Here is a 57,671-nt window from a genome sequence, read left to right on the forward strand (position 1 = left end):
AGAGAAAATGCCGGCTGAGCCTGTAGTTTTGAAGCTGTTGATTCGGCCGCAGATCCATTTTTTTCTGTGGCAACAGTTGTTTCAGCACTTGAGAATTCAGTAAGCCATGAAACTAATCCGCTTAATGTTTTTATACCTGCCAGCTGCTCCATAACGGTGTCTTCGCTGGTGTTTCCGTTGCCCAGAGTTCCCAGTTCGTTACGAAGTGTTCCGATGATTTCAACTCTTTTAATAGAATCTATACTTAAATCCGCTTCCAGATCCATTTCCATACCCAGCATTTCCTGAGGATATCCTGTTTTGTCACTTACCACCTGCAGTAATAAGGATTTGATATCTTTTGAAGGTGCTTGTTTCACGGCTGTAACGGCTACTGGTCTTTCCTGCTGAACAGGCTGAACCGGAATAGCAGAAACTGGCTGTTGAGCCGGAGCCTGCACCGGTGAATGATATACAGGAGCAGGAAACGCCTGAGGATTCTGTCCTATAAAGGAAAGCATCACATCGCGTTGTGCCTGTATCATTAATTTCATACTGTTTAAATATTCCTGCAGCATACGTTCAGCGGTAGATTGCGCTTCAGCTGCCGGTGCCTGATGATTCGTAATAAAATTGTTCATGGGAATAGGGTTTATGAGTGGTAATGCACCATTAGATGGCAGATTACCATGAGTTGGATGGGCAGTCTGCCCGTTAACACGCCAGATGGCTGGACTTTTCTTATAAAGCTCAGGTTGGTTTAGATCAATAACCTTCACGTTTCGGCCATCAAAAAGTTTTTCAATATTAAAGCTTCGGCCGGTTCCTAAATATTGTGCCAGCATACAAAGAAGGTGACTGAATTTATTGTGGCTGTTGTCTTCAACATATAAGGTCAGCTGATCTTTTTCCAGACAGGATTTGGTTAATCCGGTAAGAACTTTTCCCGGTCCTACTTCAATGAAGATTCTTGCTCCGTCATTGTACATGGCCTGCAGCTGTTCTACAAATCTCACAGGCTGTACCAGGTGGTCAGTAAGTCTTTCTTTTATTTCTGCCGGATCTGCCGGATATACTTCTGCCGTGGTATTGGACCATACCGGAATCTGCATTTCCCCGAAAGGAATATCTTTCAATACCTCAGCATATAATTCCTTGGATTTTGCTAACAACGGACTGTGGAAGGCACAGGCAACTTCCAGTTTTTTAGCAGAAATCCCTTCCTGTTTAAGCGTCTCAAGCAGTTTATTGATCGCATCCGTACTTCCGGCGATCACACATTGTGTTGGCGCATTGAAATTGACAGGATAGCATCCTTCTATTTTCGCAATAATCGGTTGCAAACGTTGCGCTGTAGCGCTTGCTGCCAGCATTGAACCCGGATCTCCTCCTTCCACAGAATTTAAAATAGACTGAGCTCTCTGAACACTTAAGTCAACCAGTTTATTTTCATCAAATACTCCTGCAAAGCATAAAGCCGGAATTTCACCGTAGCTGTGGCCTGCCAGCATATCTGGAATAATACCCAATGATTCTAAGAATCGAGCCAATGCAAGGTCTACAATTCCTAAAAGTGGTTGTGCTAAACGGGTATCTTTAATGGTTTCTTTCTGTTGTTTTACATCAGCCTCATTAAAAGTTTTAGATGGGAAAACCACTTTTTCAAGCTCAGGATAATTATCAATAATCTTACGCATGGCCGGGAAAACGACAAATAAGTCACGGGCCATATTGATTCTCTGGCTGCCTTGTCCGGGGAATGTGAACGCTACTTTACCTTCTTTTTTATTCACGGTAAATGTATCTTTAGTCTCAATTCCTAACAATACCAGCTCAACCTTCATCATCAGATCTTCAACCGTATCAGCCACAATGCTGAACTGGATAGGCTTTTCTGAACTGATGCTTAAGCTGTATGCAATATCCTGTAACGGAATACCATCATTAATTTCTAATAAAGTTTTAATCTGACCGGACTGTTCTTTCGCTTCTTCATATGTATCTCCACGGAAAACAAACAGTTCTGAAGGCCATGACTGCATGGCAATTGAATCATCCTGCTTAGGATGGTTCGCAATAACGGTATGGAAGTTTGTTCCTCCAAATCCGAAAGCACTGATCCCTGCATAACGGTTTTTCTCTGCCCATAATCCACTTTCTGCATGGAATGCAAACGGACTGGTTTCTGCATTGTAATACGCGTTAGGCTGCTGAAGGTGAAGGGTAGGTGGCTTTACACCGTGATATACTGCAAGAGAAGCTTTGATTAATCCTGCTAATCCTGCTGCACATTTTGTATGACCAATCTGTGTTTTTACAGATCCTAAATGAGTCTGCCCGGGTAATGCCCCTGAACGGCTGAATAAATTAGTCAGTGCACTTAATTCGGTTTTATCACCTACCACCGTTCCTGTACCGTGAGCTTCCACTAATCCAACAGATGCAGGGCTTATACCTGCCTGGGTGTAAGCACGTTCTAATGCTCTTACCTGACCTATCTGTCTTGGAGCAGTCAAGCCCAATGCTTTTCCGTCACTGGATCCTCCAACGCCCTTAATCACTGAATAAATACGGTCTCCATCACGTACGGCATCCTCATATCTTTTTAAAACAAGGATGGCAATACCTTCTCCAAGAGCAATACCGTCTGCATCGCTGTCAAATGTAGCACATCTTCCTTTTCTGGATAGAGCATGCGTGCTGGAGAACATCAGATAATCGTTAATTCCATTGTGTAAGTCTGCACCTCCGGCAAGAACCATATCAGATTTTCCTAATACAAGTTCCTGACATGCCAGATCAATGGCAGCCAAAGAAGAAGCACATGCTGCATCTACCGTAAAGTTTCTGCCGCCAAGGTCTAATCTGTTCGTAATCCTACCTGCGATTACATTTGCCAGAATACCCGGGAAAGAATCTTCAGTCGTATGTGGGAAGGCTTCTTTTACTTCTTCATGAAGTTCTCCGAAAACCTGCTTATAATATCCTCTGAAACTATAGCTGTTGGCAAGATCATTTCCTCCTTCAGCCCCTATGATGACAGAAATGTTTTCTCTGTTGATGTGTTTTTCTCCATATCCTGCATCTTCCATGGCACGCTTGGCAACCAATAAAGTTAACAGTTGAGTAGGTTCAATAGCGGCAAGAGATTGTGGTGGAATACCGAATGCCAATGGATCGAAATCGATTTTAGGAATAAATCCTCCCCATTTGGAGTGGGATACATCCGGTCCGTCAGAATCCGGATGGTAGTATAATTCCTTATTCCATCTTTCGTCGGGTACTTCAGTGACACTGTCTTTTCCTAAAATGATGTTTCTCCAGTATTCATCAAGGTTTTTAGCTCCCGGGAAAATACATTCCATTCCTACGATGGCGATGTCCAGCGGTTTTTCCGTAGAAACGGGTTCTTCCGGTAATGCCGCCTCCTGAATATGTTCGTAATTGTCTACAACACTTTGATGAAGTGCTGCCAGTGAGATCACACGATTCTGCATGGTGGCTACCTGTCCGATCATATACATTCCTAAGTCCAGCTGATCCTCTTTAGGAATATTGACAAGCTTATCGCCCTGTCGTTCTATGCCTTTCGCAGCAATACGTAAACGGCCTACATTTAATTTTTCAAGCTGTTCCCAGACTTGTTTTTTATCCATTCCGGCAGCAAGAAGTTTTGCTTTTTCTGTATTGAAATGGTGGGTAAAAGCTGTATTTAAACAACGGGTTTCGTGTCCTGGAGCTGTTTCCAGCAAGACCGTATCTTTTGCCTGCATAGCCTGGGACTGAAATTCTTCCTGAATGGCTCCTGTCTGTACAGCTTCATGAGTATACAGATAGGCTGTACCCATCAATACCCCGATTTTTACTCCTCTTGCAGCCAACGGAGCTGTCATGATGGAAACAAATGCCGTTGAAAAGGCGTTATGAATTCCCCCTGCAAAAAATACACTGATGTTTTCAGGATGCTCTTCTTTTAAAATACGTTCAATTTGTTTTTCCCAAAGAACTGTGCTGGACAGAGGTCCTACGTGGCCTCCGCATTCACGTCCTTCAAAAATAAAGTTTTTAGCTCCTTCTTTCAGGAAAATATCCAGAAGAGCGGGGGAAGGAACGTGTAAGAATGATTTTATTCCGGCTTTTTCAAATACTTTAGCCTGTGCGGGTCTTCCTCCTGCAATTAAAACTACCGGAGGTTTTGCTTCCAATATATAAGAGGTTTGCTCATCTCTTAATTCCTGAGGGGCAAATCCTAAAATTCCTACTCCCCATGTTTTTTCTCCGGCCAGCTTTTTGGTGTCCATTACCAGAGACTTTGCAGATTCTCCTTTCAATAAGGATAAAGCAACAAAAGGTAAAGCTCCGGCATCTGCTACCGCGTTGGCAAATGAAGGAACGTCACTCACACGGGTCATCGGGCCCTGAGCAATAGGATATTGCAGTCCCAGTTCCTGAGCTAAAGAGTTTCCTTTATCAATTACTTTGAGTGCTTTTGCCTGCTTCAGATGTCCGTACATGGCTTCTTTGAAACCGAAAATAAGTTTTTTCAGTGTTTTGAAGTCTTCATACAGATCTGTGGCCAGCGAAATGTCCTGTCCCATTGGAATGTAACAAGTGCTGAGATCCAGGCCTGTAAAATATTGTTTCAGATCTCCGGCAGTTGTATTCTCGGGTAAGGAAGGTGAGTTGGGTCTCACCAATACACGATGGTTGGCAATCACCTTAGTTTCTGTACCATTCAGTTTTGAGCATACTTCTTTGAGGTCCTGAGGAACTGAACTTTCGGGGAACAACGCTAGCTGGCTGTCCAGTACAATTCCTGTTGCTCCCAAAGCTTTTGTTGCCGCTGCGGTATGGAGACCTATTCCTCCCTGTACCCACACCGGAATGCTCTGGATTTCTTTGATCACACGCTGGAATAATACAAACGTGGATTCATAGCCTACCCATCCGCCTGCTTCATTTCCTTTGATAATGATTCCTTCTGCTCCCGCCTGTTCAGCCTGTCTTGCTTCTTCCAGACTGGTTACCTGATAAACTGCAGGCAGCGCAGAGGGCTTAGACATTCCGAATGGAAGGATCGCAAATCTTACCTTTTCAGGAATTTGAAGAGAGACGAAGTTGTCTGCAGAAAAATAAATACCATAAGATGGTACGTCTATCTGATCAAGTTGATGTAACGCTTCCTGTGCAGCCGTTATCTCATTTCCTAAACTTAAAACGGGGAATGCACCCGCCTGGTGTAATCTGGATATAAGAGTAACGTCCGGCTTTTCAAAAGGCGTCAGTCCAATAATGGTTAAGTTTTTCATGGCGTGATAATTATTGAATGATAGCAGAGATTCATAACAACATGCTTTGCCTTTCGGTAATAAGGCAATTGCTTATCATTATGATATAATAAAATTGGTTTTTGTTAGATCGTTAACGAATTGAATCTTTTTTTGGCAATTATTCAATGATCTATTGGTCTGGAATAGATTGCATAATATAAGGTTAGTGTCCGGTTGTTCAAAGGGCATCAGCCTGATTTTGGTCAAGTTTTTCATAGCATTTACGGTATTGGGATAGTTAATGTTGTTTCATAACAAAACATCAATATCACTGGGATATACAATGATATTTTGTTACGATGAAATAAAAATAATAAAATTGTATTATATATTTAATCATAAATGCAATTTGATAACTATTTTTTAATATAAAAAGTATAATTATTCAAATGCTATTAAAGTATATTTATTGTTTTATTATTCTTAGAAACGTGACGATACAATCTTAGTAATTTTAACTATAACTATTTATAGTTAAAAAAATGTTAAGCAAATATAGGAATAAAAAATAAAATATTTCAAAAACAAGAGATTTGTTTTGAGTAATATTACAAAAAGATAATATACAGTGATAAGAGTCCGAAAGTGTAAGAATCTCCTTTGTCAATCTGATAAATGGACAGTGCAAATTTATATAAAATTAATCAATATATTGTGATTTAATTTAAATTATTTATGAATTTTTCCTATCCTTTTGATAAAGAAATAGATAGGATATTTTAAGAATAATTAATATATGTTTCCGAAATTCATAAAAAAAACAGTAAGTGTTTGATATGCTTACTGTTTCTTATGTGTCGATTGTTGTTGTTTTTGTTAATAAGCCATTGGCATGCTTTGTGGGATCATTGAAGTAAAATTCCTTTCAGTGAGCAGGATTGCAGGTGAGTTGTTGTTGGTTTAAAAAACTAAAAGATACTTAATCCATACTGTTTGGCCAGATCTAAAATCATATGATAGCCGGCCAGAGAATTTCCATGCTGGTCTAAAGCAGGACTGAATACTCCGATTCCCATTTTTCCCGGAACACTTACGGTAATTCCGCCTCCTACACCGGATTTGCTTGGCAGTCCTACCATTCTGGAATATTCACCGCTGAACTCATACATTCCGGCAGTCAGCATTTGTGATTCTATCAGTTTGGCCATATCGGCATTTTTAAAAGTGGTATCTCCGTCGAATCTTACGCACTGGTTGGCAAAGAAATAACCTATTTTAGCAAGATCCTCAGCGGTAAGTTCAATGGAACACTGCTTGAAATAGTTGTCCAGCTGGTCTTCATTTCCCGAAATCAGTCCGCTGTTTTTCATAATATAAAACATTCCACGGTTGCGGTGTCCTGTTGATTTTTCAGATTCGTAAACTGATTTGTTGTAATCTATGGATGGATTTTTAGTAATATATCTTACCATATCCAGTATTTTCAGGAATGGTTTTTCTCCGTCACCGGAAATTAATGAAGTAGTAAGAATTGCCCCTGCATTCATCATAGGATTAAGCGGTTTTCCTGTAGTTTCAAGGTTGGAAAAATGGTTGAAAGGTTTATCGGAACCGAAATATCCCATTTTTTCAAAGATATTGGTTTCTCCTTTTTCATTGACAACCACCATTAACGATATGATTTTGGAAATGCTCTGCATGGTGAATTTTTTATTGATATCTCCGGCATTGAATACTTTCCCATTTTTGTCTACCACTGAAAAGGCTATTGCTTTAGCGTCCATTTTTCCCAGTTCAGGAATATAATCAGCTACTTTTCCCTGGCTGTAATAAGCTCTGTTCTTCTCCAGGATGCTGTTTAGTGTTTTGTCCGAAATGGTTGAGATATCTGCGGTTTTCTGAGCATAAACAATTGTGTTTAAGGAAATAAAAGCTGCTGTACAGATTCCTTTAGCAGAGAATAAAAAGCTGTTGTTTTTCATAGGGAAGGTATATTCAAATATAATGTTGATGATAAGCCTTGAAAAACAAAGATAAAGTATTTTAATCTTGCCAGCAATTCTCATTATCGTAGTTACGAATATCGATGCAGGTGGGCATAGGTGATGCTTATAGAAGAAGAATAAATTGCCGGATTACATGAGAAATTTTTTAAGAAAAGAAATGGATAAAATTTTGTTGTTTTACCTGTTTTGTATATGTGATTAATTTTAATTTAAATTATTATTTTGAAGTAAAAAATTAATTTTATTTACTTTTTTGTTGTTTGTTTTGGGTTTTAATACGCTAAAATAAATGATTTTATTCTGTTAAAATGGGGTTGGAGCGCTTAAATAGGCCGGAGCACAGGGATTTTTTTACATAACTAATGTGTTGGTGAAATAGTATATAATCACGAATTTGTTTATATTGTTGAAATTCAGTTGTGAAATAATGTTATTTTTTCACGATTAAATGATTTTTGTATTATTATTTTTATTAATTTGACAAAAAATTAATAACACTTTTTTAATAACTATGAAAAACAACACCTACTTTGGCAGGCAGCACGTCTTCAGATGGCTCCTGCTATGTTGGCTTCTGGTACCGTGGGTACTGCAAGCACAAGCTCAAATTACATGGACCGAAGAGGTCGGATGCCAGGAATTCCGCGGCGAAAAAGAAGGTCAGATCCCTGACAACGGTATCGCCAGTTCCTACATCAATTCTTCGCAGTGCCTCCGCGTCTGCGAGAAGTCAATAGACCCTGTCAAATATCTGGTTCAGGGATCCAACGTTTCTAATGTACAATGGTCAGTTTCGGGAGGAACTGCCACAATTTCCGGAACCGGAAATACCTTGGCGTATGTTACGTGGGGTGCCGCCGGTAATGGATCTTTACAGGCTGTTATCACATACAACGACGGAACTGTGGAAACACAGACCATCTGTATTGAAAAAATCAACAGACCTATTGCTAAGTTTGAATTGCTTAATCTGGATTACACGGTATGTAATAATACAACGGTGTATTTTGATAACCTTTCCGAACAAAACGGAGGGTCAGATATTGTCAATTATTTCTGGCAGTTCGGAGATGGAACTACTTCCACTTCCACAGCTTTTGAACCGTCTCATGTCTACACTAATCCCGGTAATTATACCATTCAGCTTACCGTAACCAATAAGTGCGGATGCCAGAGCAAGTACAGAAAGGAAATCAAGGTAGTAAAATCTTATCCTGTACAGATCAATTGTGCTTCTGTAGTATGTGAAGGAAGTACTGAGAAATACAATGCTCAGGATGGGTGTAACAAAGGACAATGGAAAGTTATTGGTGGAAACATTATAAACAATAACGGTAACGAAATTGAAGTAGTTTGGGATCAGGTGGATCCTCTGGACGGTTTCGGGTATGTCATGTATATGTCTGAATGTGCCTGCCCTGAATGGACTACAGTTAAAATCCCAGTGATTTTAAAGAATGCAAAAGTTAAAGGACAGGATAAAGTATGCGCCGGAAAGCAATATACCTATTCTATTCCTCAATGGCCTACGACAAAAGTTAACTGGAATGTATCCGGGCCTGGAACAGGGCTGCTGGTTAATACCCAGCAGAGAAATGAAATTGTTTTCTCGGCTACTCAGCCCGGAACATATCACCTTGAGGCCACCTACTACAATACTTTATTAGCTTGTGAAGGAAATGCCTCAATTGATATCACTGTTGAACAGCCTGTAACGATAAGCGGCGGTACGGATGAGATCTGTGCGGGAACAAGCCAGACATTTACAGCTACCCCTAATGTACCTGTTATCTGGAAAGTAACTACCGGAGGCTCTACTGTGACTTCGGGAGTAGTATCCGGGCCATTCAGCTATACTTTTAACACCGCGGGAACCTATACTATCGTTGCTGTGAAGCAAGGAGGAGATTGTGAAAGTAACCCAAGAATTATTAAGGTATTACCAATTCCGCAGCCCCCTACAGGAACTATTTCAGGTGAGACAAAAGTATGTCCTGGAAAACCTTATGTGTATACCATCAGTTCAGTGGATCCGGGAATGGTTCCGGTTTGGAGTGTTACTAACGGAACAATCCAGGGTAGTAATGCAGGATCTTCTGTAACGGTTATCTTTAATACGGGTGCTTCATCCTATTCAGTATCTGCACAGAATAAATCGATGAGTAATGCAGGATGTCTTTCTGCTCCGATTTCGTTCAGTGTAGCGCCGTTAGACCTTAATACCATTACGGTTAATCCTAATCCGGGCGGACCTTTCTGTCCGAGCAGCACACAGACATTTACTGCAAATCTGAACGGTATTGTTCCTGATTTTATGGAATGGACATTCGGAAGTCCTAACTTCGGAAGTGTTGTAGGGGGACAGGGTACCAGTAACATTACTGTCAACTTCAACGAAATCTCTACAACAAGCAGCACTATGCTGAACCTGAGAGTTGTAAAATGTGGAGTTACAAAAATCATCAGTGTTCCGGTATCTTTATTACCGCTTCCTGTGGTAAGCTTCACAAATGTTGGAGGAATCTGTTTAGGTTCCAACCTTACATTCTCTGTTAATCAGGGATCAATCACTTCAGCAACGGGTGTAACTTTCACTTTTGCAAACGGAAATACCTATAATACCACTTATAATCCATCAGGAAATTACAGCTTCCCTAATAACGGATATATTCAAAACGGATCAGGAAGTAACGTTTCTCAAACGGTTACAGTAACTTATACAGGAACTAACGGATGTAACTATAAGCCTACTGCAAGCGCAAACTTTACAATCTATCCTGAAACTATTATTACAGTTTCTCCGGTATATAATATCCTGGTATGTGATCCTACAACAATGACACCGTATACGCTTACGGCAAATAGTTCTACAGGACTTACCAATATTACTTCCTGGCAGTGGTTCCAAAACAATTCACCTATATCAGGTGCTACAACCAACTCATACACCATAGGCGGTGCAGGTGCTTTTGGAACTTATAGAGTACAGGCTGTAGATATTAATGGTTGTGTGGTTTCTTCACAGAATATTAATGTGAGCCAGCTTTGCCCAAGCAGCGGAACTTGTAATACAGATCCTCAGATCAACTTTACAGCTACTTGGTCAGGTTGTAATACAATTTCAACATCAGGGTTAACGTATAACGGAACTCCTGATCAGATAGAATGGTCATCAGACAACGTACTTACTTTAACTTCTCCTCAGGGACAGCCTACAGCAACGTATCAGACTACACTTGCAGGAGCACATATTGTTTTTGTACGTTTAAGATATGGTTCATGCTGGTACAGCAAAGCAGTAGAAGTAAGAAAGAACTATGAACCTAAATTCAGTGTAAGCACGGTATGCAGCGGAGGCGGATATAACGTGACTCTGTTTAACAGTTCTACTATATTTGAGATTAACCAGTCATCTATTACGTATACTTTCACCAGCCCGGGTCAGCCAACTCAAACAGGACAGACGGCTACTTATAACAACCTTGCGCCAGGTACTTATACCTTCACCATGACAATGTCTGCGCCAGGGAAACCAGCGTGTACCACTACACAGACGATCACATTAGCTCCGGTTCCTAGTACCAGCTTCCTGGTTCCGGCATGGCTATGTGTACGTGAACCTATTACATTCACTGCACCGGGATACAACTCGGCTAATACCTACACATGGCTTTTTGATGGTACAGCGTATGTAGCTTCGGGAGCAACTGCTACGGTTACCTATAATACAAGTGGTGCCAAGACAATACAGCTAAAAGTAACTACTCCTAACGGATGTGTATATATTTCACCAATTGCAAACATTAGCGTGAATGAAGCTTCCATTGATGGTAATATTTCACCTGTTAACGTAGTTGCCTGTGCAGGATCTGTTCCTACACTTGTATTTAATGGTTCGGTAGGAACTGCCAGCCAGTATATCTGGATGAATGGTTCACAGCCGGTGCCTGGAGCTCCAAATTCAATGACATTCACGCCTACTCAGTCGGGAACTTACTGGCCGGTATTGGTATCACCTGATGGTTGTAAAACAAGCATCATGAGTACTAAACCTGCAACAGTAACGGTTAAAAATGCTCCATATGTAAATATTTCCGGTAAAGCTACTATCTGTGCAGGATCTTCTACCATACTGACTGGTCTTGTAACAGATAATACATTAGAATACCAATGGAAGAAAGCAGGTTCAGTAGTTATACCATGGACTTCTGCTCCTTATCCGATCACTCTTAATACAGGATCATTAGCTGCAGGTACCTATGTATATACTCTTGAGGTAAGAACTCCGGGTACATCAGGATGTGTAAGCTCTAAAAACTTTACCCTTACGGTAAGTAATCCGCCATCATCTATTACGGCAACGTATAGTTTGGTGAGCTGCCAGCCTTATAAAATTCAGTTAACTGCATCAGGACCATCTACAGGAAATTATAACTGGAGTAATGGAATGTCTGGTCAGACAATTACAGTCAATGAAGGTGGTGTATTCCAGGTTACTTATACTGCGCCAAGCGGTTGTAAAGTATCCAGCTCTGTAGAAGTACCATTAAGCCTTGAAAGCCTGATGTGGGTATTCCCTACAGGATGCTATGATGAATGTCTCAGAGAGAAGAATTACATTATAGGACCAAAAGGGGTATTTGATCATCATGACTGGATGTTGTTCGGAAACAGTATTCAAACCGGGAACAATAACTTTATCTTCCCGTTATATATCGGCTCTCCTGGTACATACCAATTACAGGTAAATCACTTAGGATGTCAGTATACATCAGGAACCATGAATTACTATCCAGGTAAAGATTGTGGATACGAAACAGATTGTAAGATTGAAGGAGATATTAAACCAATGAAGTGGGTAGGAGACCATTACTCTGTTTCTGGTATTATTCACAATGCCGGAGGACAGCCAATAAGTCTTAATGTTTCAAGTGTTAACGGATACGGAACTTATATTCCGTCTATTATTACCATTCCTGCAGGAGGAGTGTATGATTTGAATGCTAATCCGTTAGCTTTCTATCCAAATCCAAACTTCCAGGGTACAGACGAGGTTTTATTCTATAATGAGACATGTAAGTTTAGTACCAAAGCGGTAGATCCGGAATGGATAGGCATGAGAAGTGCATCAAGAAGTGTTACCGCTGCTGCTGTTTCTTCTCTGAAAATGATACCAAATCCTGCGAAGGAAAAAGTGAAAATCTCATACAATACAGGTAACGAAAAGTTATTGGCAAAACAGATTACAGTTTTTGATGCCATGGGCAATGTCAAATTCCGTAAAGAAGTGAAAGCGGCTTCCGGAGAGGTAGACGTGGAAGTTTCCAGCTGGCTGCAAGGCGTTTATATCGTTATTGTACAGACGGGAGATACATCATTACAAGGGAAACTAATTAAAAATTAGTGACTTATAAATCAGTGTTCTCTTCGGAGAGCACTGTTTTTTATAGTATGTGATAATTAAATGAATTTATATGATACAACTAAAAAACAAGCTTTGGGGATTACTATTGATGTTGCCGGTATTATCTTTTAGCCAGACTTACCAGTGGCAATGGGCAAAACAGGCTGGCGGCCAATCCGGTTCTGCCGATCCGGGGTTTAATTACCAATTTGATGAATCTATACGGGATATTGTTGTAGATAATAATAACAACACCTATTATCTCGCAAGTGTATGGAATGGAGGCCAGAATCTGAATGGGGTAGCTGTACCTAATTATGGACTACGTGATCTTATTTTGTTTGCTACGGATTGTCAGGGTAATGCACTGTGGTCTACCGTTATTGGCGGATCAGAAGATGGTGAAAATGCCTGGCATATTGAAGTGGATAATAATGGTGGTTTATATGTAATGGCTACTCTTTATAATAATTCTTACAGCGGCGATCCTACCGCTCTTCCTATGCATTTTGATGCTACTCACACCATGCCTTTGTATACGTATTATGATCAGACAGTAGAACCGGCGCATAAAGCGGCATATCTGCTTAAATATAAAACTTCTGACGGAACATTGGATTGGAGTAAAGCTTTGCAGGGAGATGTGAGTTATCTCAGCAGACGCTGTGATGTTCAGATGATGTATATGGATTCATCCAAAAATATTCATGCTGTTATGGGTTTCAGAGCAGGAAATCATTTAAATGGTTTAATTACCGTGCCTTCAACCTTCACTACCTCCTTTCAGTACTATCTGGTTAAATTCAACTATGATAACGGGAGTATGACACCTGCAACGCCACTGTTGCTTCCTATAAGCGGAGGATTAACTGCAGGAGGAACTGATGGTAAAGTAAATCTGCTGTACGATGAAAGCTTAAACAGATATTATCTGGCAGGAAAAAGAATGGTAGGAAACTACAGCAGTACTATGGAAAGTCTTTCGTACAATAATATTCCTTTTACAAAAAATGCCTATATACTTGCGTTTAACGGAAGTACCGGAGCTGAATTATGGAGAAAAGAATTTGACAATAGCTTACCGGCATTTATGGATGATGAAATTCATTCCGTAATCAAAGGTTCAGGTTCTTCGGATATTTATATTTCCGGACGTTATTTTTCAGGAACAGTTCCTACCACTTTCGGAAACTATTCTTTTCCTGTACAAAATTATCAGGGACAGACTCCTTTTGTGATGAAACTGAATGCTGATGGAGCCGTACAATGGGCAAAAGTTCCGGATGGGCTTACAAGCTTTTCTGCGTACCGTTTCATGAAAGGAAAGCTGGCACTGAACGGAAATGAACTGGCCTTCGCCAAAGGAAGCTGGAATGAGATTTGGGGAAGCTTTTCAATGACACGTCCTAATTCAGATTTATCAGATCCTTTGCTAGTACGTTTCAATAAAGATACGGGTGCAGTAATTGGAACCGGAGAAATTCATAGTAATTTTCAGGTTCAGGATGAATTTACAGCCATTGCTGTAGATAAAGATGGAAACTATGTACTGGGAGGTCTTTTTCATGACCAGCTCTTTACAGATTCCAATGATAATGTCAATACCATGACAGTAAATGTGACGGGAGGAAAATCCCAGTCTTTCATTACAAAATATTCCAAGTCAGCATGCAGCCAGATGTCGGTAGAGGAAACAGCCGTACAGGCAGGAATTCAATTATTCCCGAATCCGGTTCAGGATGTGCTTACCGTCAGGAGCAAAGAGCCTTTGGTTTCTTATGAAATCTTTGGAACTACGGGACAACTGTTAAAACAGGGAACTTTGACTATGATGCAGGAACAGATCGTATTATCTTCTCTTCAGACAGGGGTATATTATATTAAACTTAAAACAAAATCTTCAACAGTAACAGAAAAGATACTGAAGAAGTAAAAAAACAAAACTGAAAATTAATAACCTTATATATAAACAGCATTCTTTAAAAAGGATGCTGTTTTTTTTAGCCTTCATCTTATGCGATTGAAAACCTATTCCGTATTTTTGTACAGAATTAAGCAGCTAAACTGTTTATTCCAACCTATGAGCACTGCATTTTCCGGCCATGATCAAATTGAGGTGGTTTCTTCTTTTTCTGAACTTGTCAATACCCGTTTTCAAGGCGTTATGAATGCCATTTGCTGGCATAGGAATTTAGTGGGTGACTTTAAAGAAATTGTCACAAAGCTTCAGCTGAAAGATGATATTACAGAAGTTTCCGGCGAAGATCTTTTAGCATTGGAATTGTCAGAAGAGGGAAGTATGGCGAGAGAAATTATTTTAAATGACCTGCAGTTATTAACAGATTTCGGAGCTTCCCCGGTTCTTAATTTGCTTAAAAATTATGAGCGGGACGAAGAACTCGGTTTTATTTCAACGGATGTATACTCGTATCATGTTGACCGTTCGCCTGTTGCAACAGATACTTTTCTATGCACTTATCACGGAACGGCAAGTGATATCATAGCTAATGATCAGGTGGAACAGAAAATTGTAATTCCTGAAGTCCGGGAACAGCTCAAAAAATTACATGATGGCACTGAAGACGAATTTGAAGACTTCCTGAAAGAGTATTTCTTTGATCTTCATTATCATCCTAAGCCCGATGCAGAGCCTGTCAATTTAGGAATTGGCCATCTTTGGCGTATTGCAGTAGATCATCCTGAGCAATCCGCTTTGCCTTGTGTTCACAGGGCACCTGTGGAAAATGATGGTGAATACAGGCTTCTCCTGATTTGTTAATTCAATTTGCATCGAAATCATGATGTCATGAAAAATCCAACATCTTCAGGATATTGGATTTCATCGTTGATAGACCGGGTTACATATCAGTTATTTATTTTCAGAAGATCAGCTTTACCATTTTATTTTTATTTTGGGCACTACCTTTTTTATTTCTTTAGCTACATTAGTTCCCGCTTTTCCCAGTTCGTTGCTTATGTTTCTAACCACTTTCACCGCTTCATGATTTTTTCCGGGACCGTATTGTAAATCATGAACGGTCGTATTCCATGTTTTGACGATATCGTTATTAGGACCAAACTGACCTTTTAAAGCGTCTCCAATCTGGTTTAATCCTTTAACAATCGTATTATTTTTTCCAAAACAGCCGTTGTCACCACCAACTCCGTTTGTTAAACACTTATTTAATTCTCGGTAGGTAAGTTGGCCTCCCGCACATCCTGCAAATGCATACGGCTGGCCTCCGGTGCTTACCGCACATTCCACGGCTATTTGAGCTTCTGTATTCAGATTAAGCTTACCTGCTCCATAACACACGGCAGTTCCCATAAAAGATATTTCTCCACTGTTGGCCTGGTCTTTAAAGCAGGAAACTAATTGCTTGAGTTCAGGATCATTGACTTTATCAGCAAAACAAAGAGGATACATTTCATAATTGCCGCCATATTCTTTATAGCACTTCATCATATCCCGGGTAATCTGTTTTTCTTTTGAACCGCCTAAAATACTGAGCATACAAAGGCTTTGTTCCTCCATGGTTGCTGAATTTTTGGCACATTTATAAATTTCAAGTTCTTTCTGTCCTGCCATATTCGTTACCATACAGTCCCCGAATTTCAACTGGTTTAATGATCCGTCAAAATTCAAAGAATTCTTATAACAGTCCACGGCATTCTGCTCACTGGTCATCATCACATCTCCATAAGGTTTTTGCTCGTCAATAATCTGCGTAGGCAAAGGTCTTAATCCGTCAGCGGTTTCAATTCCTATCTGATGATCGTACGTAGGCTTTGGCAGATACATAACCGGTGGAGGAGGAACAGGAATATTGGAATAACCCACGACACGGTATCCATATCTGTAATCCAGCTCTATAATATTTTTATTAAAATCCAGAAAAAAAGCCTTTTGATAAGGAACGGCAGACGGTAAGCGCAGATAATTAATTCCGGTCTGATCATATACGGCCTGGCCTGCATTTCCCGGATTGCCATCCTGAACAATCACCCCTGTATTATACATCGTAAAAGACTGACCATAAGTAGTCAAAAACATCTGTCCGATTGGATAAACCTGAGCAAACACAAGGGAACAGAAACTCATCAGTGAAATCAGCACACTTAAAATGGATAGTTTTTTAATAATTGCGTTCATGATACTTATTTTTGATAAAGGTACCCCCGCAGACCAATATCAAAACATTACCCTTTTTCGCTATTTTTTTAAAGTTGAAGAGCTTAATAAATGAAAAACAGCCTTGGAAGGGCTGTCTTTTATTTTTGGATTTGAAATTTTTGAGTGGTGATAGAATTTACTTCTCGATACAGAAAGTGTAAAATATTGTACTAATAATAGTTTGCAAATGCATAGTAACAAATATGTAGCAAAACATCAATAAATAATGGAATATTATAGTTCAAAAAAAATCCAAACAAAATTTTGAATTGATATACTGTCAGTGTAAACCTTTATTCCGCAAATCATTTAAGTAAAGTTTCACCCACAACTATACCTTGAAATCTTCTTGACTTTTTTTACAATGCTTTTAATTTGCAGAAATTCAAAGATCTTATACTGCTACTGTTATTAATATCTGTTATAGACTTCCATTAGCATCAACAAAAAGGATGAATGAATTTTACATTCATTTCAAAGAAAGTAAAATATAGTGTAAAGACTTTATTCATTGTCATTTTTAATATTAACAATCAATTTTTCTAAAGTATCTTTTATATTCTTTTCAATTTCACATTCCCAAATTACTATAACTTTCCAACCTAATTGTTGCAATTCTTTTATATACTTCTCATCTCTATCAATATTCTTCGAAAGTTTTTCTTCCCAAAATTTAGAATTTGTAGCGGGAATTCTTCCTTCTCTGCAATCCTTATGATAATGCCAAAAACAGCCATGAACAAAGATTACTGTTTTATATTTGGGTAAAACGATATCTGGTTTTCCTGGTAAATCCTTTTTGTGAATTCTGAATCTAAACCCTTTCATGAAAAGTTGTGAACGTAAAATCATTTCCGGTTTAGTATTCTTCCCTCTGATTTTACTCATCACTTCACTACGTTTTTCTTTTGACCAGATATCCATTCTTTTATGATTTTATTGTAAATTTACTACTTATTCTATAGGATTACTTTGCTTTTTACTATAAAATCATACAATCCAATTGCAATAGCTTTTGCTAAAGGTACAGGAACGCCATTTCCAATCATTTTAAATTTTTTAGATAAAGGTAATTCTACAGGCAAAATATAAGTATCTGGGACACCTTGTATTCTTAATGCTTCTCGAACCGATAAGCGCCTATGCATATATGGATGTAGATGCACTTCATTATTTCCATAACAAGCTGTTGGACTATATCTAAAACGATGAAGTCGTTTGAAAGAAGGTCGGTTTGTTTCGCCTTCTTCAATTTGCTCTAATTCGTTTACAGATTTGTACAAAGTAAAAATCTCATTTGCATTTGGAATTGTATTTAACTTATGTTTTGGAACTAAACAACTTTCTACACATAATTCAAAAGGCACATTTTCCGGTTTTTTCAATAATTTTCCAAATGGAACTTGTTTTCCCCAATTGTATTTTGTTGCTGCATTATGATATTTTTCATTTACAGGAAAAGGAAACCATTTTCCAAAAGGTGTTTTTGCAATTGCTTTTTTGCTAAGGCAATCTTTTCTAATACCAACAAAAAAAACACGTTCCCTATGTTGCGGAACGCCATGATTCAAAGAATTTAATTTTTCGTGATCAACGTAATATTCTTTCTCAACTCGTTTTAAAAGCTTTTGCAGATACTCTTTTGTTTCTTTTCTTTTCATTAAACCAGTTACATTTTCCATTACAAAAAAGGTTGGTTTTAATTCTAAAATTTTATCAAAGTAAACAACAGTAAGTTTACCTCTTTCTCCATTAAAACCTTGCAAATTTCCGTTCAAAGTGAAATCTTGACATGGCGGTCCACCAATCATTCCAAAATGTTCAGGTTTTCCATTAGGAAACGCTTCTGAAATTATTTCTTCTGAACTAATTTCTGTAATAGATTTAGTATTAAAAATTTCCGCTTTAATATCATTGCCATTAGATTTTCTCCAAGAAGTAATACCAGCCGCATGTAATTTTGCAAAAATATCATCAAACTCATTAGACCATACAATCTCAAAACCAGCTTGTTCAAAACCCATATCCAGAAAACCTCCACCAGAATAAAAAGAAAGAACAGGTATTTTAGTTGTCTCTTTAAACATATTATTTTATCAAGGATTCAATATCTTTTCTTTTAACTATTTCAGTCGGTAATATGGTAAAAACTGCTTTATAATTTTGAAATCTTTCTTCTTTTTTTGTTTTCCATACAGCAATTAAATCATCCATCTCATTCAACCCATTATAACCCGGCTTTAAAACACCATGGAATATCCGATCGAAACCTTCAAGGCCTTTAGAAAATAATAAAATGAGCGGATATTCTTTTTTCAAGTAGAAATTATTAAATATTGAGCGTAATACTTGATTACCTGGCAAATCATGTATTTCTTTTCCTGGCGATTTATTATCTCCATAATAAATAACTTTGTTAGAAATTAATTCATCCGGCCAATCATTATCTTTGAATGTAGTATAAAGTACTATTAATTTAGGAGATAACGAGCTCCCAGAAAAACGGATTCCTGATTGATTTCCTACAGGGAGAAGCTTAGAGATTGGTTCACTTGATAGATTGGAAATTCTACCACCTTTATATGTAGCACCTTTTATTAAATCAGCATCTTTTAATGATTCAAATTGTATTACCTTATCCATATATCATAGTTGTTTCAGTGATTGAATAAACAAATTCTGTCGATTCTTTTCTGACATTATAAATTCGAATTTGCTTATCCTTATGACTATTTAGTTCGTCAAACATTTTCGAAGAAAAATTTTTAATAATTAGATTCTTATTTTCATTTTGCAAAAATACGGTTACGTTTCCATTCTGAAATTTCTTTACATCTTTAATTTCACCCAATACATCGTTGAAAGAATAATCTGTTTCAAGTTTCTTATGAAAGAAAGAACAAGCTGGTCTGTAAAGACAATACTTGCAATTTTCCTCTTTGGGATTTGCCGAAAATGACTTTGTATTTATGCAATCATTAGTCGATGTTAGAAGGTTTTTTGCCTCGTCAAAAAGCGCTTTACATTCTTCTTCTGAAAACTCAACCGGAAATTTCTGTTTCGCTAAATCAACCAAACTCAAATCCGTTGGAAACTTGTTTGTGTTTTCAAAATACAAGTAAGCGTAAAGTTTAAGTTGTTCTTTGTATTCGTTCTTTACATCTGAATAAATTTCGCCCTCATCATCTAAGCAATCTTGTGTGATTGCACCGGTTTTGAAGTCCAAAATTTCTATTTCATTTCCGTTCTCAATCACTAAATCAACTTTTCCACCAATCAATTATCTTGCGATTCAAACCATTTTTCAGAATGAAATTTTGAATTACTAAAACTTGCCGACTGTTCGGATTTACTTCGCAAATGCTTTTTTAGTTGAATTTTCTTCAATCCAAAATTTCGTAAACTAATTTTTAACGGGACAAAAAAGCCAAAACCTTTTTGTCGCAAATCTTCTTCAAGTGCTTTCACTTGCTTGTCAAATTCTGCATTAAAATCATCTTCATCTTTCACAATTCCTTTAGCAATCAGTTCAAGCATTTTGTGCAAAACCGTTCCGAAATACGCATTTGGCGAAAGCGGAAGTAACGGCTTCTTGTCAAATGCTTCTGCCAATAACGATTTGTAAGCACAGTTTTTCATTGAGTAAAATTGGCTTGGCGAAATGCGTTTGATTTCCTTAAAATTTATTTCTCCAACTTTATTCATCATCTCTCTATCAATTTTTCATAACACCAACCCGGTCTGCGATGCAAGTTAAATGTGTCAATTATGCTAATTTTTCCTCCGTTACCTTCAGTATGTTCTTTGATTTCATTATATATTTCAGCCAACCAATTTGCTTCCGAAAAATTTCTCATATTCCAGAATGGGTGAACAATCATTATCACATTTCGCTGACGTCTTCCCCACTTGATAATTGGTAAACCCTCAATTTCTATTATTTCAGTTGATTCGTCTTTTGAATAAAAAGAGTCATAGAATGAATTTCGCAATTTTTTAGCAAATGCAAGCCAATTATGTAATTCAAAAAAGTTGAAATTTCCATCTGCTCCGCAAACAAAAGTTGAGTCATTCATTAGACGAAGCATTGATAAACCTAAATGCCAATCAAGCAAACTGTGATAGTTCATATTCCGGAACACTTTCAAACAATCGTAACACGCATCATCACATTTTTCTTGATGGGTTTGCGAATGAATTTTTCCTAAATAACTGTTCGGATTACTTGGATTGATAGATTCTGAAAGGATGTTTGCAAGATTGTTGTATAAATATCTTACGAAACCTGAACCATTTGGTAATTCATCAGTCAAGATAATTTCGGCAATTCTTCTTCCATCTTCAAGTTCTTTCATTGAAATATCAGCAATTTCAATTTCTGTTGGGTCAACGTCAAGTTTGTCTGCTAAAATTCTTTGAAGTAAGAATGCTGCGGAATAATAACCGGAACGCACTCCATTACTTTGTGCTTTGACGTGTGGCAAATCTGTTTCGCTAAAAAACATATTCAAGTCAAGTTCATACGGAACATTTGTTGGTGTAATTCTGAATATCTCTGTATTTTTATGGCTCGCTAACGCAATTTGCTCGTCAGCACTTGTTGCAATTTGTTGAATAGTCATTGAATAACCACTTTCATCAGGAACATTTGTTGCGAAGTCGTTTAGCAACCATTGGTTATTGAACCAATATCCGTTAGAATTAGAAGGAAAACTGTTATTTGTATTGTAAAGTCGTCCTGTGAAAAATTTATCAGAATTTGTGTTTACACGCCAAGTAACATCATTATCAGAAATAGAAAATGAAGCGTTACCCATTGTTTTTTCGCTTGCCGAACCTATTTTTTCAGCAAATATTGGCGGACGTGAAAGCAAAAATTCAGAATCATCTTTTGTATCGCTTCCGGCTGAAAGATTTGTTCTGTATGCTCTTGGTGATTTTAGTTTAAATGGCGGTTGATATTTGTTCGGATTGTCTTCACCACAATTTGGACATGCATCAAATTGATTTTGGCTTTCCAATTCAGCTTTTCGTTCTACAGAATATGTTTCAAAAAATCCACAAGCTCTACAACGCACAAACCAGCGGTTAAGTGAAAAGGGAAGAAGATTTGCCGTATCAACATTTGTTATAGTTTCAAAACCGTTTCTGCGTGTTTTAATAAAATCGCTTGTGAAACCAATTACTTGATGAATGGCTTTGTCTTTTGTTTTCTGTGCACCCGGTGCAAATTCATAAATTGCCATTGCTTGAGCTCTGTCAATAGAAAGTGGTTCAGGTTTTCTGTTTATACCGTGATACAAATTTTTAACTGTGGTTGGCATTCCAAACATTGGCAAAATTCCGCCTTCGGCAAATTTTTCAGAAATATCATTGCTTGCAATTTCTTCATTGTTGATTATACTTTCAGCTTTTTCAATAAGACCATTAGGTGTTGTTGTGTCTGATACCCAATTTACAAATTCATTTTTTTTGTCTTGTAATTGTGGCGGTAGTAACGCATCAACAGTTTGTTCAATGCTAGTTCTGTTTTCATTTATCCAATTGGAAATTTCAGGTTTGTAAACAATCCAACTATCAACTGACCCAAATTCACCGTGAACACTTGATTTGTCGTCAGAAGTAATATCAATTTCTTTTTCAACGTATGCTTTGCGTAAGATTTCTTTTGCAAGCAAACGTCTAAAAATTCTTTCTTGACCCATTGTCAAGAAAGGTGTTGGTGGTGCATCGCCTGTAATTTTTTGCGGATTAGCGAAGTAGAATTCATCGTGACTTCTACCTCTACAAAACGTCAAAATAACCGAATAAGCTTGCCCTCTACGTCCTGCACGACCAACTCTTTGTTGATAGTTGAAGCGTTGCGGTGGCATATTTCCTAACATTACAGCTTGCAAAGCACCAATATCAACACCAACTTCAAGAGTTGTTGTTACACTCAATAAGTCTATTGTTTTGACTTGTCTATTGCCTTCATCTGGTAAAATGATATTTCTGAAATGTCTTTGTCTTTCAAATTGGTCGTCTGTTTGTCCTGTTAGTTCTTCACAATGCAAGCGGATTGGAGAACGTTGCTGTTTAATAGCGTTGAATGAAAGATAGTTTTCTTTCCAAATATCATCACAAATTTTATCTGCTTGTTGTTGTAATTCAGTACAAGAATGTGTGCAAATTCCTCCGCTAAAATGCAAATGTGGTCGGCTCCCTCTTTGGCTTGTCCAAATAGAGTCTGTTTGGCGAGCAACTTTAACGAATAGATTTTCAATTTGAATACCCGAATCACCTCTCAATAAATTACTTGTTGAAAGAGTATTATAAACGGCTTCTCCTATTTCATTTTCTTGTTTAGAAAATCTGTTTGCAATAGCACGAATATATTTTTTAACTTGTTCAGGGAAACTGCTATATGCTATTATCGGTGGATTGAAGGGAATATTGTCATCATCGACTTTGTTATGTTTATACTTGTCACCTAAAATCCTAATTGTCGAATTTAAAATTTGTAAAAAATCACCTTTTGATAAAGCAACTCGACTTGCTTGGTCTGAGATAATTTGCAATTCTGAATTTATACATACGTAGCCCAATGCAGAAGATTCAAATGAATAAAAAAGAGATCCAAAAAATATCGAAGCTAGCCCGTTAAATGAGCCTTCTTTTAATTTGTCAATATATTCCTGACTTGCCCCGTTCGCCCATTGAAAATTTTTAAAATCAATAAGTTCATACCAAGGAACAAAATTCCCATTAAATAATTTTGTTTGAAGCGAAATATCGTTACCACCGGGATTTATCCCTAGACTTATAAAGTGTTTAATGAGTGGTGCAAGGTCTAATGTGTTTGTAATATGAACTAAACTTCTCACATTTAAGGTAAGTGAACGAATTTCACTTAGTTTTGAAAAGGCTATTTCTTTTTCTCTTAGACGATTTGCGTTTGTTCCTGCGTAATTTGCGTTTTCAACTAAATATTCAATTTCATCAAAAACTGCTTGAGACTGCTCTTTTAATTCTTGTTGCGTTGTTATATATCCATTATCAAATGCATTCACAATTTTATAGCGAAACATCAAATTAGAATGTAACTCTTTGACTAAAATTTCACGTATTAAATCTGTAAAGTGATTGCGTTCAATTCCGTTTGCAATTTGAGCAGCATCTTCACGACTATCAGAAAACACAATTAATTTTCGCTTAGGATCTTCCGTTTCATTGTCACCAGTGGGTAATTGATACATTAACTCTTTTGCAAACATTTGTGTTGTTTTAGCAAAACCTGTTCTAAAACCACGAATGGAGGAAGTTTTGCTTTTATCAAATCGTTGTTGCCTTTTTTGATGATTTATTCCACAGCTCGGACAAACACTTGGTAACGCTCTATGCGTTTCTACAGTAATATCTGAATTGAAAATATTAAAAGCTATATCTCGGTTTGTAGAATTTGTAATTGTAAAATAATACCCTTTTATCCATTGTTCAGGTATTTCATTTGTTTTCGTATGAGAAAAATCAATATCTCCTGAAATACAATTCAATGAAGCCGGAATCCAATTCGCCTCAAAATCAACTTGATTAAAACCATTTAAAGTTGGTTGTCGCCAATAATTTTGAGGAATACCTTGTGCTGCATCGTGTAGTGTGAATTGTTGATTGCCACTTGGCCAAAAGACAGCATACTCCTGATAACTTCTTTTTTCAACCAGTTTTGCAGGTGTTTTTTCAGGAATACCTTCAATATTAGGGCTAATTGGAAGCATTTCAAAGGAGTTATTTCCTGATTTATTTCTTGTAACTAGGCGGCTTCCACCAAATAATGTAGTTCCGCAATTATCACAATAAAGCAATTCTAAAACACGGTTTCCTTTTTCTGAATTTATGCGTGTAGTTGAATACAATTTCCCAACGGTTCTTTCCTTGTCTGAATATGCTTCGTCAATTTCATCGGGTTTAACAGAAGTCCAAATTCCTTCAATGTTTCTAAAGAAATAGTGAAATCTAAAACGTGGTAATTTTCTGTCGTCAGGAATTGTTTTTGCAATATCTTCAAACTCTTTTTCATCTAACATTGCTCTTGCAATTAACAAACCACGCAAAGCATTTTCTAAATCCTCTTTGTTTGTTGTGTTTTCAAAGATTGTTTCAGCAAAATATTTTTCGTTATCATCACCGTTTGCTTGGATTGAACAAACTGCTTTGTAATCTTGGCAAGGCGAAAACAAACGTTCCTTCAGTTGAAAACTTGGATTGATTATTACTGAAAGTAATTTTGAAATTCCGCTTCCGTCTTGTGATAAACCGAAAGTTGTTGCAAGTTGTATTGCACTTGCTTCACAGGTTGAAATGAAATTTTCATTAGCAATGTTTCCTTTTACTTCCGAAAATTTTTCCGCAATTTCTTTGAAAGGATTTATTGGAAGTTTTCTTCCGTTTTCAGGAAATGAAGTAATTGGATTATTTTTCCCTTCAATGATTTTGAAATTTTGATTGAAATGTTCGTGGTTCACGCCAAAAAAATCACACACAAAGTTTTTACTTTCTTCGTCTCCGGCTTCTAATGAAGCACTTGAAGCAAGAATGCGTAATTGTGGGTGATTAGGATTTAACCCCAATCGATTAAGGACAAGTTTAAGCAAATATGCAACTTCCGTTCCTTGTGTTCCTCTGTATAAGTGCAACTCGTCAATGATTAAGTGAAAAATGTTATTTTCGCTTTCTTCTAACCATTGTTTTGTTTCATCAAAAATTCCTTTGTCAATATCCCGCATTAACATTATGCTCAACATTGAATAGTTTGTAATCATAATGTCGGGCGGGGCAACTTGCATATCAAAACGACTTCTCATTTCTGCACCGTCTAAGCGTTGGAAAAATGATTTTAAATCTTTTGCATCGCTTTTTGTTTCTTCTGTTTGTTGAATGTATTGTGCAACACGGTTTGAATCCGTTTCAATTTGTTGTAACTGTTCTTTGAGTTGATTTACTTTGTTGGTGTTGATTGCAAAAGTTCCGTCATCTTTTATTTTCTTCAACTCACCGGCAACAGGCGAACTTCCGTTGTATCGTCCAAAATAAATTTTATTTCCGTTTGTGTTTTTGCTCAACCAATTTCTTGTGTCGTCAGAATCTAACGCTTTACGCAAACGGCTCATTTGGTCTTCCACCAAAGCGTTCATCGGATAAAGAATCAATGCTCTTACACCGGCTTTTCGTGTTTCGTGATTTCGTTGTCTTACATCATTGCTTAACGTGAAATTTGAAGTATTGACAATTTGTCTTGCAGAAAGTCCACCATTTTCACGCCACCAAGTATTTATGCTTGTAGATTGTTGATTGGGTGCTGTCCAATTTGCAAGTTCTTTTGAAAGTTGAGCAAACAACGGAAGCAAAAAAGATTCTGTTTTTCCTGAACCTGTACCGGAAGTGATAATGCAATTATTTCCAAGCAATGCTTGTTTCAACATTTCTGCTTGGTGCGAATGCAAAGGGAAATCTCCAACAAGTCCTGTATTTACAAGTCCTTTGAAAGTTTTAGTTTCTGATTCACTCAACGCATTTCCTAAATCTTCTGCGGTTAAATTGTTTATTTTCTTACCACTTGAAACATAATCGGGCAATGGTTCAATCCAAGGTTTACGATAAAGAACTTTATCATAATTCAATAAATCATAACGCTCTTTTTCAACGCCTTCAAACTTTGTTCCGAACGCTGTTTTTACATAGCGGATAAAATTTTCTTTTATGGTTTCAAACGAACCTATTGGGTCTTTCATAATGTTGTATTTATTGCTGTTTGACCTAATTTTAATCTGAATAAGTTTTGAGTGAAAATGCCAACTACATTTTCATAAACTCTATATTTTTTACCGTCAATTTCTCTGAAATCGGGGGCTTTCCCGCTTAACAACATAATTGCTTCCGACAATAATCTTGGCAAAGGTGTTGCAATAGGAATTGCAACTTTATTGCTTGAGTTGTCAAACAAAATAACTTCTTTTTGGAAGTGTTTCAACGCAATAAATCTTCCCCAATTCATATCAACTTTATAACATTTGTTGTTTTTCCAAAGTTTGAACTCATAAGTATATTCATTCAGTTTGTATCTAACCAATGAGAATGATTTGTCAAAAGTGGGCGTTTCATTTTTGTCAAAATCTAACGTTTCAGGATTGAAAATGTATCTCGCCCAATCGTAATCATTTTCATTAGTTTCTTGTAATGTTTCTTCGTAGTCCGTAATGGTTGCAGAAAAATCTTGCAATGCAACTTGCGGATAATAATCTGTTGTAAATTTTATATTCAATTCGTTTGCAAATGCTTTAATACTGTTTTCACCATAGGAATCATTTACTTGTTGGAAAGCCCTTATGGTAATTACATCAGGCAAAAGCAATCTTTCGTTTGAAGAAAATTGCTTTGTAATTTCTACTTGCAAATTGTACTTTGGTGCTGTGGTTATTATTTTTTCAATTAACGCAGTATCTCTTGCTCCAATCAGTAAAACCTTTCTCCCTTTTTCTGCCGGTATGAAAATAAATTGCAGTGGATTTAAAACAATCTTTTTCGTTTCATAATCGTAGTCAAGTATTCCTGTGAAATCGTAAAAATTCAATGACACTTTTTTGAGTTTTGTAAGATTGTAGTTTGTGCTTGCTTGATATTCAGGAAATTCTTTTGAATAGAAAAATTCAAACGCTTTGAAAAAATCCTCCGTTGTAAGCTCGCTTTTCAATGATAGAAAATTGCAAAGATTATTTCCATTGTGATTATTAAAAATTGCAGTCGTAATATTTGTTAGAGTATCTTGAATTCTAGAAGTAAATAATGAGCCATAAGTAGAAAAATATCTTTGGCTTGATTTATTTGGATTAACAATGTTACTTCCCAAACAAAATTGTTCCGCATCTGTTGTAACATTTCGTCCAAATGCATCTCGTTTCGGTAAGTTGGAGCCGCCAACTTTTATTGCTGTATTATCTGACGAAACAAGATTGTATGCAAGTGCATTCCCTGAAAATGTTTCATCTTCAACTTTAATGTAAAAATCGGTATTTGTTGCTGTTTTTTCGGGTAACAACCAACGGTTGTCGAGCGATGTTTTTTTAGAAAGAAATATTTTTTCGTCTGTATTTTTGTATTGCAAATACACATTTTCGTTTCCGTCTGAATTTACAATTTCGACTTCCGGTAAAAATTCATTTGAATAGGTTCTGAAATTTATTTTTAACCCACCAACTAATTCAATACGTTTTTCGGTGTAAAGTGTAAGAATTGAAATGCCAGCAAGACTTTGTTTTGGATTGCGAAACCAAAACAAAGAATAATTTTCAGGCAAACCTTCAAAATCTTCTTGTTTAAAATTTCCGTTGCCAAATGTTTTGCCCCAATCTTTAATAAGTTCTTGCTTCTCGTTTTTGCATAACAAATACATTCTGTCTGTTTTTGAAAGAAAGTCCGTTTCAATCCAAAAATCGTTACTCAACTGAAATGTTCCTGCACTTACAAATAATCTTACATCACGGTTTGGGAATTTCGCAATCCATTTATTGAAACTATCTTTCAGTTCAAGTCCTTCGTTAAATTCAAGCAGTACTGTTTTAGACCAACCATTTATTTCATACAAGTTTTCGTGTTCGCCAAATTTCAAATCTTCTGGATAATCATTTGACGAGTACATTCTGTAAGAAAACGAAATGAGTTCATCGTTTGTGTTTACTCTAAATTGAAGAAACAAAGGTGCAACGGTGTAATTTCTTTTCTTTCTTGTTGTTGTTCCTTCTTCAATTTCTTCGTGTGTTTCGCCTGACCATTTTTTGTATTGACGTTGAATTGTTTGAATGATTGAGTTGGATAACTCATCGTCTTTTTTCAAAAAATCTAACGTGCTTTTAGGAATTAAATCAGTTCGGCTGTTTTTAATTTTTTCTTGTAAAAAATTATCATCGTAAAACGTGTTCGGCACTAAACCAATAGATTCAAATAATTCCGGCAAACGGTTTAAAAACTTTGGTGGCAGGACACATTGCGAAAAAACTTTTCCAACATAAACCCAATTTGCATTTGAAAAGGGAACTACATTAAACAAACCTAAATCACCATTGTTTTTGATATTAGCCCAATTCGCCAAATCTTCCCATAAACAATTAATTTGATTATTGCGAAAATCAGCTGTGCCAATATTTCCATTTATTAGATGACTTTGCAGAAAAGCGTTAAGTCTGCCGTAATAAGCATCTGCTCTTAGATTAGTGTCATCTATATCTTCTACTAATGGTAGTACCAAAAAAATTAAATAGGAAATAAATGGTGGATACAAGACAGGAATATCTTCTATTGTAGCCGGCGTTCCATCTAATCTATTTTTACCTACAAGATTATTTTTAGAATGAGCAAATTTTGCTTTTGCAATAACATTTCCATTTGAACCTGGAAAACCACGTTTAATAGAATTGATAAAATCTTTCCAAATTTCTTCTTCTGTTTCAATATCGAAATATATACTTCCAATCAAAATAATATCGGCCTTAGTCAAATATAAATAAACATCCCTACCACTATTAGCCGCATTAAATAAATATTCTGATATAGCATTATTCCATTGTAAATATTTCATCATTTGATTTTATATTGACAAGATTTTTTTACTCCTCAAATAGAAAGTTTAAACTTAATTTAAAGCATTTTACTATATAATTCATTCAAAAAAAATACAAATATTTTTATTGAAAATGGTTTACTTTTTAATATTGTAAGTTTACAAAAAATTATTCTTATTCTCCATAGTACAACAAGCTTACTCTTATACTAATCTATCTTAATCTTTTTATTTTTATAAAAAAGCATCTTTAAAAATATTCAGGCTTAAAGCCTGGAAACGGACATAAAATCAAAACTTCGAAATTGAGGCTGACAAAACTATGTGTAAAATTTTCTTGAACGACATCAGATGCGAATTAAATAATATTTTTTTAATTTCCTTTACGGGAAACCATATTATGGTAGAAACTGCATTTTGAGGTAAAATATTAACTGTGTTTGCTTTTAGCAAAAAGCTCTAAGGCTGCAGGCTTCGGAGGGTATGAGACATAGGTATAGACGTCCATAAACAAAAAAAAACAGCCTCAAAAAGGCTGTTTTATATTTTGAATTCAAAATTCTTAAAATATGATAAAGAAGGTTGGATCTATTTCCCAATACAAAACTTAGAAAAAATATTCCCCAGCACTTCATCATTGGTCACCTCTCCGGAGATTTCACCAAGATGTTCCAGGGCATTTCTAAGCTCGTACGCCAGTAATTCTGTAGAGATCTGGAAAGAGATCGCTTCTTTTACTTTATGAACGGCATCCATGGATTTTCTTAAGGCTTCAAAGTGTCGTTGATTGGTGATGATAACGTTATTTTCTTCAGTTTTCAAATGTTCCACATACGAGGAAAGTTCATTTTTCAGATCCTGGATGTTCTGATTTTCAACTGCAGAGATTTTGATGAAATCAAATTCGTGAGAAATAGCACTTCTGAAAATATCTTCTACTGTTTCATATTTGGTAGGAATTACTTCGTCAATTTTTGTCGCGCAGATAATCAGCTTCAGATCTTCTCTTAACAAAGATTGGATCATTTCAATATCTTCAGAAAAATCCTCGGTAGCAGCATCTGCCAGATACACCAGAATATTGGCGTTTTCTACTTTTTCTTTAGCTTTTTTCACCCCGATCGCTTCAATTTCATCCACCGTTTCACGAAGTCCTGCAGTATCAATTAATCTGAAAGCATGACCTTTGATATGAAGAACTTCCTCAATGGTATCTCTCGTTGTTCCGGCAATATTACTCACAATTGCCCTTTCTTCCTTTAAAAGGGAGTTCAGCAGCGTAGATTTTCCTGCATTCGGTTTTCCGATGATGGCAACAGCAGTTCCGTTTTTAATGGCATTTCCGTATTGGAAACTTTCAATCAAAGAATTTAGTTTGACTTCAATTTTATCCAATAATCCACTTAAAGCACTTCTGTCAGCAAATTCCACATCTTCTTCCGCAAAATCAAGCTCCAGTTCAACTAAGGAAACGAAATTTAGCAGATCAGTCCTTAATATAGAGATTTCATTGGTGATTCCTCCTTTCAATTGATTGATCGCAACTTTTCTCGAAGCTTCATTTTCAGAAGCAATCACATCAGCAATCGCTTCCGCCTGGGAAAGGTCAATTCTACCATTGATAAAAGCGCGAAGAGTAAATTCTCCTGCTTTGGCCATTCTCGCTCCGTTTTTGATCAGGGTTTCCAGAATACGTTTTCCGATATGCGGAGAGCCGTGAAAAGCAATCTCCACAGAATTCTCAGTGGTGAAACTTTTCGGAGCCAGGAAAATAGAAAGCATCACTTCATCAATCGCTTCCTCTTCATCCATAAAATAACCGTAATGGATGGTGTGGGATTTCTGTTTTTCCAGATTTTTGGCCGGAAAACTTTTCTGAACTACAGATAAAGCTTCATTTCCTGAAACACGGATGATGCCTAAAGCACCTATTCCATTGGCCGTAGCCAGCGCGCATATCGTATCGTTATTCATGCTGCAAATTTACGGTTTTTAATGTGAATTTTCATTCAGATCTGCTATTCAGATTATCTATTGCTGTATTCAGTTAAAAACTGCGTAGGTTTTAAAAACAAGCTATGTTTTGAGAGGCTTGCTGTATAAAGAAGTACCTGTTATATCAACAAGTGCAGAATTATTTCTATTAAACACAGGGTGAAAATACGATTTGAAATGTAAAAATTTAAAAAATAATTCTGCTGAATATAAACACAATTTGGAAGGTGTAGTTGGTTGTGGTGTAACATTTATAAGAGTTTTTTAACAACGCCGGTAATAATGTGGGGTGGTAAAATATCATGTAAGTATTAAAAAATTAAACAATTGTTTGGTATATTAATTGTTGTTAGTGGGGTCGATGATGTTGAAAGTTTAAAAATTTATTATTAAAGCAGTAATAATTTGTTAAAGTATTATAAATGTATATGAATAAACTATTTTTTTTAAATTTTAATAAAAAATTGATTTTTTTATTAATGCTCATTTTCAGTGCTGTAGCCTATGCTCAGTGTATTCCTTATACAGGGCAGGCCATGACAAGCGGAAACACGTATTGCCTCAATGGAAACCTAAGTGTAAGTGCCAATATCAGCATTCCGAACGGGGCTGCCCTTATTATACAATCCGGACAGCTGCAATCCAATAGTATTCAGGTTGATGGGATTCTGGAAATTACTGACGGAACAAGTGTTAAATGTACAGGAACTGTGAAAGTAGGAACTTTCGGGTCTCAGAAAAATTCAAAAATTAAACTGGGAACCAAATCTTTCTTATCTCTTGTAGGATCAGTGATTCAGGAAGACCCGACATTTGGCGGTTTCTATCCCGGAACAACTTCTGTTATTGAAATGGGAACAAGCAGCGTGGTAGAAATTTGCGGAACATTTACCCAGCAGTCTACGACATACCCTTCTGTTGAATATGTAGGTGTTCCTACCGGAAGAGCGTACTGTATTGCAAAAGCAGACGTAAGTGGTGGTGGAGGAGCTTCCATTATCAGTGATGACAGCCAGATCGTAACCATTGCCATGGGATCTGTTATAGGATTGGGAATGGGGAATTCAAGCTTCTGCGGACCCAATGCAACCAAAGCCATGTGTCCTGCTCTCTGGCCCGAAGGATTATCAGAAGACAAAACAAGCTGTGGAAATGCTCCCGTGATTATTGATGAGATCGATGGATTTTGTACAAAGCCCGGAATTTCAGGGACACCTGACGGATATACAAAATTTGGAATTACCGTACAGCAGAAAAGCGATTCGTGGCCTGAAAATATACCTAACGGATTTCTGGCTATGGAATCAAAAAATAAAGGTTTTGTGATTACCAGGGTTCAGCATGTAAGCCAGACGCCACAGCCCGGAGATGCCATCGCAGAACCGAAAGAAGGAATGCTTCTGTATGATATTCAGGATAAATGTGTGAAGCTTTACAACGGTACGGAATGGAAATGTGTAGAAAGAAGCTGTAATGATTAAACTGATAAAGAATATGAACAATATAAAAAATATAAGTATAGCAGCTGCTTTGGTTATTTCCAATACATTTTTTGCTCAGGTTGCGATTGGTAAACAGTCCGTGGATGGAAACAGTACGGTCTTAGATTTTGATAACATAGCAGGAAATACAAAGGGTATAATTCTTCCCGCAACATCGGGTTTTCCTGCAGGATCTTTAGAGAATGGAACATTCATCTTTGATGTCACGGATAACAAAGTAAAAATGTACGAAAATGATGTGTGGAAATCCCTGTCAGATGCCGGTAATTCAAGTGTGGTTATCGCTAATAATTCTGCAGAAACGGGAAAAGGAGTCATTATGGGGGAGGCTGCAAGTTCTGCTGATGGCGTATTGGTTCTGGAATCTCAGAATAAAGCGATGATTCTTCCTCAGATAGCAGCACCGCATCTTAATGTTAAAAATCCTTATCCGGGTATGATGTGCTATGATACGGTCAGTAAAACACTGGCGGTATTTGACGGATCAGTCTGGAATTACTGGAAATAGATGATGAAAAATTAATCTAATATTGATTGACTATAAAAAGCAGCTGCATGTTTTCACGCAGCTGCTTTTTATTTTGTCTTAAACAATCTGCGCACTTTCCTTAATGCTGTTCATAACAAAAATGCTCTTCGTCTGGCCGATTCCTTCAATTTCTGATAATTTGTTCACGAAAAACTCATGAAATTCATCCATATTGGGAGCAAGGATCTTCAGCATAAAATCAAAATCCCCGCTGATATTGTAAAATTCTACCACCTCCTTCAATCTGCCCACTTCCTCAATGAATTTTCCCGCAGTTTTCTTGTTGTGAACATTTAAAGCGATCATACAAATCACCATCATTCCTTTATTAACCTTTTTACGGTCAACCACAGCAGTATACTCTTTAATGATTCCCTGTTTTTCCATACGTTTGATACGCTCATGCGTAGGTGTAGGACTTAAGTTGATTCTTGCCGAAATATCACGGACACTCATCTTCGCGTCTTTCTGAAGCAGACGGAGGATGGATAAGTCTTTTTCATCAGGAATATAATTTTCAGTTGCCATTTTGTTCTGTTTTTATAGGTTTTTTATGGTGTATCAGGTGTTTTGTTCTTTTAAATATTTTAAATATTTAATATTGTTCCAAATTTAAGGTTAAATTTTTAAATACGTTCTGTTAATTTTAATTTTGCAGGAAATTTGAAACATGGATACAAGGAAAAATTTAATATTAATTTTAGCATCGGTAGGAACATTTGTAGAGGCGTTGGATATTGCCATTATTAATTTAACCATTCCTTCTATTCAGCAGCAGTTTCAGATTGGAGCAGAGACGGTTCAGTGGTTGCAGACGCTCTATGTGTTATTCTTTGGAGGATTTCTGATCATTGGAGGGAAACTTTCAGATCAGATCGGAAGAAAGAAAATGTTTCTGATTGGAGCACTGATTTTTATGCTGACTTCATTAGGAGCAGGATTATCTCAAAACTTTGAAGTGCTGGCCGTATTCCGTGCTTTGCAGGGACTGGGAGCAGCATTGGTAATGCCTTCTGCATTGTCTATAGTGACCAATACCTTCAGAGGAGAACAGGAGAGAAACCGCGCCATCGGAATTTTCAGTTCATTTGCTGCCATTGGTTCAGGGAGCGGACTTTCAGTAGGAGGAATCATCAGTACTTACCTGAGCTGGCATTGGGTTTTCCTGATCAATGTTCCTATTCTTTTAATCACATTGTTGCTGTCGTACTATTATCTGCCAACCGATGAAAAAAGCGAAACCGCTCAGAAAACCGATATGGTTTCAGGAATATTGATGGTGTTTGGATTGCTAAGCCTGACTTACGGAACGCACGAATTGGTTCACATCAAAGAACAGCCTTTCCTGGTAACAGGTTCTTTAATACTCGCTTTAGTACTTCTTGTTATGGTGTACTACCGTTTAAAATCCGTTGCAGAGCCTTTGGTAGATTTAAAACTGTTTAAACACAGATCTTTAGTAGTTTCCAATGCGGTATTTTTTACCCTGGGAGCATTTTTTATCGGATTTTTATTCCTGATTTCACTGATGCTTCAGAAAGATATGGGCTACAGCGCTGCTTCTGCAGGATTAATGCTTGTTCCGTTCAGTATTCTGTCTGCGCTAACCGCTAAATTCATTCTGCCGCACGTATCCAAACGTCTGAGTTCTTCTCAAATGGGTGTTTTAGGATGGTTGTTCATGCTGGCCGGAGGGCTGCTGCTCTTAATTTCTGTTTATGCAGGACATCCGCTGACTATGGTTTTGCTTGGAGCGGCATGTATTTCAGGAATAGGAATGACATTCTGCTTTACCGCACTTTCAGTAATGGGTATTCAGGATGTTGAACCTTCAGATTACGGATTGGCATCAAGTTTGAGCTCTACAAGTTACTTTTTGGGAGCAGGAATCGGGTTGTCGTTTATGACCTTAATGAGCCAGATCTTTCCGTCAGAACTTTCTGTGGGAAGCCTGAATCTTATTATTTTGATCAGTTACGCTTTACTGGCTCTCGGAATGTTATTTTATTTTATATTGAAAAGCATAAAAGTGAAGCAGGCAGAAGTAGCCGTTTCATAACGAGCAGCCTTAAAAATACACAAACTATATGACGAAGGAATCGGTGCTTAGGTGCCGGTTCTTTTTTTTGATTTTTGTTATTCTGCTTCCCTTTATTCCCTTTATTACCTTTGCTGCTTACTATATATCATGAAAATACAGGTTATCAGCGATCTTCACCGGGAATTTGGAAGTACGGAATTATGTTTTGATCATGCCGATATAATTGTGCTGGCAGGAGATGTCAATCTGGGAACCAAAGGGATAGAATGGATGAAAGAAGCAATATCCAATAAACCTGTGATCTATGTTTTGGGCAATCATGAATACTATAAAGGTTCTTACCCTAAAACACTTCATAAGATCAAAGAGGCGGCGTCGAACTCCAATGTTCATGTGCTTGAAAATTCACATGTTGATATTGAGGGAATTCGTTTTCACGGGGCAACGCTGTGGACTGATTTTTCCATCTTTGGAAATCCTGTTCAATACGGAATGCTTTGTCAGCCCAAAATGAATGATTATAAGATGATCAAAAGAGATCCTTCTTATTCGAAAATGAGAACTTTGGATACCTTTAAAATTCATCAGCTTTCAAAACAATGGCTAAAAGAAAGTCTTGAAGGCTCAAATGGACTTAAAAATATTGTCGTTACCCATCATGCACCCAGCATACAGTCAGTGCCAGAACATTACAAAAATGATCCTTTAACAGCGGCTTATGCTTCTGATCTGGAAGATTTCATCAAAGAATATCAGCCTCTGTACTGGATTCACGGGCATATTCATACTCCCGCAAGATATAAGATCGGAGAAACGGAAATTATCTGTAATCCTCATGGTTATATTGACGAAAAGTATAATGGATATGATAAGGAGCTGATGATTGTTGTTTAAAAATAGAAGTGAAATTTCCACAGGATTTTTTTAATGTCTTACAATGATAAAGTAAAATTGAATCTGCTTCGTCTGTAAGGATGAAGCAGGTTTTAATCCATTATCATTATGAAGACAACTATACAGGAGGGGATTATTCTCATTCCGGATTTCAGCGGATTTACTGAATTTGTGTTCAATACAAAATTGTATACAGGCGAGTATATTGTACGGCAATTACTGTCGACACTTATTGATGTGAACGATCGGTATTTTGAAATTTCCGAGATTGAGGGAGATGCCATTTTATTTTACCGTTATGATGAAAATCCGTCTTACCAGAGTATTTCAACAATGCTGTGGAAGATGCGGACTGCTTTCAACAGGAAAATAGAAGAGTTAAGTAAAAGTTTAAGTACCAAAATTGATCTGGCTCTCAAGTTTATTGTTCATTACGGATCTTTTTCACAGTACAATATCGGAAACTTCAGAAAATTATATGGAAAAACAATCGTGGAGGCTCATCAGCTTCTGAAAAACGGAGTCGCTGAACAGCCTTCTTATGCACTTTTCAGTAATTCTTTTCTGGAAAGCAGCAGGAATAAAGAATCCGGTTTTAATAAAGATCCGCTTCGTCTGCCTGAAGTTGGTGTTATTCATTACTTTGAAAGTGTAAACTAGCATATATTTTTTAATAGTAATCCTTGTCAATTTGCTATTGCTAACGGCCCGGGTGAGATCCGGGCTTTTTGCTTGTCAAATTGTTGGAATTAAAATAAATTTTCAATTTCGTATAAATACTGTTTTTTAAGAATATTTATAATGGAAGTGAGTTTTATTGGTTTGATTTATTGAAAAATTTACATCGTTTTTAAATTTATGTTTATGTTTTAATTGTTATATGCTTGAAAATTAAATAATTATTTTGCTTTTTTTTACTTTTTAATGTAACATATTAATGAAGATAGTGGTCTTATAGAAAAAACTATAATTTCACATGAAAATACTATTATTTCCCATAGCAATATTAGCAGGCGTATCAGCAATGGCCCAACAAGCTCCAGCTCCGGCTGCCAACGATACTGTAAAAGGAAATGCAAAAGAAATAGAAGCGGTTACTCTGGTTGCCAGAAAGCCAACCGTAGAATCTAAAGTAGACAGAACTGTATTTAATGTAGCGAATAGTGCAATTCTGGCGGGAAATACAACATGGGATGTGCTGAGAATGACTCCTCTGGTAAGTATTGATAACAATGATGAGGTAAAAGCTGAGGGACAATTGGTTACCGTATATATCAATGATAGGAAATCTGTTTTTACAGGTAAGGAGCTCAAGGAATATCTTAAAACAATTCCTGCCGATAACCTGATGAAAATTGAAGTGATCACCAGCCCGTCTTCCCGTTATGAAACTTCCGGTTCCGTAATCAATATTGTCCTTAAAAAAAGGGATGATGAAGGATTAAAAGGAAGCATATCTCTCAACAACAGACAAAGTACCAAAAACTCGCAATACACGAATTTCAACCTGAACTACCATAAGAAAAAGTTTACCCAAACCCTTATAGGAGGTTATAATAACGGAACTTATGTACAGACGAATCAGACATGGGATAACCGCTATGCGGAAAATAAACTGACACAGTTTAATCTGAAAAATGTAATGAGAAATGAAAGCCCTTCTGTTTCTTCCACTTCGGAGTTTGAAATTAATGATAAAAATAACTTCGGGCTTGTACTGGAATATTCACAAAACAGGAATTTTCATACTGCAGAATCTGATGGGGCCACTACAAAAGACGGAGATCCGGGAGAATCTTTCCTTCAGAACCAAAACAACTGGGGATTCAGCCGTAATCTGGGGACTAATGCTTTCTACAAATATTATGATAAAGAAAAGAACAGAATCTTAGATATTAATTTAGGAACCAATTATTCCAGTGATAATAATGATAATCTGATCGACAAGCAAATTACTAAGCAAGGGGTGATAACCCATCAGCAGCTGGGCGTTATCAGTAGCAATCAGATGCGTAATTATTATCTGAAAGTTGATTATACACAACCTTTTGGTAAATCGGGTGGCACCATGGAAGTAGGAGGGAAGACCGAAATAAACAACCATGTTATTCCTAACAGCCTGTATGGATTCAGCATTGATAATGCCATCCCGGAATTCGCTAATCTTTCCCGCAATGACAGATTCCATTATGAAGATCATCTGAGCTCCTTATATGCCAATTACAGCAAGACATTTTTTGAAAAACTGGAAACCAGAGTCGGAATCCGTTACGAATATATTGATTATAAAGTAAGACAGGATGTAGCAGGTACGGAAAGAAGGGATTCTTACGGCTCTTTTCTTCCCAACTTATTGCTGAAATATAGTTTTTCAGAGAAATTTGACCTGAGTCTTACCTACAACCGAAGCATTTGGAGACCCTGGTATTCTGAATTTAATCCCTTCCTTATGCCTGAAATTAACGGAACGTATTCCAGAGGAAACCTTTATCTGAATCCTAACCCGAATGACAGGCTTTATCTGAAGTTCGGAATTCTGAAAAAGTACTTTATCTCTGCAAGATATATGCACACGAATCAGGATTACTGGACGACTTACGTAACGGAAAATGGCAGAACAGTTTCATTGCCGGGGAACTTTGATGGAAAGGTTGAAAAATACTACCTATTTGCCAATACCAATCAGAATTTCCTGAAAAATAAACTGAATGTGAATGCCGGATTTGGATGGTACTACATTAATAATAAGGATTTTAACGAGAAGAATAAATTGGGAGCTAAGGATTATATCAGCTATTGGGGAGCCTCAGCGAATATATCTTATACTAATCTGTTTAATAAAAACATTAATGTAAGTGCATGGATGGAACTTGCCAATCAGAATAACGGTAACTCATATGCCAACAATACCAATGTTTTCCATAATATTTCAGTGACTAAAATATTCCCGAAAACCCAGATGGAGCTGAGCATGCAGCTGATGAACATCTTTAAAAGGCCTTATGGCGATAACACAACATACAGCGCGGACGGAACTTTCAGAGAGTACTCAAAATGGGACTGGTATGGAGTTTCTCTTACTTTTGTAAAGCGTTTTGGAAACCAGAAGGTAAAGGAGAATACAAAAACCGACGTAGAGAAAAACGGCGGCGGCGGAAAATAATTCAGGATTTGTTAGATATAATGAAAGCAGGTTTCCAATTGGGAATCTGCTTTTTATTTCTGGCTGGAAGCTGGAAGCTAGAAGCACTGAGGTACGTCCTTGATTGTCTATAAAAATCTGTGAAATCTCTGTAATCTTTGGGAGAAAAATTAAAAAAAACAGATCCCAATCCGGAATCTGTTTGCATTCTATCAAATAATTATAAATAGAGTTTATACTCAGTTTTTCTATTTAAGAGTAAATTTCACTTTGGTTTTAATGGCATCTGAAGAATTTCCAATAAGAGCTTCAAAGTCTCCGGGCTCAGCTACCCAATCGTGTTTTTGAGCATCAAAATAACTTAAAGCCGTTTTATCAATGGTGAAAGTCACTTCTTTCTGTTCTCCCGGATTCAGGTATATTTTTTCAAAACCTTTCAATTCTTTTGCAGGGCGTGGAACAGAAGATTTTAAATCACTGATATAAAGCTGCGCCACTTCAGCACCTGCCTTTTTACCTGTATTTTTAACGGTTACTGTAAATGTGATTTTACCATCCTGTGAAATAGTAGTCTGGTCTGCTTTTGCTTTTCCGAATTCAAAAGTAGTGTAGCTCAAACCATGCCCGAAGCTGAACAGTGGTTTTATATTTTTGGTATCATGCCAGCGATACCCTACAAAAATGCTTTCGTTGTACGTAATATTGATAGGATTTTTCTGGTCTTTTCCTTTTCCTGCAGCTAACTCATCTTTCTGCCCCGGATATTCTCCAAGCTGGTGTGCTGCATTGTCTTCAAGTTTTACCGGAAATGTAAACGGAAGTTTTCCTGATGGGTTGGCATCTCCTGCTAAAATGGCAGCAATAGAATTTCCGGCCTCGGATCCAAGATACCAGGCTTGTACAACCGTTGGAACTTCTTTGATCCACGGCATGGCCACTGCATTTCCGGAAACTAAAACCACAGCAAGGTTTTTGTTCGCTTTGGCAAGAGCAGAGATGATTTGATCCTGATTGTAAGGCAGTCCATAGCTTTTTCTGTCGTTTCCTTCACTGTCCTGGAAATCTGCTTTGTTCAGCCCCCCTACAAAAATGACATAATCTGATTTTTTAGCTAGTTCTACTGCTTCATTCAGTAATTCAGCTTCAGAACGGGTGTCTTTTAAGTCCTGTCCGGATTTTACTCCGTTATATTCTCCTCCGATATCGCCCACATACCCTCTTGCATACTGTACATCTACCTGTTTTCCGAATCTGGATTTGATTCCGTCTAAAGGAAGTGTTTCATATTTCACTTTTAAAGATGAAGAACCACCGCCAACAGTCATTATTTTGATGGCATTCTCTCCGATAACCGCTATTTTTTTAGCCTTATTAACATCAATCGGAAGAACATTTCCCTGATTTTTTAATAGAACAATACCTTCTTCTCCGATTTCTTTGGCAACCGCTTTATGCTCTTCGGAAGCAATATTTCCGAAAGGCTTGTTACGGTTCATTGTTGTTTTATAGGCAAGACGAAGTAATCTGGTTACTTTGTCATCCAATTCTTTAGTTCCTACTTTTCCTGCTTTAATCAAATCAAGATAAGGCTTTGCCAGATAATAATTGTCATAGGCATTTTTAGTTCCTGCAGAAAGTCCGTTGGTCCATGAACCGAATTCAAGATCAAGACCATTGTGGATAGCTTGTTCTGTATTGTTTACAGCACCCCAGTCGGATACCACTACGCCTTTATAATTCCATTCTTTCTTTAAAATATCGTTTAAAAGATATTGATTCTGGCTGGCATACTGGCCTTTATACATGTCGTAAGCTCCCATGATCGTCCACGAATCACCTTCTGTTACCGCTGCTTTAAAGGCAGGAAGGTAAATTTCATACAATGCTCTGTCATCCACATTCACATTGCTTGTATGACGGAACATTTCCTGATTGTTTAGGGCAAAATGTTTTACAGAAGTTGCTACGCCATTAGACTGCACACCTTTAATATAAGGAACTACCATTTTGGACGTCAGATAAGGATCTTCACCCATGTATTCAAAATTTCTTCCGTTCAGTGGAGTTCTGTAAATATTAACTCCTGGTCCCAGAAGAATATCTTTTTTTCTGTAGCGGGCTTCTTCACCCAACGCTTTCCCATAGTTCCATGACATTTTTTTGTTCCATGTTGCGGATAAAGCAGTCAGGGCAGGGTAGGCGATAATAGAATCGTTGGTCCATCCAGCCTGATCCCATTCGTCCCACATTACTTCAGGACGAACCCCGTGCGGGCCATCTGTAGTCCAGAATTCAGGAATTCCCAATCTCGGAACACCCGGTGAACTGAATTTCGACTGTGCGTGAAGCATAGCCACTTTTTCTTCCAGTGTCATTCTTGATAGTGCATCCTGAATACGCTGTTCAACAGGTTTGGATTCATCCAGATAAACAGGAATGGTAGTATTAGTCTGAGCCATATAAGAAGCAGAAATAAAGGTGAATAAACTTATAATGACGGTTTTCTTTAACATAATGCCTTTCTATTTGATTAAAAACAAAAATAGAGAAAATTTTTATTATCTCAAATTGAGAAAATAAAAAATTGACAAATAAAAAAACTGCCTGATTATTTGCAGACAGCTTATTATTAAATATTGTATTTGTAAATGCGGAAAACTGAAGAGAAGTTGATGTTGAGACATCAAAGTGAAAAGGCTAAAAGCAAAATTGCAAAACGGTAAAAGACGAATGAAGCTACTCTCGTATACTTTCATTCAACACCTCGAATCTTACGCTCCTAACACAGTGTTTAGATTCCTACGGAAGACAAGGCGGACGTATAAGTATAGCGTGCAGTTTGTTCATTCCGAAGGAATCTACACTCAAACCCTCTTACTCTCCAACCCTCCAACTCATCAATCCCATCCTTTCACAGCACCTCCTTTGAAGATTTCCTTAGCTTTCTTTTCCACTTCCGCAGACTGGTAGGCTTTTACAAAGTTTTTTACTTTCTGGCTGTTTTTATTATCCTGTCTGGCGACTACTACATTCACATAAGGAGAATCTTTATCTTCCACAAGAATACCTTGCTTTTCCTGATCCAGACCTGCCTGTGCTGCAAAATTATTATTAATTACCCCCACAACAACATCTCTGTCATCCAGAACCCTTGGAATCTGCGCTCCTTCAATCTCCATAATTTTAAGCTGTTTCGGATTCTCTGTAATATCGGTTACTTTGGGTAGAAGTCCAACTCCGTCTTTCAATTTCAGCAGACCATTTTTCTGTAAAAGAAGTAAAGAACGTCCTCCATTGGTAGGATCATTGGGAATAACAATCGTATTGCCTGCCTGTAACTGACTGATATTCTTAATTTTTTTGGAGTAGGCAACAATAGGATACACAAATGTATTTCCTACAGGTACAAGGTTATACCCTCTCTGCTTTGACTGTTCTGTTAAATAAGGAATATGCTGAAAGGCATTGGCATCAATATCCCCGTTAGTCAGGGCTTCATTGGGAACTACATAATCGTTGAAAGGGATCAGTTCCACTTCAAGATTGTACTTATCTTTAGCTACTTTTTTAGCTACTTCAGCAATTTCCTGCTCTGGGCCATACGTGATCCCTACACGGATAAAGTTCGGATCATCCTTTCTTCCCGAACAGGCACTGAACAGCAATATTCCGGCGGCCACTAAACCAAAAATCTTTATTTTTTTCATTCTATTTTTTTATTTAAATACTATTGAAGCAAAAGAGTAAAAAATGATCTCATTCATCCCCGTATCCCGAAACTCGCACCCCGGATCTCAAACACTCCTACTCTCAAACACTCTCACCCAAAAACTACCTGTGATCAAATCTTTTTGACAATCTGTCGCCCATAAACTGGATGATGAAAACCAAAAGAACAAGCAGAATCAAAACGGTATTCATAATTACAATATCATATCCGATATATCCGTACTGGTAACCCACCTGTCCAAGTCCGCCAGCTCCTACAGCACCACCCATTGCAGAGTAACCTACTAAGGTGATCAAAGTGATGGTTGCATTATTGATTAATGAAGGAAGTGCTTCAGGAAGCAAAACTTTTCTGATAATCTGTAATGGAGAAGCTCCCAAAGCTCTTGCCGTCTCTATAAGGCCGTGTGGAACTTCGATAAGGCTGTTTTCTACAAGTCTAGCAATAAAAGGAGCAGCTCCCACACTTAACGGAACCAAAGCAGCATTCACTCCAATGGAAGTTCCTGCCAGAATCCTTGTGAAAGGAATCATCCATACAATTAAAATAATGAAGGGAATGGCACGGAAAATATTTACCAATATAGATAATCCTCTATGGTAGGCTGCATTTTCCAGCAGTTGTCCTTTTCTTGTTAAAAATAGCAGGATTCCTACCGGAAGTCCCAGCACAAATCCAAAAAATCCGGATAAAAATGTCATATAAACTGTTTCCCAGGTTCCTTTTGCCAAAAGGGCAATTACCGCATCACTAAGCATATCCTTTTACTGTATTTTGAATTTTATTTTGGTTGAAATAATAGATCGCCTGCTGGTTTTCTTCAGTCTCACCCTGAAGCTGTAAAAGTAGTTTACCGAAATTGGAATTTCCAAAATATTCTACATCTGCCTTTAACAATTTATAAGGGATTTTATATTGGCTGTCTAGTGTTGAAAGAATCTGTTCAACACTGATGTTTTCGTTAAGTTCTATTTCGACCAGCGGAAATAAACCTTCTTTTGGTTCTTTCTGCAGTCTGCTGCTGAGTTCCTGTGGCAGAGTCATGATGTCTGAATTGATGAACTGGCGGATGATCGGGTGTTCTTTATCCGAAATAATCTCGCTTAAAGTTCCTTTTGTTAATAATTTTCCTTTGTCGATCACAGCAACGTGGTTGCAGACCGATTTGATGACTTCCATTTCGTGGGTAATTAAAAGGATGGTAATTCCCAGTCTCTGATTGATATCTCTTAAAAGCTGCAGAATAGACTGTGTTGTTGCCGGATCCAGTGCGCTGGTTGCTTCATCACAAAGCAGAAGGTGAGGATCATTGGCCAGAGCCCTTGCTATCGCGACTCTCTGTTTCTGTCCTCCGGAAAGGCTTTTTGGATAATCATTGGCTTTATCTTCAAGGCCTACGATCTTCAGGAGTTCGTTTACTTTTCTGTTGATTTCGTCCTTGCTGGTATGATCCAGTTCCAGAGGAAGCGCTACATTATCAAAAACAGTTCTTGAAGAAAGAAGATTGAAATGCTGGAAGATCATTCCGATTTTTTTACGCTCCTCAGCCAGTTGTTGGGAACTGAGCTTTGTAAAATCCTTTCCATTGATAATAATTTGTCCTTCATCCGGTCTTTCCAATAGATTTACGGTACGGATCAGCGTACTTTTTCCTGCACCTGAAAAACCGATAATTCCTACGATATCTCCTTTATCTATAGTAAGACTTACCTTATCCAGTGCTTTGAAAGACTGTTTTTTCTGATGAAATGTTTTTGATATGTTTCTGATTTCTATCATTCTGATTTTATATACTTTTTAAATAGGCTGATATCTTCTGCCCGTTCTGTTTAAAAATCTCCTTACTCTTCTGATTTTGACCTTGGCCCGTTTTGAAAGTCTGAAATACTTGGTGACATTGGTTAGAAGTACTCCCAGCAATATGATGAATAAACCATACAGCTGACCTCCATTGATGCTTTGGTGGGCAACAATCCAGCCTGCAATCACGGTTACAATAGGATTGATGTAGGTATGGGTGCTTACCAAAGCAGCGGGTTTTACGGACAGAAGCCAAATGTACGACAAATAAGCGACTATCGATCCAAAGAAGATCAAAAATAGAACCCCAAACCATGCCGATAATGGAACCGCAGAAACTGAAAAATCAGTCCATTCTCTTCTGAAAAAGGCGATAATGAAAGAGGCTAATCCCGCTACGATAAGCTGTTGGGCAATATTCATAAACGTAGATTGGGAAGCCGGATTTTTCTTTGAATATAATGAACCCAATACCCAGGCAATGGAGCTTAGTCCTAATACCACAAACGCAGTAATACGCAGGTTTCCATCTGCCAATGCATGGGCATTAGAATTTACACTGCCCTTTAAAAACATAATCAGCCCTACGAAACCGATAATCAATCCTATCGGAATGAATTTATCCGAAAAATAATATTTCCAGTTTTTCTTATCGATAGCAATGAACCAAAATGGTCCTGTTGCAATAGAAATGGCCGCCTCAGAAGCCGTTACATACTGTTCTCCCCAGGCAACAAGCCCGGTTCCTCCGGTAAGAATAAGAATACCGGTTATGGCATTTTTCTTCCAGTTGATCAGAGAATTTGCTTTTTCCCCTTTAGAGAGAAGATAGGCTATCATGAGAATTCCGGCTACCAGAAATCTCAATCCGGAAAGAATGAAAGGTGGGAAACCTTTTAAGCCAAATGAAATAGCTAAAAACGTAATTCCCCATATCACATAGATGTTTGTAAACGCCAATGGAATTAACCATTTGTTTTTAGAATTGCTCATTTTTATGTTTTTAATGTTGTTGTGTTCAATGAAAAAAGGCTCTACCACGTGGTAAAGCCTTTGAAAATATATCTAAATAAAAGTAAGGTCAACCACAGTATTCTTGATGTACAGGCATACAGATATCCTTCATCATATTTTTGATGGTATGTTTCTTCATTGAATTATTTTTTAATTCTGCCTTCATTTTGTTTTATTTCCTGAATACGTTTGCAAATATAGAATATAATTTTTATTAGTCCACTAAAAAAGTAGACATTTTGAACATTAAATTATTGTTAATAGATTAATTGTTTGTAAATCAATTTTTTATATACGGTTTTGTATTGGATTTAAAGTATTAAATAGATTTATTTTATAATGTTTTGGTAAGAAAAGATCATATTTTGATTAAAACAGGCGTTATGGAAAAGGTAATATAAATTAAAATTGATGAGAATTATGTAAATGTTAAACTCCGGTAAAGAAAAAGAGGTTTTGCATTTATTAAACTAGTTAAATGCGCAGGATTTCTGTTCGCTGTAATTTAGCATCAAAATTAAAAGACATGGACAATAGAATTTTAGGTCTGCATCATATTACTGCTATTGCAGACAACGCGAAAAGAAATTTAGATTTTTATACCAAAGTTTTAGGAGTAAGACTGGTAAAGAAAACAGTAAATTTTGACGATCCGGGAACGTATCACTTTTATTTCGGAAATGAAAACGGAACCCCGGGAACCATTCTTACATTCTTTCCCTGGGAAGGAATAGGAAAAGGTACCAATGGAAGTGGAATGGCGACTCATATCGGATATTCTGTACCGAAAGGAAGCCTTGAATTCTGGAAAAACCATTTACAAAGCTTTAATGTAGCCGCAGAAGAAGGAGAAATATTCGGCGAAAAGATGATTTCTTTTAAAGATCCGGACGGCCTCCAGTTACAGCTGATAGAGCCTCTTAGTGAAGACGACAGAAAAGTATGGACAACAGATGATATCAAAGATGAAAATGCATTAAAAGGTTTCCATAATGTGACTTTAACCTTGAAAAAAGCAGATCCTACGATCAAAGTTCTGACCGATATTTTAGGATACGACTTGCAGAAACAGGAAGGTGAAAGATACAGACTTACTACTGATGCCATTGATACCGCTAATATTGTGGACATTATTGAAAACGAAACCATTCCATCCGGAAGAAATGCAGCGGGAACCAATCACCACATTGCATTCAGGGTAAAAGATGATAATGTTTTAATGGAATACCGTGAGAAAGCCTTATCCGCAGGACTAAGCATCACTCCGAAAATCAACAGAGATTATTTCTACTCACTGTATTTCCGTGAGCCGGGTGGTGTTTTGTTTGAAATAGCAACCGACAATCCTGGATTCACTGTAGATGAGCCTTTGGAAGAGTTGGGAACCCACCTTAAACTTCCTGTTCAATACGAAGGAATGCGTGAGAAAATAGAAGGAGTATTGCCGAACTTATCATAGATCATCGGTCATATTTTATAAAGATGCTAATTTTGAATAAAGATTTAAACATCCGGAATATAAACTTATTTTAAGTAATTGTAACAGGACGCTTCATCGAATCAACTTGTTGATTCCATACTTAAGTCAACTTAAAATATGAAGGATTATTATTAAATCTTCGCGTTAAAAAAAGCACGATTTAATACCAAAAAAATAAAAAATGGAAAGAACAGAAATAGTTTTAGAAGGAAGAAAAGGAGAGATTCAGCTTTTCTCAGACGATCATAAAGCAGGTAAAATGGACATATCAGTTATAGGAAAAAAGCTGACTGTTTACCATACCGAAGTAAATCCGGAATATGAAGGAAAAGGTTTTGCCAAAATCTTACTGGAAAGACTGGTTTCCTATGCAAGAGAAAATGATTTAAAGATTCTGCCGCTGTGTCCGTATGTTCATGCTCAGTTCAAACGTCATCCGGAAGAATATAATGATGTCTGGCTGAAGGAAGAACTGTAGGGAGTTTGAGAGTCGGGTTTCGGGATGCGGGTTTTCGAGTTTGAGTGTCTGAGGGGAAGAGGGTTTGAGAGTGTCTTGAGCTAAAAACAGAAGATGAATAAAGTTATTCCCGAACTTATCAACTCGAATCCCGAACCCCGAAAATCTTGCATCCCATTAAATAACCAATTAACAATTTTATCATAATGAAACTTATCACAGGACTGCATCACGTAACGGCAATTACCGGCAATGCACAGGAAAATATAGATTTTTATACCGGAGTTTTGGGGCTTCGTTTAGTCAAAAAAACAGTCAATTTTGATTATTCAGATGTTTATCATTTTTATTTCGGTGACGAGTACGGAACACCTGGAACGATTATGACTACTTTTCCCTATGGTAAAGATCTGATCAATGGCAGACATGGAAAAGGAATGCTTAACACCACTGCTTTTTCAGTTTCTATAGATGCCCTGGATTATTGGATGAACCGTCTGGAACAGTTTAATATTCCCTTCAAACAGCCGCAGCAAAGATTTTCTGATGAAGTTTTCATTTATCTTGAAGATTTTGACGGACTGGGATTGGAATTGGTTTTTAATGATAAAGACGAAAGAAAAGGTTATTATAATGGTTATATTCCAAAATATTATGCCATCAAAGGGATTCATCATGTGGAAATCTGGCAGGATGCTTATGAAAGAACAGCAGCACTTCTGACCACCCAGATGGATCATAAAGTGATCAAAGAAAGCCCTGACCGATTGAGACTGGGAACAGAAAATATGCCGGGGAAATATGTAGATCTGCTTTCTACCCCAAATGCTTTAAAAGGTTTAGCAGGAAGAGGTACCGTTCATCATGTGGCTTTTGCTACTCCCGACGCAGAGTCCCAGCTGGAAATGGTAAAGAGACTCAACACATACGGATTGGAGCATACCGAAGTGAAAGACAGAAAATATTTTACTTCCGTATATTTTAAAGAACCGGGAGGCGTTTTGTTTGAAATAGCAACTTCAGGCCCAGGGTTCGACGTGGATGAAGAAGCTGCATTTTTAGGTGAAGATCTGCAATTGCCGCTACAGTTTGAAAAAAGAAGAGAACGTTTGAAAGAAGTTCTTCCCAAAATCGATTATCCAACAGAAAAATTCAGATAGAAATAATGAGTCATACTTTAAATATAAAAACAGCAGGAATACCCTTAAATCAGGCGGAAAAAGCTTTGATCATGATTCACGGACGCGGAGGAAGTGCTCAGGATATTCTGAGTTTATCCCAGCATTTGAATGTAAAAGACTATGCACTTCTAGCCCCACAGGCTTTGAATCACAGCTGGTATCCTTTTTCATTTATAGCTCCGGTGGAACAAAACGAACCGTGGTTATCATCAGCTCTTGAAATGGTTGAAGAAACGGTAAAAGCGGTTGTCAATTCAGGAATAAAACCTGAAAATATATACTTTTTCGGATTTTCCCAGGGAGCCTGTCTTACCCTTGAATTTTTAGCCCGTAATGCTCAGAAGTTCGGTGGAGCGGCAGCTATTATTGGTGGCGTGATTGGAGATAAAATCAACCGTGAAAATTATAAAGGTGATTTTGCAGGGACTCCGGTTTTCCTGGGAACCAGCAATCCTGATTTTCATGTTCCGGTAGAAAGAGTATATGCTACAGCTAATATTTTTAGAGAAATGAATGCGGAGGTAACAGAAAAAGTATATGCCAATTTTGGACATTCTATTAACGAAGAAGAAATTGAAATAGCGAATTCAGTTATATTTAAATAGTTTAACCACAAAAGTCACAAAAGATTTGATAAGTAAATATCGAGCGCTTAAAAAGAACACTTAAGTTTTATAAAAATCTTTGATTTTTCTCTCATGTGATCTTTATATTGTATATTATTAAACTTTACAAACATTTTAAAACAAAAACTTTGTGACTTTTGTGGTTATTACATTTTTAAGTAACCTAGTGAAGTGGAGATTCCTACGGAATGGCAAAGTATGAGGATTAACTATCCATACAGATTGTCACTCCGTAGGAGTCTCAATAAATAAATTAACATTCAATAGCGGTGGGCTTTAGCCCGCCTTTAAAAAAATAAATTTACCACTGGCTTTAGCCCAAACATAAATGATCAGAATCTGAAATCTAACTTCAAAAACATGCACGAACAATTACTTTTAATATTAGGACTTTTATTACTTGTTATGCTGCTGGTCATGCTGGCACAACGGATCAAAATTGCCTATCCTATCTTTCTGGTACTTGCCGGATTGGGGATCAGCCTTATTCCCGGAGTCCCTGTTTTAAAGCTGGATCCGGAGATTATATTTCTGATTTTCTTACCACCTCTTTTATACGAAGCAGCCTGGTACACTTCATGGAATGATTTCTGGAAATGGAAACGTCCTATCAGCTTGTTGGCATTTGGTTTGGTATTTCTTACATCTTTGGTTGTTGCTTACACTTCACAAATGCTGATTCCGGGATTTACGCTGGCTTTAGGCTTTTTATTGGGAGGAATTGTTTCGCCACCGGATGCAGTAGCAGCCACAACAGTTTTAAAAGGATTAAAAGTACCGAAACGTACCCTCGCTATACTGGAAGGAGAAAGTCTGATTAATGATGCCTCTTCACTGATCGTTTTCAGGTTTGCTCTGGCCGCTGTAATGACGGGTGCTTTCTCAATGCATGAAGCTACAGGACAGTTTTTTCTGGTAGCAGGAATGGGAATTGTCGTAGGAATTGCCGGAGCACATATTTTTTATGCCATTCACCGTTTTTTACCTACAACACCTGCTATTGATGCGGCACTTACCGTAATGACGCCATATATTTTATTTCTTTCTGCAGAACATTTTCATTTTTCGGGAGTGATGGCTGTCGTGAGCGGAGGGTTGTTTATGTCTTTCCGTGCTCATGAGATTTTCAAAACCGGAACTACGAGAATCAATATGACAGGAGTCTGGAACACCCTGATTTTTGTGATGAATGCTTTGGTTTTTGTATTAATAGGTCTTGAACTTCCTGATATAATCAATGGATTGGGTGAAATTTCAGTAATGGAAGGTATCAAATATGGTTTGGTTATAAGTTTGATTGTCATTGTGGTACGTCTTTTATGGATCTATCCCGTAGCTCATCTTCCAAGATGGTTCAGTGAAAAAGCCCGTCGTGATCCGAGTCCGGGATGGAAAAACCCCTTGATTATAGGATGGGCAGGAATGAGAGGAGTGGTCTCACTGGCAACAGCACTGTCCATTCCGGTTATGATGAATTCGCAGGCTGAATTTCCTATGAGAAATCTGATCATTTTTATCACATTTGTCGTCATTTTTGTGACATTAGTGTTTCAGGGACTTACCCTGCCCTTGATCATTAAATTAACCAAAATAGGGGAGATCGATCATATTTTGCCTTCTCAGGAACAGCAGGCCGGGATTCAGATGAGACTGGATAAGCTTGCTGTACATAGGCTTGATAACGAATACAATGAGGTGTTGAACAGCAATAGTCTCCTTGAAAATCTTAAAAATACGCTGGAAAGTGATATCAAACTTCACCAGAATCATCTCAATTCTATTGAAATGTGTACCAACAGGCAAAACGATATGGCCGAATATCATAAAGTGATGATGGATATATTTGCCTTACAGAGAAAAGAACTCTTTAAAATGAAACGCGAAAAACTTTTCAGTGATGACGAGATTCGAAAAGCAGAATCACAACTGGATCTGAATGAATTAAAAATTACAGGAAATAAACATTTGTAGCGGGTTTCGGGTTTGAGGGTAAGAGAGTGGGTGCGAGGTTTCGAGGTTTTGGATACGAGTGGGAGAGTATGAGGATGGGTGCGTTTGAAATTATAAGAGTGTAAATTATTACAGACAGAATGAACAAACTAAGCCCTTTATCTATTTTACACTATATCATTCCGCAGAAATCCAAATCGTCATTTTACCCTTCAAGTAAACAATATAAACATTAAACTCTGAACCTTGAACTTTAAACTTTAAACATTGAACAACATGAAAACATTACATTTTTTAGTGATTGGAAAGAACCAGGAAATTCTGGATACTTTAAAAAGAATTATCGAAAATAATGAGGGCTGGACAGCAGAGATACAAAATGATGAAAATTTCTGCTATGAATACATAAAGGAAAATACGGTGGACATTGTCCTTTTAAGCTCCGGCTTAGAAGATGATTTTGAGAAAGATATAAAAATATTTTGTGCCGGTTTGGATAAGGATGTTAAAGTAATCGATCATTATGGAGGAGGAAGTGGACTTTTAAAGAACGAAGTTTACAGTCTTTTTCCTAATTTGCAGGGGTAAACTCTGCATTATGTTCGAAAACATCATCAAAAATATTACGCGATTTATTTCAATCACTCCCGAAGAAGAAAAAACTTTTACAGACCTGCTTGTCTGTCAGTCGTTTCCTAAAAAAACAGTTTTACTGAGAGAAGGAGAGATTTGCCAGTTTGAAGGGTATATTCATAAAGGATGTGTGAGAATGTATTGTTTGGATGATAATGGTTCCGAAGTAACGTTACTGTTTGCCATCGAAGATTGGTGGATCAGTGATATTGCATCATTTCATGAACAGAAGCCTTCTAAGGTTTTTATCGAAACACTGGAAGACTCGGAAATCTATATGTTGAATACTACAACAAAAGAAAAACTGCTGCAGGAAGTTCCCAAATTTGAAAGAGTTTTCAGAATGCTGGTTCAGAGGAACCTGGCAACCCTGCAAAGCCGACTGGTGAATACCATTTCCAAAACCGCATCAGACAGATATATTGAGTTCATCAAAGTATATCCTTCAATTCCGCAAAGAGTAGCACAATACTACATTGCTTCTTACCTTGGGGTTTCAAAAGAATTTGTAAGCACCATTAGGAAGCGTCTTGCTTCAAAGGAGAAATAAATCTTAGTTTTTTATACTTGCAGATTGCAGAGATTTGCATGGGTTTTATAGGTGTGAATATTTCTGTGAAATTATAGTCACCCATTTTATCGGAGATAAAATCCTTGCGCCTTAAAAATATTTAGCTTAAAAAACAACTCGCGTCTTTGCGTTTTCCAATTATTTTTTTGCTTATCATTCCTACAGAGGTTCCTAAGGAATGACACAGTTGAAATAACGGTCTTACCCACACAGTTTGTCATTCCGTAGAATCTAAATAGAGTTATTCTTTAAAATATTATATCAAATTAAATAGTTCCTAAGAGTAAAAAGACTTTTACACTTTACAAAAAATAACAATCCATTATAGTTATACTGCCGAATAAAAAAGTATCCGGCATTTTTTTTTTGCTTCAAAGTCATTTATTAAACTAGTTAAATGTGCAGGGTTTCCGGTCTCTCTAAATTTGTCCTATCAAACAAGAACAAATAACAATCTGATATGGACAGAAAAGATTTTTTAAAGAAAGGATTATTGGGAACAGGAATGTTTGTAGCATCAGCTTCTTTGGCAAGCGCTATGAAAAATGATATCGATGAGATCGAACCACTAGAACCGATCGGATACAATCATCTTCCCAATACAGAATCAAAAATAAAAGAAAACTCTGTGATCCACAGAGCTGATACAAGAGGGAAGGCAGATCACGGATGGCTGTTGAGTCAGCACACTTTCAGTTTTGCCAATTATTATAATCCTGAAAGAATGCACTTTGGAGTATTGAGAGTCCTGAATGATGATAAAGTGGAAGCAGGAAGAGGTTTCGGAACCCACCCTCACGACAATATGGAAATCATCAGTATTCCTTTGGAAGGTGATCTTGAACACAAAGACAGCATGGGAAATACAGCGGTGATCAGAAGCGGAGATATTCAGGTCATGAGTGCAGGAACAGGAATTATGCACAGCGAATTCAACAAAAACAGTGATAAACTTGTAAAATTCCTTCAGATCTGGATTTATCCGAAAAAAAGAAATGTGACGCCGAGATATGATCAGATTACATTAGATAAAACCAAAGGTCATAATCAATTTCAACAGATTCTTTCCCCCAATGCAGATGACGAAGGTGTATGGATCCATCAGGACGCATGGTTTCATCTGGGAACTTTTGAGGAGAATAAAGAAACACAGTATCAAATCAGAAAAAAAGGAAACGGAGTCTATGCTTTTATTTTGAAGGGAAGCGCAGAAATAGGCGGTGAGATTATAGAAGAACGAGATGGATTCGGAGTCTGGGATATTCAGGAAATTACGATCAAAACCCTTCAGGAAGGTACAGAAATCCTTTTAATGGACGTACCGATGACACTTTAAAAATTAAACAAAAATAACAACTCTTAAATTTTAAATTATTATGAAAAAATTAATCCTATCATTTGCAGCTGGTTTATTATCATTAACTGCATCAGCTCAAAACCCTGGAAAATCATTATTAAATCCTACCAATCACGCCGTAGTACTCATCGACCACGAAGGTCAAATGGCTTTTGCAACCAAAAGCATCAGCATGGAAGAGTTAAGAAACAATGTGGCACTGGTAGCAGGTGGATCAAAAATATTCAATGTTCCTACAGTAGTAACGACGGTGGCAGAAAAGTCATTCAGCGGACCTGTTTTCCCGGAAATTTCAGAAGTATATCCGCAAGCAACCAGTGGATATGTAGACAGAACTACCATGAATACATGGGAAGACGTTAATGCCCATAAAGCCATTACAGGAAAAAATAAAAAGAAACTGGTTTTCGCAGGATTATGGACAAGTGTATGTATCGTAGGACCTGTATTATCAGCGATTGACGAAGGTTACGATGTATATGTAGTAACAGATGCTTCTGGGGATATTTCTAAAGAAGCGCACGATCAGTCAATCACCCGTATGGTTCAGGCAGGAGCACATCCTATCACTTCTGTTCAGTATGTATTGGAACTGCAGAGAGACTGGGCTAGAAAAGAAACATACAAACCGGTTAATGATCTGATGAAAAAACATGGTGGAGCTTATGGTATAGGAATTCAGTATGCTCAGGAAATGTTAAAACACTAATGGGACTGTTTCGGCAGGCTTTCAGCCTGCCGAAACCTTCAAACTTAAATATTGAAATTATGAAACTACTGAATATACTTACCCTTTCCACAGTTTTGGCAGCAGGAATTCTGAATGCTCAGAAAGCAGACATGATCATTACCAATGGAAAGATTACCACAATGGATGATAAGAATCCTGAAGTACAGGCTGTGGCCATCAAAGACCATAAAATCTTACAGGTAGGAACCAATGCCCAGATTTTAAAATTAAAAAACGGCAATACAAAAGTCATTGATGCTAAAGGAAACAGAGTGATTCCAGGCTTATTTGACAGCCATTTGCATGTAATCAGAGGAGGACGATTTTACAATACCGAACTTCGTTGGGATGGTGTGAAATCATTAAAAAGAGCATTGGAAATGCTGAAAGAACAGGCTCAGAGAACACCGAAGGGACAATGGGTAAGAGTCATCGGAGGCTGGAATGAATATCAGTTTGAAGAAAAAAGACTTCCCACACTGGCTGAAATTAATGAAGCTACGGGAAATGTGCCTACTTTCATCATGTATCTCTATGGAAAAGCCTGGCTGAACAAAGCCGGATTAAAAGAACTGAATATCAATGGAGATACCCCAAACCCTTCTCAAGGTTTAATTGAAAAAGACAATAACGGAGATCCCACAGGATTATTGGTGGCAGAACCGAATGCATTTATTCTTTATTCAACATTAGCGAAACTTCCGGAACTGAAAGAAGAAGAAAAAGTAAATTCTACCCTTCAATACATGACGGAACTGAACAGATTGGGAGTGACTGCAGTAATGGACGCAGGCGGAGGATTCCAGAATTTTCCGGATGACTACGGAACAACGGATCAGCTGAACAAACAAGGGAAAATTACCGTTCGTCTTCCTTACTATTTATTTGCCCAGAAAAAAGGATCTGAGCTTGCCGATTACACCAAATGGATTGGAATGGTAGAAATTGACGACCATGGTCATAATGATTTTAATGAAATCGATTATCATGTCAACGGTGGAGGGGAAAACCTGGTATCAGACGGAGCCGACTTTGAAAACTTTCTTTTCCCAAGACCGGAACTTCCGGCTACGATGGAGAAAAATATGAGAGAGGTGGTAAGTCTTCTGGTAAAAAACAAATGGCCTTTCAGAATTCATGCAACCTATAATGAAAGTATCACCAGATTTTTAAATGTCATTGAAGAAGTAAACAAAGAAACTCCTTTGAACGGATTAGTATGGTTTATCGACCACGCAGAAACCGTTACCGAAGATAATATGAAAAGAATCAAAGCGTTGGGCGGAGGAATTGCAGTACAGCACAGAATGGCGTATCAGGGAGAAAGCTTCATCCACAGATATGGTAAAAAGCCGGCTTTGACATCTCCTCCGGTGAAAAAAATGCTGGAAATGGGAATTCCGGTTGGATTAGGAACAGACGGAACAAGAGTCGCAAGTTATAACCCATGGGTAGCTTTATACTGGATCACCACAGGAAAAACAATAGGAGGAACTCAGGTGATGGGTAAAGAAAATACGCTGGACAGAAAAACTGCTTTATCACTTTCTACTTACGGAGGATACGAACTCATTAAAGACTATCAGAAAGGAAAAATACAGAAAGGATACTTTGCAGATCTTACCATTCTGGATAAAGATTATTTCACAGTCAATGATGAAGACATCAAAAACATCACCTCAAAATTGACGATCGTAGACGGAAAAGTCGTGTACGGAGATGAAACCTACAAAACAGCAGCTCCGGCACCACTTCCAGTCATCCCCGACTGGTCACCTGTAAAATATTACGGAGGCTATCAGACAAAATAATTTTTTAGCCACAAAAGTTTTTAATTATTCAAATCAATCAACGTTCCAACTGAAGGGGTGAAAATTCCCCTCCTTTGGAGGGGTGTCAAAAATTCAAAGAATTTTTGACGGGGTGGTCAACCCAGCATTAATACAATCACGACAATCAATTTAATTCATAGCTAAAATTTATTCCAATCATGAAAAAGTTAATCCATATCATCACCAATACCAATCCCGGAAGAAAATTAACAGATGCTGCCCTTCTAGCTTTCAGAATCTTCCTTTCTGTAGAATTAATCGTAGCACACGGATTAAAAAAAATAGGAGTAGGCGTTTCAGAAGCAGAGCAGGTACCCAACCCGCTGCATCTTCCTGAAGCTTTCAACAATCTTTTTGCTGATGCAGCCAATCTGGTATTTCCGGTATTTGTGATCTTTGGTTTTTTCACAAGAATTGCAGTATTACCAATCCTGGCAGTGACCCTTACAGGATATTTTATACTTCATTGGAATGATGCTTTACTGGTGAAAGATACTCCTTTTATGTACAGTTTATGTTATCTGTTTTTACTGTTTATGGGAGCTGGAAGATATTCGGTGGATCATTATTTAACAAAGAAATCATCATGAAAAAACTGATCGCCATTGTACTGTTGCTGCAGATTTTTATTCCCGTTCAAATTTCTGCTCAGTTTAAGCTGATGAGGTTTGATGAAGATTATGCTTCCTATAAAGACTCTGCAAAAACTTTTTACAACTCCATCAAATACATACCGATTGCAGAAAAAAGCAACAATTATCTTTCATTGGGAGGAGAAGCAA

Annotated in this window: 38 protein-coding genes (2 of these 38 running past the window's edge); 21 read left to right on the forward strand and 17 right to left on the reverse strand. The window is 37.3% G+C overall.

Features of this window, described 5'->3' with window-relative positions:
* On the reverse strand, positions 1–5,288 hold the 5' portion of the coding sequence (locus tag AB1278_RS07850; protein WP_429813505.1) for an SDR family NAD(P)-dependent oxidoreductase. It extends 1,735 nt beyond the left edge of the window; the window shows 5,288 of its 7,023 coding nt (coding positions 1–5,288); the start codon lies at positions 5,286–5,288; its stop codon lies off the left edge, out of view.
* A gap of 929 nt (positions 5,289–6,217) precedes the next feature.
* Entirely contained in the window at positions 6,218–7,231 is a 1,014-nt protein-coding gene (gene glsA, locus AB1278_RS07855; protein ID WP_429813508.1) for a glutaminase A, read from the reverse strand.
* A 535-nt stretch (positions 7,232–7,766) separates the two neighbouring features.
* Here glsA and AB1278_RS07860 point away from each other — a divergent pair.
* The 3 genes from AB1278_RS07860 to AB1278_RS07870 all read left to right on the forward strand — a co-directional run bounded on the left by AB1278_RS07860 (position 7,767) and on the right by AB1278_RS07870 (position 15,438).
* A complete protein-coding gene (locus AB1278_RS07860; protein WP_429813511.1) occupies positions 7,767–12,659 on the forward strand; it encodes a PKD domain-containing protein in 4,893 nt (1,630 codons plus the stop codon).
* A 70-nt stretch (positions 12,660–12,729) separates the two neighbouring features.
* Positions 12,730–14,592, forward strand: a complete 1,863-nt coding sequence (locus tag AB1278_RS07865) for a T9SS type A sorting domain-containing protein (protein ID WP_429813514.1) — start codon at positions 12,730–12,732, stop codon at positions 14,590–14,592.
* Between the two features lie 147 nt (positions 14,593–14,739).
* Positions 14,740–15,438, forward strand: coding sequence for a DUF1826 domain-containing protein (locus AB1278_RS07870; RefSeq protein WP_343639235.1), 699 nt, complete (start codon positions 14,740–14,742; stop codon positions 15,436–15,438).
* 114 nt (positions 15,439–15,552) lie between these two features.
* On the opposite strand, the gene AB1278_RS07875 is transcribed toward AB1278_RS07870, so the two are convergent.
* From AB1278_RS07875 to mnmE, 9 genes are all read right to left on the reverse strand, one after another.
* Entirely contained in the window at positions 15,553–16,812 is a 1,260-nt protein-coding gene (locus AB1278_RS07875) for a hypothetical protein (RefSeq protein ID WP_429813517.1), read from the reverse strand.
* A gap of 525 nt (positions 16,813–17,337) precedes the next feature.
* Complete coding sequence (locus tag AB1278_RS07880) at positions 17,338–17,757, reverse strand: very short patch repair endonuclease (RefSeq protein WP_429813520.1); 420 nt, start codon at positions 17,755–17,757, stop codon at positions 17,338–17,340.
* 35 nt (positions 17,758–17,792) lie between these two features.
* Positions 17,793–18,920, reverse strand: a complete 1,128-nt coding sequence (locus tag AB1278_RS07885) for a DNA cytosine methyltransferase (protein WP_429813523.1) — start codon at positions 18,918–18,920, stop codon at positions 17,793–17,795.
* 1 nt (position 18,921) lies between these two features.
* Positions 18,922–19,476: a hypothetical protein gene (locus tag AB1278_RS07890; RefSeq protein ID WP_429813526.1), complete on the reverse strand. Its 555-nt coding sequence runs from the start codon at positions 19,474–19,476 to the stop codon at positions 18,922–18,924.
* Positions 19,469–20,113, reverse strand: coding sequence for a PD-(D/E)XK nuclease family protein (locus tag AB1278_RS07895; RefSeq protein WP_429813529.1), 645 nt, complete (start codon positions 20,111–20,113; stop codon positions 19,469–19,471). Before AB1278_RS07895 ends, AB1278_RS07890 begins: the two co-directional genes overlap by 8 nt.
* Positions 20,110–20,541: a hypothetical protein gene (locus tag AB1278_RS07900; RefSeq protein WP_429811593.1), complete on the reverse strand. Its 432-nt coding sequence runs from the start codon at positions 20,539–20,541 to the stop codon at positions 20,110–20,112. The genes AB1278_RS07895 and AB1278_RS07900 overlap by 4 nt, the downstream gene beginning before the upstream one ends.
* Positions 20,538–26,603 carry a DEAD/DEAH box helicase gene (locus AB1278_RS07905; protein ID WP_429813532.1) on the reverse strand — a complete coding sequence of 2,022 codons (6,066 nt, stop codon included), beginning with the start codon at positions 26,601–26,603 and terminating at the stop codon, positions 20,538–20,540. The genes AB1278_RS07900 and AB1278_RS07905 overlap by 4 nt, the downstream gene beginning before the upstream one ends.
* The gene (locus AB1278_RS07910) at positions 26,600–29,446 is read right to left on the reverse strand and encodes a hypothetical protein (RefSeq protein WP_429813535.1); all 2,847 of its coding nucleotides are present in this window, start codon (positions 29,444–29,446) and stop codon (positions 26,600–26,602) included. The genes AB1278_RS07905 and AB1278_RS07910 overlap by 4 nt, the downstream gene beginning before the upstream one ends.
* A 567-nt stretch (positions 29,447–30,013) precedes the next feature.
* Positions 30,014–31,399: a tRNA uridine-5-carboxymethylaminomethyl(34) synthesis GTPase MnmE gene (mnmE, locus tag AB1278_RS07915; protein WP_429813538.1), complete on the reverse strand. Its 1,386-nt coding sequence runs from the start codon at positions 31,397–31,399 to the stop codon at positions 30,014–30,016.
* A gap of 500 nt (positions 31,400–31,899) precedes the next feature.
* Between mnmE and AB1278_RS07920 the strand changes: the two genes are divergently transcribed.
* Together AB1278_RS07920 and AB1278_RS07925 are read left to right on the forward strand one after the other, a co-directional pair.
* Positions 31,900–32,901, forward strand: a complete 1,002-nt coding sequence (locus AB1278_RS07920) for a hypothetical protein (protein WP_429813541.1) — start codon at positions 31,900–31,902, stop codon at positions 32,899–32,901.
* A gap of 13 nt (positions 32,902–32,914) precedes the next feature.
* Positions 32,915–33,430: a hypothetical protein gene (locus AB1278_RS07925; RefSeq protein WP_429813543.1), complete on the forward strand. Its 516-nt coding sequence runs from the start codon at positions 32,915–32,917 to the stop codon at positions 33,428–33,430.
* 78 nt (positions 33,431–33,508) lie between these two features.
* Here AB1278_RS07925 and AB1278_RS07930 read toward each other — a convergent pair whose 3' ends face one another.
* The gene (locus AB1278_RS07930; protein ID WP_131435042.1) at positions 33,509–33,979 is read right to left on the reverse strand and encodes an Lrp/AsnC family transcriptional regulator; all 471 of its coding nucleotides are present in this window, start codon (positions 33,977–33,979) and stop codon (positions 33,509–33,511) included.
* A gap of 142 nt (positions 33,980–34,121) precedes the next feature.
* Between AB1278_RS07930 and AB1278_RS07935 the strand changes: the two genes are divergently transcribed.
* From AB1278_RS07935 to AB1278_RS07950, 4 genes are all read left to right on the forward strand, one after another.
* Positions 34,122–35,510 carry an MFS transporter gene (locus AB1278_RS07935; RefSeq protein WP_429813546.1) on the forward strand — a complete coding sequence of 463 codons (1,389 nt, stop codon included), beginning with the start codon at positions 34,122–34,124 and terminating at the stop codon, positions 35,508–35,510.
* A gap of 129 nt (positions 35,511–35,639) precedes the next feature.
* Positions 35,640–36,386: a metallophosphoesterase gene (locus AB1278_RS07940; RefSeq protein WP_429813549.1), complete on the forward strand. Its 747-nt coding sequence runs from the start codon at positions 35,640–35,642 to the stop codon at positions 36,384–36,386.
* A 108-nt stretch (positions 36,387–36,494) separates the two neighbouring features.
* Complete coding sequence (locus AB1278_RS07945) at positions 36,495–37,046, forward strand: DUF2652 domain-containing protein (RefSeq protein ID WP_429813552.1); 552 nt, start codon at positions 36,495–36,497, stop codon at positions 37,044–37,046.
* A 316-nt stretch (positions 37,047–37,362) separates the two neighbouring features.
* On the forward strand, positions 37,363–39,549 hold the full coding sequence (locus tag AB1278_RS07950) for a TonB-dependent receptor domain-containing protein (RefSeq protein WP_202839185.1): 2,187 nt from the start codon (positions 37,363–37,365) through the stop codon (positions 39,547–39,549).
* A gap of 227 nt (positions 39,550–39,776) precedes the next feature.
* Here the strand turns inward: AB1278_RS07950 and AB1278_RS07955 are convergent, their stop codons facing one another.
* The 5 genes from AB1278_RS07955 to AB1278_RS07975 form a co-directional block, all read right to left on the reverse strand.
* A complete protein-coding gene (locus AB1278_RS07955; protein WP_429817348.1) occupies positions 39,777–41,987 on the reverse strand; it encodes a glycoside hydrolase family 3 C-terminal domain-containing protein in 2,211 nt (736 codons plus the stop codon).
* Positions 41,988–42,425: 438 nt separating this feature from the next.
* Positions 42,426–43,235: a methionine ABC transporter substrate-binding lipoprotein MetQ gene (gene metQ, locus AB1278_RS07960; protein WP_429813555.1), complete on the reverse strand. Its 810-nt coding sequence runs from the start codon at positions 43,233–43,235 to the stop codon at positions 42,426–42,428.
* 124 nt (positions 43,236–43,359) lie between these two features.
* Positions 43,360–44,016: a methionine ABC transporter permease MetI gene (metI, locus tag AB1278_RS07965; RefSeq protein WP_110010601.1), complete on the reverse strand. Its 657-nt coding sequence runs from the start codon at positions 44,014–44,016 to the stop codon at positions 43,360–43,362.
* Positions 44,009–45,037, reverse strand: coding sequence for a methionine ABC transporter ATP-binding protein (locus tag AB1278_RS07970; RefSeq protein WP_429813558.1), 1,029 nt, complete (start codon positions 45,035–45,037; stop codon positions 44,009–44,011). The genes metI and AB1278_RS07970 overlap by 8 nt, the downstream gene beginning before the upstream one ends.
* Positions 45,038–45,055: 18 nt before the next feature.
* Complete coding sequence (locus AB1278_RS07975) at positions 45,056–46,051, reverse strand: EamA family transporter (protein ID WP_429813561.1); 996 nt, start codon at positions 46,049–46,051, stop codon at positions 45,056–45,058.
* Positions 46,052–46,598: 547 nt separating this feature from the next.
* On the opposite strand from AB1278_RS07975, the gene AB1278_RS07980 reads away from it, so the two are divergent.
* The 12 genes from AB1278_RS07980 to AB1278_RS08035 all read left to right on the forward strand — a co-directional run.
* The gene (locus AB1278_RS07980) at positions 46,599–47,531 is read left to right on the forward strand and encodes a ring-cleaving dioxygenase (protein WP_429813564.1); all 933 of its coding nucleotides are present in this window, start codon (positions 46,599–46,601) and stop codon (positions 47,529–47,531) included.
* A gap of 202 nt (positions 47,532–47,733) precedes the next feature.
* Positions 47,734–48,030 carry a GNAT family N-acetyltransferase gene (locus tag AB1278_RS07985; RefSeq protein WP_047433770.1) on the forward strand — a complete coding sequence of 99 codons (297 nt, stop codon included), beginning with the start codon at positions 47,734–47,736 and terminating at the stop codon, positions 48,028–48,030.
* Between the two features lie 185 nt (positions 48,031–48,215).
* Entirely contained in the window at positions 48,216–49,169 is a 954-nt protein-coding gene (locus tag AB1278_RS07990; RefSeq protein WP_202839198.1) for a VOC family protein, read from the forward strand.
* Positions 49,170–49,174: 5 nt separating this feature from the next.
* On the forward strand, positions 49,175–49,795 hold the full coding sequence (locus AB1278_RS07995; protein WP_429813567.1) for an alpha/beta hydrolase: 621 nt from the start codon (positions 49,175–49,177) through the stop codon (positions 49,793–49,795).
* Between the two features lie 381 nt (positions 49,796–50,176).
* A complete protein-coding gene (locus AB1278_RS08000; protein ID WP_429813570.1) occupies positions 50,177–51,787 on the forward strand; it encodes a Na+/H+ antiporter in 1,611 nt (536 codons plus the stop codon).
* A gap of 255 nt (positions 51,788–52,042) precedes the next feature.
* Complete coding sequence (locus AB1278_RS08005; protein ID WP_202839204.1) at positions 52,043–52,354, forward strand: hypothetical protein; 312 nt, start codon at positions 52,043–52,045, stop codon at positions 52,352–52,354.
* Positions 52,355–52,364: 10 nt separating this feature from the next.
* Positions 52,365–52,949, forward strand: a complete 585-nt coding sequence (locus AB1278_RS08010) for a Crp/Fnr family transcriptional regulator (RefSeq protein WP_280210145.1) — start codon at positions 52,365–52,367, stop codon at positions 52,947–52,949.
* Between the two features lie 481 nt (positions 52,950–53,430).
* Positions 53,431–54,306: a pirin family protein gene (locus tag AB1278_RS08015; protein ID WP_123279665.1), complete on the forward strand. Its 876-nt coding sequence runs from the start codon at positions 53,431–53,433 to the stop codon at positions 54,304–54,306.
* A 40-nt stretch (positions 54,307–54,346) separates the two neighbouring features.
* Positions 54,347–55,036 carry a hydrolase gene (locus tag AB1278_RS08020; RefSeq protein ID WP_110010611.1) on the forward strand — a complete coding sequence of 230 codons (690 nt, stop codon included), beginning with the start codon at positions 54,347–54,349 and terminating at the stop codon, positions 55,034–55,036.
* Between the two features lie 59 nt (positions 55,037–55,095).
* Positions 55,096–56,868: an amidohydrolase gene (locus AB1278_RS08025; protein ID WP_429813573.1), complete on the forward strand. Its 1,773-nt coding sequence runs from the start codon at positions 55,096–55,098 to the stop codon at positions 56,866–56,868.
* A gap of 179 nt (positions 56,869–57,047) precedes the next feature.
* Positions 57,048–57,479 carry a DoxX family protein gene (locus AB1278_RS08030; protein ID WP_216444228.1) on the forward strand — a complete coding sequence of 144 codons (432 nt, stop codon included), beginning with the start codon at positions 57,048–57,050 and terminating at the stop codon, positions 57,477–57,479.
* On the forward strand, positions 57,476–57,671 hold the 5' portion of the coding sequence (locus AB1278_RS08035; RefSeq protein ID WP_429813576.1) for an alginate export family protein. The gene runs 1,172 nt beyond the window's last position; only the first 196 of its 1,368 coding nucleotides appear in the window; its start codon is at positions 57,476–57,478; its stop codon lies off the right edge, out of view. Before AB1278_RS08030 ends, AB1278_RS08035 begins: the two co-directional genes overlap by 4 nt.

Origin of the sequence: Chryseobacterium sp. NRRL B-14798, assembly GCF_050470705.1 — a bacterium.
Lineage (GTDB): Bacteria > Bacteroidota > Bacteroidia > Flavobacteriales > Weeksellaceae > Chryseobacterium > Chryseobacterium cupriresistens.

Bases quoted from the DNA above. Each gene is read 5' to 3' on its own strand.
- glsA (WP_429813508.1), bottom strand. From the start codon at position 7,231: ATGAAAAACAACAGCTTTTTATTCTCTGCTAAAGGAATCTGTACAGCA.
- AB1278_RS07860 (WP_429813511.1), top strand. From the start codon at position 7,767: ATGAAAAACAACACCTACTTTGGCAGGCAGCACGTCTTCAGATGGCTC.
- AB1278_RS07865 (WP_429813514.1), top strand. From the start codon at position 12,730: ATGATACAACTAAAAAACAAGCTTTGGGGATTACTATTGATGTTGCCG.
- AB1278_RS07870 (WP_343639235.1), top strand. From the start codon at position 14,740: ATGAGCACTGCATTTTCCGGCCATGATCAAATTGAGGTGGTTTCTTCT.
- AB1278_RS07875 (WP_429813517.1), bottom strand. From the start codon at position 16,812: ATGAACGCAATTATTAAAAAACTATCCATTTTAAGTGTGCTGATTTCA.
- AB1278_RS07880 (WP_429813520.1), bottom strand. From the start codon at position 17,757: ATGGATATCTGGTCAAAAGAAAAACGTAGTGAAGTGATGAGTAAAATC.
- AB1278_RS07885 (WP_429813523.1), bottom strand. From the start codon at position 18,920: ATGTTTAAAGAGACAACTAAAATACCTGTTCTTTCTTTTTATTCTGGT.
- AB1278_RS07890 (WP_429813526.1), bottom strand. From the start codon at position 19,476: ATGGATAAGGTAATACAATTTGAATCATTAAAAGATGCTGATTTAATA.
- AB1278_RS07900 (WP_429811593.1), bottom strand. From the start codon at position 20,541: ATGATGAATAAAGTTGGAGAAATAAATTTTAAGGAAATCAAACGCATT.
- AB1278_RS07905 (WP_429813532.1), bottom strand. From the start codon at position 26,603: ATGAAAGACCCAATAGGTTCGTTTGAAACCATAAAAGAAAATTTTATC.
- AB1278_RS07910 (WP_429813535.1), bottom strand. From the start codon at position 29,446: ATGATGAAATATTTACAATGGAATAATGCTATATCAGAATATTTATTT.
- mnmE (WP_429813538.1), bottom strand. From the start codon at position 31,399: ATGAATAACGATACGATATGCGCGCTGGCTACGGCCAATGGAATAGGT.
- AB1278_RS07920 (WP_429813541.1), top strand. From the start codon at position 31,900: ATGCTCATTTTCAGTGCTGTAGCCTATGCTCAGTGTATTCCTTATACA.
- AB1278_RS07925 (WP_429813543.1), top strand. From the start codon at position 32,915: ATGAACAATATAAAAAATATAAGTATAGCAGCTGCTTTGGTTATTTCC.
- AB1278_RS07930 (WP_131435042.1), bottom strand. From the start codon at position 33,979: ATGGCAACTGAAAATTATATTCCTGATGAAAAAGACTTATCCATCCTC.
- AB1278_RS07935 (WP_429813546.1), top strand. From the start codon at position 34,122: ATGGATACAAGGAAAAATTTAATATTAATTTTAGCATCGGTAGGAACA.
- AB1278_RS07940 (WP_429813549.1), top strand. From the start codon at position 35,640: ATGAAAATACAGGTTATCAGCGATCTTCACCGGGAATTTGGAAGTACG.
- AB1278_RS07945 (WP_429813552.1), top strand. From the start codon at position 36,495: ATGAAGACAACTATACAGGAGGGGATTATTCTCATTCCGGATTTCAGC.
- AB1278_RS07950 (WP_202839185.1), top strand. From the start codon at position 37,363: ATGAAAATACTATTATTTCCCATAGCAATATTAGCAGGCGTATCAGCA.
- AB1278_RS07955 (WP_429817348.1), bottom strand. From the start codon at position 41,987: ATGGCTCAGACTAATACTACCATTCCTGTTTATCTGGATGAATCCAAA.
- metQ (WP_429813555.1), bottom strand. From the start codon at position 43,235: ATGAAAAAAATAAAGATTTTTGGTTTAGTGGCCGCCGGAATATTGCTG.
- metI (WP_110010601.1), bottom strand. From the start codon at position 44,016: ATGCTTAGTGATGCGGTAATTGCCCTTTTGGCAAAAGGAACCTGGGAA.
- AB1278_RS07970 (WP_429813558.1), bottom strand. From the start codon at position 45,037: ATGATAGAAATCAGAAACATATCAAAAACATTTCATCAGAAAAAACAG.
- AB1278_RS07975 (WP_429813561.1), bottom strand. From the start codon at position 46,051: ATGAGCAATTCTAAAAACAAATGGTTAATTCCATTGGCGTTTACAAAC.
- AB1278_RS07980 (WP_429813564.1), top strand. From the start codon at position 46,599: ATGGACAATAGAATTTTAGGTCTGCATCATATTACTGCTATTGCAGAC.
- AB1278_RS07985 (WP_047433770.1), top strand. From the start codon at position 47,734: ATGGAAAGAACAGAAATAGTTTTAGAAGGAAGAAAAGGAGAGATTCAG.
- AB1278_RS07990 (WP_202839198.1), top strand. From the start codon at position 48,216: ATGAAACTTATCACAGGACTGCATCACGTAACGGCAATTACCGGCAAT.
- AB1278_RS07995 (WP_429813567.1), top strand. From the start codon at position 49,175: ATGAGTCATACTTTAAATATAAAAACAGCAGGAATACCCTTAAATCAG.
- AB1278_RS08000 (WP_429813570.1), top strand. From the start codon at position 50,177: ATGCACGAACAATTACTTTTAATATTAGGACTTTTATTACTTGTTATG.
- AB1278_RS08005 (WP_202839204.1), top strand. From the start codon at position 52,043: ATGAAAACATTACATTTTTTAGTGATTGGAAAGAACCAGGAAATTCTG.
- AB1278_RS08010 (WP_280210145.1), top strand. From the start codon at position 52,365: ATGTTCGAAAACATCATCAAAAATATTACGCGATTTATTTCAATCACT.
- AB1278_RS08015 (WP_123279665.1), top strand. From the start codon at position 53,431: ATGGACAGAAAAGATTTTTTAAAGAAAGGATTATTGGGAACAGGAATG.
- AB1278_RS08020 (WP_110010611.1), top strand. From the start codon at position 54,347: ATGAAAAAATTAATCCTATCATTTGCAGCTGGTTTATTATCATTAACT.
- AB1278_RS08025 (WP_429813573.1), top strand. From the start codon at position 55,096: ATGAAACTACTGAATATACTTACCCTTTCCACAGTTTTGGCAGCAGGA.
- AB1278_RS08030 (WP_216444228.1), top strand. From the start codon at position 57,048: ATGAAAAAGTTAATCCATATCATCACCAATACCAATCCCGGAAGAAAA.